We start from the raw sequence: 57,671 nt of genomic DNA, 5'->3' as shown, positions 1-57,671 counted from the left end.
CACCAAGTTACTTGAAAATAACGTCAGGATCACAAAGGCCTCCACGATAATCTTAAACTGGATAAATTGAAAAATGAATGGTTTAAATAACTTTAATGCTTTTTGATTTTTCAATTGCTCAATATTCCATAATAGCATTAAATTAAGAATGCCAATCGCCAAAAACATCCACTCGATAGTCGGCGTCACAAAAGCCAATCCGAAATAGCAGGTAATGCCAAACGTGAATATTGAAATGAAAATGAATATTTTCGACTTGAAGTAGTCAGCAATCTTACAATAAATGACTAAGCAGAGTAATCCCCCAAGAAACCCCAGAAGCCCCCGCCCACCACCATTAAGTGAAAGGTACTCTCCAAAAATCCGATAATATGAAGCTGATAAAATCGTAATCGGAATGAATAAACCCGCTAGCGTCAGGAATGCAAAAGAGGTCTGTTTAATTTTCAGCTTCGAAGCGATGAAGGCCATCCCTGCAAAAATGACGGATATCATTCCAATGAAGAGAACTTTCAGGACCGCATTCAGATCCCCCCATGAAGTGGTTGCTAAAATCAACCCGCCAAACAGAAGCAATATGACCCCAGTGAGCAGGATGACAGAAATATTCCGTTCCCTGATTTGCTCAGGTGTTTTCTTCGGCTTTTCCGGTTTTACCGGTTTCTCCCGTTTGATGTCCTGCTGTTGAATAACCGGTTTCCTATCAGTGATCTTCTTGAAAGGTTCAAGGCTCTCCTCGAAACCGGATTCAATAGGAGCATATCCGGCCTTCTCATCTTTCATTATCGATTCGTTTAATCCACTGGATTCCTGTAATTGCAATGAAGATTCTTCAATCAGGCTATCCTGAACCCTCTTCTCGGCACTTTCACCGATAATCGTTTCAGTTCCATGGGTGGATTTCTTTTTTTCTTGCTCTAAGCGCTTTTGTTTATGGAGGGCTAATTGGAAATGCCGATTGTATGCCCTGCTAATCCGGATATATTCTGATTTAGGGATGAGCCGCCTTTCCCATAAAACATCCAGCTCTTCTTGGAAAATACGCTTCCTTCTTTCTAATGTCATTCCTTCGTTTGAAGAATCATTCATCCCAAGATTCCCCTTCCTTCAAGTAGACCTTCTATCATCTTATGTATATTCTCTTTTCGATAATAACAAAGTTTTTCCATTTTTTAAATATTTAGGATGATGCGCCGGTGGTGTTCCCCCTGACTAAAAAAAAAGAATGACTTCTATTGAAGCCATTCAACGTCCCTACATTGATTTTACTTTATCCTCGCTCCTGATAATGTATAAATAAACGATCATTGAAATGAAAATCGAGGCGGCTGCCGTGATATAGATACTTCTATAGCCGAAGAGGAAGCCTATCTGCCCGAACACTATGGCACCTATGCCCACTCCAAGATCAAAAAATGAAAAGTATGTGGCATTCGCCATCGCCTTCCGATTGGGTGCCGTCTTTTCAATCGACCATGCCTGCAGCGCCGGCTGGACAGAACCGAATCCAAATCCATAAAGCACTGCCGCAATGTAAAGGACCGCTTCACTCGGCATCCATGCAAGCAGCAGCATCCCAGCCATGATGAGTACGGTTGAAGGCACGAATACGGCTCGATGTCCCCTTCGGTCATATAATCGACCCGCGAATAATCTCGTGACCATGAGGGCCATTGCATATACTAAAAAGTACCACTGAATTCCATCTACACCTTTTTCCGCTGTATACAGGGGAAGGAAGGTAGCAATTCCACCGAATGTAACGGAAATGAAGAAAATGAGCAATGATGGCTGAAGGGCACTTTTTTCATATATATCAAACCTTTTGGCTCTGACAGCCGCCGAAGGATCACTTTCCGCTTTTTGATACCGAATAAGTGATGCTGCAATGATGGCAAGCAATCCTAATAAAGAGCAGATCAAAAACAACTCTTGAAACGGAAGGACCGTAACTAGAAAAAGACCCAATGATGGCCCGAATGCCAGTGCTAAGTTACCCGATAATCCGTAATACCCCATCCCCTCACCACGCCGTTTCGCAGGGATTATATCGGAAGCAATCGTTCCTGAAGCCGTTGAAGAAAATCCCCAGCCGACGCCCTGTACAATCCGCATCATGAATAACAAGCCGATGCTCCCCATAAAACCGAAGGAACCCACTGACAATGCAAAAATGGCTAAACCGGCAAGAAAAACGATGCGCCTTCCCTTCGTCTCCAATAATCTGCCGGCAATTGGCCGAACGAGCAAGGCCGAAAAAGTGAAGATTCCAAGGACAGCCCCCACCAGGCGATCGTCACCGCCAAGCTGTTCCACAAACAGCGGGAGGGTCGGCATCGTCATTTGAAACCCCATGAAGATGCACATATTTGCCAAACAGATCATGATGAAATCACGTGTCCAGATCTTATCAGTCCCTCTTACCCGTTCATCCACTATGGTTTCCCTCATATCCCTTCACCTTCTAATTAAAATGGTCATTGCCAGTTTACTAAAATTGGTTAAAATAAGCGAGTAATTTATTTCGGGTACCTAAATATATATATATAAATAAAAGCCCAGTATGACACTGGACTCCCCCTATATCTTTCATCTACCCGCCCGAACGAGTTTCTGTTCTTTTCTTCGCCGTTTATCTTGAAACATTTTTTGATCCGCTTCCATGAATAAACTATCCATATTTCCTTTTGAATGCGAACGGTAAGCATGCCCAAATGACATACTGATGTGAGGGCCTTTTTTTAGGGAATTTTGCAAAAGGATTTCTTCCTTTAATAATTCACAAAGAGATTCTACTTCTCGCTTGCTTCTATCAATCAGCAGAACGGCAAACTCATCTCCTCCCACTCTCGCTAAAACAGCGATATCCGAGAAAATCCGTTTCAATAGATTTGCCGCTTCTTTGATCAATTCATCCCCTTTCTTATGGCCATACGTATCATTCATATATTTCAGCTCATCTAAATCACACAAAATCATGGCAACCGGAGTATCAAAATCCAGATTGGATTTGGCAAATATATTATCAAAAAACTGTCGATTATGGATATTCGATAATGGGTCATGGGACATTTGATACTCAATATCCTGTATGAATCTCACTCTTTCATCGATATTGCGAATGATTCCTTGAACGGCTACCAATTGCTCTTTTTCATATATAGGTGTAGCATATTCCTCGAACCACAAAAAATCCCCCTCGATATTTCTCCAGCGTTGAATGACTGGCTTAGTATAATCAATCCCAACGTATATCTTTTCATTCAGGATTTCAAAGTCATCAGGATGAATCCTTTCGAAAGGGGAGGAAGGGTCATTGTATGCTTCTTCCAAGACGCCATGACCTAAAAGTGTATTGATGGATGGACTTAGATACCTGAACTTGGAACTTGGGTTTGTTTCGTAGCAGTAGATAATATCCTTAGAACTTTCCACTATATTAAAAACCTTTTTTTGCACTTCGAATCCTTTCTTCTGATAGTCCTTTTCCCTTTTCTTGCGAGTGAAGATCGTACGTTTAAATATATCCAATGACAATTTATTGAATTTCATTCCACAGCCCCCATACTTTTGATGTCATTTTCATTAAAACCTTATCCTTAGATTTGATGGCGGACTTACACTCATTACTTTTAACATAATTATCCTTTATATATTATAATTCCAAAAACATCTAAAAGGAAAAACTTTAAATGTTGTTCCTTATCTCCTTAAGTAAAGGGGACAGCTTCTAGCAATGGCCGCTAATTGAAAAAAACCGATTCCAATTGGATCGGCTTTTTCATGCTTCACGACTATTTCGTTATCTCGATTTTCCCATTATTCGTTTCCAATTTCACTAAGTTTTCACCTTTGCCAATGACAGTATCTCCCTCATACTTACCAAGGATATCCACTCTCCCATTGTCAACATGAACATCGAAAGTTGTATTTGTCGGTTCATTCTCCGTTTTGATCATGATTTTACCATTATTACTTTCGAAATCGATCTCCCTATCCAAGTCTTTCGTGACCAATGTGATTTTACCGTTATTCGATGACCCAACCAGTTTTCCCTCCACATTATTAAGCTCTACTTTTCCATTAGCAGATTTCACTTCAACTTTTTCGGTTATTATATCATTTAATTCTACCCGGCCATTTTGAGATTTCACATTTAGATCTTCACTTTTCAATCCTGATATTTGCAATTTTCCATTATCGGATTCGACGACAAAGGATTTATAAGATTCATCAGGCACATACACCTTTAAATGTAAGGATTGAATATGAAAACCAAAGCTAAAGGTACGTCGATCTTTTAATTGTACCGAAAGCTTCTTCCCTTCCACAACTGCGGTGAAATCCAACTTGGAAACATCCATCCCTTTTGAAACCAACTCTATCCTTGTCTCCTTATCCTTGGTTGGAACGATCTCTACAGCTGCATTGTCAGTGTCGATCTGAATGTCCGTTACGATTTCCGAAATCGTTTTTTCCTCTGTAGTCGTTTCCTTATCCGTCACTTGGGAAAACGTAAACAGACTTCCTATTACTCCGATCAATAACAATACAAGTGCAATGATCGATAATTTTTTTACATTAATCATTTTTCAAACCGCCTTTCACAAGAGAAGCGTTAAATTTTAAATAGCGAATGAATCCTTTAGTTAAAGCACTCGTAGCGACAAACATTCCCATGGCAATGAATATGCCAATCCCGCATAGTCCCAATGCGAAGAAAAGATCGAATAATTGAAAGTTACCTATCGCAAGGTTAAAAAGAACGCCAAACGGAGCTAGAATGAACGCTATCGCCGAAGCCCATCCTGCAATGACAACTCCGATCAATGCTATAAATGGTCCCAAAACGATCACTAAATTAAAGAATCCCAAACCAATGACTGCCCAAACTGCCCGCATTACATTACCTGCTGAAGTCGTTTGCTCGACCTGACCAAGACGATAGGATGCCATCAGTTCCTTGGAAATCTGTTTAGGATTCCCAAGCGATTTGGAAATTTCCTGCTCTGACTTCCCTTCTTCCATTCCAATTTCGAAGTACTCTTCGTAATCTTGAAGGATATCTTCCCGTTCCTCTAAGGAAAGTCTGGTTAAAGAGGCATTCAATTGTTTTAAAAATTGTTCTTTATTCATTGGTTCACACCTTCCTTGATTAATTGATTGACCCCATTGGAAAATTCATTCCATTCCGTCAACAGCTCTTGAAGGTATCTCCGGCCTTTGTCGGTTAATGTATAATACTTGCGCGGAGGCCCTTCTGTTGATTCTTGTAAATATGTCGTAAAATACTCTTCTTTCGTCAATCGTCGTAAAAGTGGATATACCGACCCTTCCGATATTTCAATTTGATCTGAAATCTTCTGTACAAGTTCATATCCATAGCGATCCTGCTTATCCAATAAGACCAGGACACACAGCTCCAGGACACCTTTCTTAAATTGTACATTCATTGCACCATCACTCCTTCCAAAAGTTCTTCAGTATAGTTCAATAAACAGTACTGAACACCGAACAATACATCTTATGTAAATAATTTACCACATGGTACTGTTCATTGCAAGGTACTGTTTTTTTTTTTTTTGGTACTACATGCGTTCCAATAAGAGTAGAAGAAAATTAACATTATATTCAAAGCTGCAAGAGAATACGATGTATAATAGTAAAATGTGGAAGGAGGAGTTACTTTGGCCAACAAAGAAATAACGAAAAAGCAATTCGAGTTTCTTGAACATGAATTTAATTACCTTGAAAAGGAAGGAGTCATCTCCCCGCAAGAGAAAGTGAGGATGTTAGATTCCTATGACGTAAAAGGTAATTTGAGCTTCATCACTATTCTATTATCCATTGGGGCACTTCTTTTAGGTTTAGGCGTATTGACCTTCGTAGCCAGCAACTGGATTTATTTAAGTAAAGCGGTTAAATTCCTGCTTATCATTGCATGCCTCATCGGAGTGAACTTTGCTGGCGTGAAGGTGCAGGTACGCTTTCCCAAAACGTCACGAAGTCTGCATTATGCAGGTATTCTGATCTTTGGTGCAGGGATTTTTCTAATTGAGCAGATGTTTAATATCAGCATCAATTTCAACAGTTCCTTTCTAATATGGGCGATCGGTACGGTATTCATTGGATATTATTTGAAGGATGTATTCGTTCTCCTTTTTACATCTTTCCTGCTTTTCATTTATATTAACGGAAGTATATTCGTTGATGAAACGTCTTATCCGCTTGCCATTCTTGTATTTCTACCGGCTTTATACATTATGTTAAAGACATTCGATTACCCTAAATATCTGACCTTTTTCATTAACGCTTTAGCCATCAATACAATTGCCTTATTTCTTATGGAATTCGTGCCGAAGCTGGAGTTTGAAAATTCGAATACGATTGTCCTTTCCATTCTGTTTGTGCTGGGAATCGTACTTGCCTATATTCCGGTAAGAGCCAAATTACAAAACATCACCCACATACAAGGGCATATCTTACATGGTATTACTGCACTCTTCCTTACCTTTGATTTTTCAATCTGGTTCCCTTTAGCTTATTTCGTTTTTCTGCTTTATCTCATTCTAAAAGGCAGTTTGACCAGCATCGTGATAATATGTGCACTGATTTTCAGATATTACATCTATTCTTTTGACTTCCTGCCAAAATCACTTACATTCATCATCGGCGGAATCATGCTTATCGGTTTTGGCTTCTTCTTTGAAAATCAACGAAAAAAAGGAGGGGAGCTCAATGAATAATCCATTATTCCGGCCACTTATCGTATTTTCCATTCCAGTCTTGATTCTGTTAGTGTTGGCGATTCCTCCGGTCTGGACAACAATGACAGGAGATGTAATCAAGATCAAAACAGCCCCGGTCGACCCGACTGACTTGTTTAGGGGAAACTATGTGGCTTTGAAATACGAAATTGAATCCGTTAAGCCATCACAGGTCGATGACTCGATTAAAACCGAGTTCCATACAAGAAATATGGGTGATTTTAAAAAGGTATATGTACGTATAAAACAAAATAAGGATGGACTATACGTTGTCGATTACGTAACGAAGGAAAAACCCGGCAAAGGCGTTTACCTAAAAGGGAAATTGGAAATCCCATATGACCTGCAAAATGCTGAAACCATTCAGATCAGATACGGTCTGGACAATTATTTCGCATCCGAAGAAAAGGCAAAGGAAATGGAGAAGGAAGCATTGGCCAATCCTTCAGTCGCCGTCGTAAAGGTTCGTAATGGGAATGTTGTTTTAACGGATATCATCATTGAATGAATGAACCCGGAAATGACTAGCAAAAAGAGCATCGGTTTTTCGATGCTCTTTTTATTGCTGGACTTTTTTTATATGAACAACAGATGTTACTTAATGACTCGTTTTGCCCCTATATATTTTTCTTTCCAATACTTATCACTCATTATGACGACCTTGACCCCTTTGGTGGTGGTCCCGATAAATGTACCATTTCCATAATAGATTCCTACAAAAGAGACCTGCCCTTTCTTACCTGTCGCATAGAAGACCAAATCTCCCGCTTTTAAATCTTTTTGCTTAACCGCCTTTCCGGTTTTATACTGTTCCGCACTCGTTCTTGGAATCTTCATTTCTGTCGCAGCATTTTTATATACATACTGGGTTAGACCGCTAGCATCAAACCCTTTTGGGGTCGTCCCCCCATATTTATAATTGCTTCCCACCTGCTTCTTTGCCAAAGCGGCAACTTCATCACCATAATTGATAGAGGCTGAAGCATTAGCCGGATTGAATATGAATGCCGTCAATAATGCTCCGATCAAAACTATGGCTGCAAGCCATTTTGAAACTTGTAAACTATAACTCATCCTTTTTCCTCCCCAAACTGAAAATGAACCACAATTTTAAATGTATGCCGCATTTCGGTTTTCAGACCAAATCATTTTCGGCGATCATCATCCCTGCAAAAAAATAACCAGATAACGCCGTTGTGTAGCTAATACGGTGTTATCTGGTATACTCTACTTTTCAGTAGCTGAAAGAATAGTGTCCATTACTTAGGTTCCTCGTATTGTCGTGCATTTTCACTGTCACTTAAACCTTTAGTTGTATGATCGACCACACCGCCGATTCCAAAGAATGTAAGCGCTATGAAGTTAATGATGCCTAAAGCGCCGTTCAATGCATCATCAGTAATGGTAAAGCCTATAGGAGTAATGAAATTGTTTATGAACGCGGCAACCATCTGCGCTAATATTAAAAGCCCAGGAAGGAGCACAGTGAATATAAACGTAGGGTTCTTAAGACGCACTTTCCAGTTGATCATTGCTTTTCCCCCTCTCTATCATATTAAGTCCGCTTCATTGAAGATTGTCGCGGACCTGCTATATTTTATGCGGCTTGTCCATTTTACGTTCGGAAATTCCATTAAATAATCTATCACTCTAGTATCCCATAAACATAAAAAAGCCCATCCGAGGATGGACCTTCTCTTAAACTTCAAAGTAGTTTTTAAAAACACTAGAGAGCGCCTTAAAAGCAAGAGAAAATAAAAAGAAAGAACGTCGGATCCGTGATCGGGCGTTCTTAAAACCTGAATATATTAAATGCTAGACTTTTTAAACTTCAATATTTTCCTGCAAAAACATTCTGATCCGTTCAGCAGCTTCTGTCAATCTCTCGGCCGGCTGGACCAAGGCCATCCGGACATACCCTTCACCCTGCTTCCCAAAAGCATCGCCTGGAACGACCGTGACCCCTGCTTTTTCAATCAATGCATAGGCAAAATCCCGTGATTTCCAGCCAGTAGGAATTTGGGCCCAAATAAACATGGTAGCTGAAGTTTTCGGTACATGCCATCCCCCTTCCGCAAGACCTGAAATCAAGGCATCACGTCGGGACTCGTATTCCTTAACCTGTTCGGATAGCAGCGAAAGATTGGAAGTTAGCGCCATCTCGGCAGCTTTTTGAATAGGATAAAAAACCCCATAATCGATGTGTGATTTCAGCGTTCCCAAGATGTTCAGCGCCTCTCGATTGCCCACCGCATACCCAATGCGGCAGCCGGCCATATTAAAAGTTTTGGAAAGTGAGTTAAATTCAATCCCCACTTCCTTGGCACCAGGAATGGACATAAAACTAATTTGCGGATGATCATCAAAAATCAACTCGGAATAAGCAAAATCGTGAACCACCATGATCTCGTTCTTTTTCGCAAACGATATAACATCCGAAAAGAAAGCTTCATCAGCAAGGGCGGTGACAGGATTTCCTGGGTAACTGATAATCATCATTTTGGTCTTTTTCACTATTTCATCCGGAATTCTGTTGAGCTGCGGCAGGAATCCATTTTCGGCAGTAAGCGGCATCGGATGAATGATTCCGCCGGCAAGTTCTACACTCGCTTCGTAAATTGGATATCCCGGATCTGGCACCAGCACATAATCTCCAGGGTTTATCATCGCCGTTGCCAAGTGTGCAAGGCCATCCTGCGATCCCATCAGTTGGAGGACTTCCCTTTCTGCATCCAGCTCCACTCCATAACGCATCCGATAAAAATAACGGACTGCCTCATGGAATTCAGGCGTACCTTTTAACGTATACCCGTAGGAATTGGGATCCTGCGCATACTTCACAAGCGTATCCACTACAAAATCAGGCGGTGGTAGATCCGGACTTCCTACACTCAAATCGATAACATCCAGCCCTCGTTTCATTGCATCCTGCTTGCGGGTCGCCAACTCTGAAAATATCCCTGTTGTGAATCTTCCGACTTTTTCAGATGGAGTCATATTCATTCTACGATTCCCCTCCATTAATGATTTTCTATCTATCATTATAGCAATCTTTCTCGAGTATTTTAAGAATTCATCAGTATCTGTTCCAGAGCCTCACCAAGATGATGGAATTTAAATGCATACCCCGCCTTTCCCAATCTCTCAGGTAAGACCCACCGGCTTTTTAATATCAATTCCGTTTCGGTCCCCATAAAGAAAGCCCCCATTTCAAGCATGGGTGTTGGACAGGGAAGTCCTATCCTAATATTCATGAGCTTTCTCAAATGAGCCATCAATTCACGATTTGTAACTGGATGCGGCGATGAACAATTGAACACCCCGCGCAGCTCCTGATTCTTTCTCAGAAAAAGGACAATGTTAAATAAATCTTCTATATGTATCCAACTGAATTTCTGATTTCCTGATCCTTGATGGCCTCCCAGTCCGAATTTAACCAAATTTCTATATGGGGTCATCACTCCTCCATCTCCCAATACAATGGCGATCCGTAAAGCGATTTGCCTCGTCTTCGTTAATCGGAAATTGAAAAATGAGCGCTCCCACGCTTTCGCAACATCTACCGAAAAGCCTGAACCGATTACACCATCCCCCTCCGTCATTGGTTTATCTTCAGCATGCCTGTATATCGTTGCCGTACTTGAGTTTATCCATAATGAAGGGGGATTTTCACATTGTTCAATCGCCTTACCTAGCACTTCAGTCGTATCGGTTCGTGAATCCAATATTTCTTTCTTATTCTTGGCATTGTAGCGGCAATTGACCGTTTTTCCTGCTAGGTTGATTAACATATCCGAATTATCGATCATTTCCCTTATTCCTTCTTTATCTTCCCAGCCAGTATGCGGGGATTGTCTGGAGATGATCCTTACCTCATACCCTAAATTCCTGAAATGCTTTTCAAAGTATTGACCGACAAAACCAGTCCCGCCAGCTAAAACCACTTTCTTCAGCATATAACCAACCCACTTTCGTTTATGAGTTAATAGTACGAATAATAACGAGCGCTTTTTATGTGAAGTAATTCACATAAATTATATCATGTTATTACATTAAATGGCAGCAACAATACATAACATACCGCTGTGCATTAATTGATGAACTTGTCCAAGCAAAAGGGAAAATTACACATAAATTAGTAATGTGGAAATTTATAAAACAAAGGGGATGATTTCAGTGTCAAACAAAAAGCTAAGAAGAGCTGTTAATTCTGGAACTGGTAATTCCGGAACTGGCAATAGCAGCCTTAGGTCTGCCTTGAGAAGAGTCTTACAAAATTTATTAAACAATAATAGAGGTACTTCAATTAAGGAACCTACTTCCATCAAGCAACCCACTTCTGTCAAAGAATTTGAAAATTAGAAGGTTGCTTTTTTAAGATTAACATGGAATCCCTTTGGACTAATCTAAAGGGATTCCGTGTTATGTATTTACATGTACCAGCTTTCTATTGAATAACTGTTATGTATTTACATGTACCAGCTTTCTATTGAATAACTGTTATATCTAATAGAGATAAAGGAGAAGTTATGATGTATTTTTTTCGAGACTGGAAACCTAAAAAGGATAAAAAAAAATTAACGGATATTACGGTAAAAAATTTTCGGGTTTCGTCCGATAAAGTGAATGAAATTCTGCAAAAGTCACACAAGGTACTTGTGATTTGTAATGATAAAGGTAAAGTAGTGGGATTTCTTTGTTATAATCTTTATTTATATAAAGTGGCTCATATCAATTATGTAGTCATTGACAAGAAATATAGAGGAAAGGGAATTCTGCAAGCCCTTTTACCCGAATTAGTAGCATATGTGAGAAAAAAAGGAATCCTTGCAGTGTCCGGTTTCGTGAACAAAAATAACCATGAAGCATTGCAAAAGTTTAGAGCCCTTGGTTTTAAACCGATTTTTATTTATCAGGATGACATTCTAATTCAATCACTGATTTAAGAAGGGCCTCTTTAAGCTTATAGCGTAAATAAAAAGAAAAATCGATCAAAATACATTCCGTTTTACCCTCCATTCACAGGGATTATCTTCCTGATACTAATACAAATAAGTGAGATTAGGATTATAGGGATATATGAATTCTCTGTTCCTCCATGAAATGAACAACTAGGGAAGGAAAGCCTGTAAATTCTTCACGGATTCATAGGCATTTTCCCTGTAGTCTCTTCAACCTTTCTTAAAATCTTACTCCTCTCTCCGATGCTTCTTTTTGCATGCAATTTCCCATGTATTCAAGGTAATTCTATTGAACAAACAGTGTGCCCCACATTTGTCATTCCTTTGCTTGATAGTAGAGTTCCCATTAAAAAGGTCAACCAGTAAAAACTAGTTAACCCTATCATACGTTTATCTTAATTGAATAAAACAGGAGCGGTACTATATATATTGGAAGGAATCGCAATGATTTAATAACCCAACCATAATATTTTTTCTATATTTTCAAAATAAACCCATTCCTGTATAGTGATTGTATACCTGCTAAAAGGGGAGATATAATGAAATCGATAGAACTAATCATCTTAAATCTGGAAGAGATTAGAAGAAGAAACATTAAACTATGGACTTCAATACCTAAAGGCACACTCCATTGGAAACCGGACGACAAGGCAATGAGCTGTTTAGAAATGGTTAGACATGTCCTTGATAGTGAGCATTACTATCATTTATCCATTAAAAATCAAGGCAGCTTACCAGTTTATGAATCACCATATGAAAAACAGCCTCTTATCTCTGTAGAAGCGGAATTAAACTTTGCTGAACCTTACAGGCGTGACTTTTTGGAAACAATCATATCCTTCAGCGAAGACGACTTATCCACTATTAAAATCGATCGCTCTGATGTAGGATATATCAGGGATTTAGGAGACATGTTGCTGAGAATCGCTTATCATGAGTCTGTACATACTGGTCAATTATTGGACTATTTAAGAACTGCTGGAGTCCCTAGAATAAGCGTTTGGGACTAATCACATCATTTTCAAAGGTGTTTCATCATAGTGAAGCACCCAGACTGTAGGCAAACTCGATGAAAATCAAATTTGCCTACAGTTTTTTTATTGCTTGTACAATTTGGACGTTGATTTCCGCTCCAATTAACCTAGTTTTTAATTTTAAATAGAACCCTTTTGCCTATAGTCTTTATTGTTTTAAAATAGAATCATTTAAACTTAAGATGATGTGGATGCTTGCTAAACATGATTCTAGGATCAACTTGAAATAATGATTACTTTAAATCAACGGTGCCGCAGATGCAGCTTTTAAATTCCCTGAGTCCACCATAATCCAATTGATCATCAAGAAAATGTTTCATGCAAGAAAATTGTGGAAAAGTAATGATATAGGAGGGATAGGAAATGTTATCTAAAAAGCCAGCGGCCAGAATGGTTAGCGCCGTTATTCTAACCGGTTCTCTTCTGGGGGCTGGTGCATCGTTTTCAACAGAACCGGTTGAGGCTGCATCTACAATGGATTCCGCTTCTGCCCTAGCTAAGGAACACGCTCTTACCACCTTACATGAAATCTACAACAAGGCTTTTTCAGGGGAAATGCCTTATACTGCCTTGGGTTTGAAAATTAATGAAAACACCCAAAAAGAAGTATATGAGACATTTGGTCCTCCCCCTGAACCAGGTAACACAGATGAAACATTTGACTATTACCATGCAGAAATGGGGCATCCAGGATTTGCATATGCCTATAACGATGACAAAACCATCTCACAAATCCGATATTTTGGGACAAATGTAGAACGGGACCATAATCTAGGAAGCATCACTCCTAAAGTTTTAGGAAAACAACTCGGCAGTGCTGACGAAATACGCCATATTTCCAGTACGAATGAAATCAACTACATTTACAAGACAGGGAATTATGAACTGCAATTCATTGTCGGTGAAGATCAAACTGTAGATCATATCAATCTACTCGAAGCTAAATAATATAGTTGTCGCATGCTGTAGAGAAAGAAAATTTTCTCTACAGCCTTTTTTGTTTCATGTCCCTCCCCCTTCTTTCCTCTCCAACTTCCAAACGGCTGTCACCTCCCCGTAACAAATTATGGAAGCAAGCCGGTCATTTAATTTACAAAATCCATACTCCCCCCAAATGGGCTCTTAATATTTTCACAATAAAATTAGCTTGTTCAACATTATTTCAGTATATGGAGGGTGTCGGTAAGATGATTAATAAGTTCAGGGCTTTCACAGTATCGGTTCTAAGCATAGCCATCCTTTTTCAGGGTCTTCCGGTCGCGGTTGCAGCCAAAGATGCAGAAGACAATCAGACAAATCCGGGAGGCAGATGGATGAAGGGGGAATATCATGCCCATACCACTCAGTCCGATGACGCCGAGGGATCACAGAGCCTTGAGAGCTTGCTAAATAACGCATTTGATAAATATGGTATGGATTGGATGGGAATTTCCGACCACTTGAGGATGTCTTCAAGGGATGCTGAGGGAAATTTGATTCCAGGCGGGCCGATACCGCTATCTCAGGGAATCATACAATATCAAGCCCCGAAAATGGAGCAACTGCAAAAAGAGGGCAAATTTAAAAATAAAGTCATCTTTTCAGGCTTCGAATGGGATATGCCCACATACGAGCATGTCGGTATAGGAATTCTGGGAGATCAGCCGGGCTCACCGAAAAGTCTGAAAGCTGGCAATCAGTTCGAATATCTGTTCACCAACCAGGATGAAAAGATGTTTGATCCTAAGGATGTAGCCGTCTGGAAAGCACAGGATCAAAGAGCCAATAAGACATCCGAAGATGCTCGAACAGCATTGGCATGGCTCGAGAAAAATTATAAGAATACAAGTTATGCCATATTGAACCACCCATCAAGAAAGAGGGTGTACAACATATCTGATTTTCGCGACTTCAACAATATCGCCCCGGATGTCATGTTCGGATTTGAAGGTATGCCAGGTAACCAGATGGAGCCAGATAGAGGCGGTCTAAATCTGACAACACCGGAAAACCGGACCTATGGCGGTTCCGATTTCATGCTTGCTAAGGTAGGCGGTGCATGGGATGCGCTTCTTGGGGAAGGTCGTAAGTTCTGGAATTTTTCCAATTCGGACTCCCATTTTGAAATCAGTGAAAACCGCCTATACTCCAGCGGCTACTGGCCAGGTGAATATTCCAAGAATTATACATGGGTAAATGGCACATCAATGCAATCCGTCCTTGATGGCATGCGATCAGGGAAATCCTTCTCCGTTTTTGGTGACTTGATCGATGCCCTTGATTTCCAAGCTAAAAACGGAAACAACACGGTTGATATGGGCGGGGATCTTAAAGTGAAGGAAGGACAGATGGTCAAGATCACCATCCGATTTAAGAGCCCCCAAAAGAACAATAACGGGGACCCCGTCAAGGTGGATCACGTGGATCTAATTTCCGGTGAAGTAACCGGGAAAGCAGTGCCTGGAACACCCGCTTATAATAAAGCCACCAATGATACGACAAAAGTGGTTAAACGCTTTACAAGTAAAGACTGGAAAACCGATCGCGATGGTTTTCATACCATCACTTACAAAGTCAAAGCAAATAAGGATCAATATTTCCGTTTGCGTGGCACGAATCTAGGGGAAAATGTCGCTGGAGAAACGATGGACGGTGAACCGCTGATCGATGCAAAGACTGAAATCGAGGATAACGAAACACGCTTTTCAGAAATAAACAAACGTAACTATAAAGACCTTTGGTTCTATTCGAACCCTATCTTCGTCAGTGTAGAGGATAAAAATCATAAAAAACGTTAAGTTAAAAAGAATCCCGAAATAGTTCTGGACAGTCCAAAAAGCTCCTCTTCCACTTAGCTAATAGTTGACGTGGATAAGGGGCTTTTTGTCTCCTTAGAATGGATATCGGTTCAGTTCCTTCCCTGGATGACGATACACCTTTCTTTTAGTTTTATTTTCACTTCAATGCGTGAAAAACCGTATAATTCACCAAGTTTCATTAACACTAATGATATAAGTTATTTTCATTGACTTTTTCCCTTTTCTTGTATAGTATCACAGAGTATCAATCCCTATCAGATTACTAGGAGGTTTACCCAAATGAAAAAAATGGTTGCACTTTTATCGCTATTGTTAGCTTTCACGGTTGTACTTACCGCTTGTGGTACCGATACAAAAAATGAGGCAAACGATACCGGCAATAAATCTTCTTCACAAGAAAGTCTATATGATAAAGTTAAAAAAGATGGCGTATTAACTGTTGGAACAGAAGGTACATATCCTCCTTTCACATTCCACGATGATTCAGATAAACTAACGGGGTTTGATGTTGAAATTGCTAAAGAAGTGGCAAAACGCCTTGGAGTGAAAGCTGAATTCAAGGAAACACAATGGGACGGCATGTTTGCAGGCTTGGATGCAAAACGTTTTGATATGATCGCAAACCAAGTGGGCATCGATGAAGACCGTCAAAAGAAATATGATTTCTCTGACCCATATATTCAATCAGGAGCCGTATTACTGGTACACAAAGATAATTCGGATATTAAATCCTTCGATGATTTGAAAGGCAAGACCTCTGCACAATCTTTAACGAGTAACTATAATGATCTAGCCAAATCACATGGTGCTGAAGTTACAGGTATTGAAGGATTTTCTCAATCCGTACAGCTTATTGGTTCTAAACGTGTAGATGCCACGATCAATGACAAATTATCGTACCTTGATTATAAAAAGCAACACCCGGATGCACCTATCAAAGTCGCTGATGAGGAAGAAAGCGGAGTCGCCAGTGGTTTAATGTTCAGAAAAGACAGCGGCAAATTAGTGGAAGAAGTAAACAAAGCATTAAAAGCTATGAAAGACGACGGCACGTACGCAAAAATCTCGGATAAATGGTTCGGTGAAGATGTTTCTCCTAAGTAATATTTTCACCGACCCCGAGCGTATGGACCAGCTTGTTTCCATCGCTCAAACCTCCCTCTATCCGATGATAGAGGGAGCTATTCAATATACGATTCCACTAACGCTAATTTCATTTGTTCTCGGCCTTATTCTCGCTGTACTCACAGCATTGGCTAGATTATCTTCCATTAGAATCCTTCAAATAATTGCGCGAGTATATGTGTCAATCATCCGCGGGACACCTTTACTTGTGCAATTATTTATCATTTTCTATGGACTTCCAAATTTAGGTGTCACCATCAGTCCTTTTATATCGGCTATAATCGGATTCTCACTAAGTGTTGGAGCATACGCCTCGGAAATTATAAGAGCGGCCATTTTATCGATACCAAAAGGGCAATGGGAAGCGGGCTATTCGATCGGGATGTCATATACCCAAGCTTTAAAGCGGATCGTCTTGCCGCAAGCAGCACGTGTATCCGTTCCCCCATTATCCAACACGTTCATTAGCCTTTTAAAAGATACATCGCTTGCATCACTCATTCTTGTAACGGAATTATTCCGTAAAGCTCAAGAGATCGCTGCAAAAAACTATGAATTTCTACTACTTTACATGGAAGCGGCTGCTTTATATTGGATTTTATGTACCATTTTATCTTTCATACAAGGAAGTTTAGAAGACAGACTTAATCGTTATGTAGCAAAATAAGAACCGCAGTAGTTAAAGGAGATTTTAAAATGATCAACATTAAGAATCTTCATAAATCGTTTGGTGACCTTGAAGTTTTAAAGGGCATCGATTTGGAAGTGGAGCAAGGTAAAGTCATTGTATTGATCGGTCCTTCGGGTTCAGGCAAAACAACCTTTCTTCGGTGTTTGAATCTCCTTGAGGTGCCAACGGATGGGACGATTGAAATCGATGAAACGGTAATGGACTTCAAAAAACCCGTTAGAAAAAAATCGATTACATCTTTTCGCAGTTTGACAGGGATGGTTTTCCAAAGCTATAACCTCTTCCCCCACAAAACAGCATTGGAAAATGTAATGGAAGGACCCATCATTGTAAAAAACATAGCCAAACAGCAAGCGAAAGAAACGGCTGCTGCCCTGCTTACAAAAGTGGGCTTAGGTGAAAAAATCGATTTTTATCCGTTTCAATTGTCCGGCGGACAGCAGCAACGAGTCGGAATTGCAAGGGCCCTGGCCATGGAGCCTAAGGTCATGCTATTCGATGAACCCACTTCCGCTTTAGATCCTGAACTAGTTGGAGACGTGTTACAGGTCATGAAAGACCTGGCGAAAGAAGAAGGCATGACAATGATCGTGGTAACCCATGAAATGCGTTTCGCCCGTGAAGTCGCCGACGAAGTCATTTTTATGGATGAAGGAAAAATAATGGAGCGGGGAACACCCGAGCAGATTTTCACAAACCCTAAAGAAGCGCGTACACGTAAATTCCTCAATATGATTCAATAAAAAAAACGGTGCTATTCAAGCACCGCTCGCGGCCCCCCCCCCATTTTTAGAAATGGGGGGGTTTTTGCCCATCATTATATTAATGAGATGCTTGGACCTGTTTAGTCTGTGTCCGTGCATGGTATAACTGAAAAAGAATCAAAGCAAAAACGGAAAGGATAGCTCCCGATATAAATGGTAAATCAATCGAAATTGAAAATAACCAACCGCCTATCGGAGGACCTGCAATCCTGCCGAACGAGTCGAAGGAAGATAACAGTCCAGTGACACTGCCATGGCCCGTCATGGAACTTTTGGTCAGCAGCGCCGAAATTGCCGGACGGATGAACCCATTTCCCACTCCGAAAATCGTCAGGAAGACCGCCGATGTCCAAAAACCGGAAGAAAACAGGATGAGTATGAACCCAGCTGCCGAGACGATGATTCCCATTCGGATGACCGCGCCTTCTCCATATTTCTTTGTCATCCTACCTACTAATCCACCTTGAACGATCGCACTGCCAACCCCCATGATCATAAAGATATAGCCTAATTGGACAAGACTTATATCAGCCTTTTTGGCTGCAAAATAAGCAAAAGTCGTTTCGAGTCCTGCCATTGAAAGAGTGACGATCAGTTGCAGAAAGAACATGGTTTTAAGAGGCCCTCTAAAGGCTTTCCACATGGACTCTTTATTTTTTGACTGCTGGGCCCTCTTTTCAACTGTATGTGATTCCTTCAGTATCGCAATCACTAAGAATAAAGTAATTAAAGAGGTAATTCCAGCAATGTAAAAAGGTAAATTCAAACTTGATTTGGAGAATACCCCGCCAATCGCCGGACCAAAGATGAAACCAAGCCCTGTAGCGGCCCCGATGATCCCCATCCCTTTTCCGCGATCTTCCGGCGTCGTGATGTCAGCCACATACGCCATTGCGGTTGGCATGTTTGCCGATGACAAAATCCCGCCAATGATCCTTGCTACAAATAATACCCATAAGGAATCTGCCGAGGCCGTGATAAAAAACGAAAGAGCCAAGCCAGCAATCCCGATTATCATGACAGGCTTACGTCCTATCCGGTCAGATATACGGCCCCACACCGGGGCAAAAAATAATTGCATTAATGAATAAACAGCCATTAAAAGTCCAAGCTCAGTAGGACTGCCACCAACCTTTTCTGCAAGAAACGGAATGACGGGAATAATGATCCCAAATCCGACCATGACTAAAAACATCACTAAAAAAAGAACGGGTAACACCTTTTTTGTTTCCATTATTTTTTTCTCCTTTTACTCTTCCACATTCGCTGCATACGGTAATGAATTCCTGAATCATATTACTCAGCATAATCTTCCTAACAATACTTTAAACAGTTTATCATACAACCTTTACCAAATCAGTATGAAGCACAATCTTCTTACCCAAACCACCTTAACTAAATACAGAACAGACAACAGGATTCCTGATCTCAACATTAATTTTTCATGTAATGGCACTTTCGTGAAAATAATGGATGAGTTCGTTAAAAAACTTACCCTCCCCTTATTTTTTGTTAAGGGGTACTCTATACTGTAGGGTATGATTGATGTTTAGGAGGTAAAAGAATGTCTAATGATCAGTGGATTTTAATTATTGACGATGAAGAAGATTTGGCACGTCTCATGGAGACGGTTTTACATAAAGAAGGTATCCCGAATATTGTTACGGCGGGGACGATTGCGGATGGGTGGGCAAAGTTTCAGAAGTTCGATCCATCACTAGTCTTGCTAGATATTATGCTGCCAGATGGTGAAGGCTATGATTTATGCAAGCAAATTCGGGAAGTGTCGAATGTGCCCATTTTATTTTTGTCGGCAAAGGATGAGGAAATTGATAAGCTTTTAGGGTTGGCGATTGGCGGGGATGATTATATTACCAAGAAATTCAGTCCGAAGGAAGTTGCATATCGGGTAAAGGCGCAGCTGAGGCGTGCGGGCTTTTCAGAGGAAAAAGCTGCTCCGAAAAAATTTCAAGTTGGTCCTTTTGAGCTTAGTGCAAATGAAGTGAAAAAGGATGGCAAAACGCTAGAGCTCACAGCTAAAGAAATCGGACTGATGAGCTGTTTTATGCATCACCCAAATCAGATTTTGAGCAAGGAAACTTTATTTGAACATGTGTGGGGCGATGATTACTTCCCCTTCTTTTTGCAATGATTTAAATTGATCATTCGATACAACCACTGCAATGCCTGCTGTTTTGGCATTTAAAACTGTTTGTGTTTTAAAGCTTTGAAATGTTATCGCTGTGTTGTTTTCTGTCCTGATCGTCTTGTCCTTGTATTCAGGTGAGAATCTTTTGTCATATCCAATATCTAAAATGACTGCTTTGCCATTATTCACAAGCAATGCTTCCTTACCTTGTACTTCTGCTAATTTGTTATATGTTCTTTCATCGATTATCGTGTAAATCCTTTTATCAGAGCTATCGAATGCTGATCCCTTGCTAAGTTCTTTCGTATTAAATGTGATAGATAGTGCTTCGACATTTCCATCATACTTTGTATCTGGCAATACAGCGCTGACTTGCTGATCGCTTTTTGCATCCGTTTGCTGATACATGAAGGTGTTCGGATCAACGGTCATAACTTGGTCATTCGCGTTATAATAAAGGCCATAAACCGCACCGCCAGCCGTTACCGTTGTAGCACTTAACACTGCAATTACGGTCAATGTCCGTGCATTACCCCGTATACGATGTAGCAGTTGCGAGATCGTCATCAGATGCAGGCCTTTCCATAGCCATTTTTCATTTTTCTTACTCACCGCTAACACATAGCCTGTCACGCTATGAAACAATAAAAACGTACCTGCAATAACAGTTGTCAAAATGATGAGTGCCGTCATCAAAAAGCCGACTTTTTCCCATACTTTAGAAGTAAAAAGATCTTGCATCGCCAACCAATAACCCATGACAATCAGAAAAATTCCCAGAAAGGCTACAAACATCGATGGCTTCGGAGCCGCTTCCCCTTTTTTCGTAGCATGGAAGAGATCGATTAGTTTAAATTGATAAATCAAACGATAGCCCTGGAATGATGTCACCAAGAAAATTATCAGAAATACGATTGAGGTGTTCAAAGCTGCAGATTCCGAAAATGTAAATGGCGCGAGGACATCATAGCCCATTAAATAGATCAAAATCGTCATGAACCCTTTTGAACAAAGAAATCCAAGTAAAATCCCCACAACCAATGAAACCAAACCTAGCAATAGGTTTTCAAAGAAGAGCATAAAACCGATCTGACGATTATGTACGCCAAGCAATGCATATAATGCCACTTCTTTTTTACGTTTTTTCATGAAGAATGAATTGGAATAGGCAATAAAAATGGCAACGAAGAAAATCAGGATGACCGCCGCACCACTCATTAATGAATCCAATTTCTGTGATGAAGCCGTTTGTTCTGCAACTGTGTCGCTATATTTTAATGTTACAAATGTAAAATAGATGATAATGCTAAATACCATGGATGCGATATATAAAAAATATTGGGAGAGGTTTCGAGCAATATTCTTTCTCGCCAGACTAAATAACGTCATCTACCTCACCTCCAATTGTTGCAAGGACATCCATAATTTCTTGGAAGAAAGCTTTACGTGATTGGCCACGACGATAAATTTCTGTTGAAAGCGTACCATCCTTGATGAAAATGATCCGCCGGCAGAAGCTTGCGGCATATGCATCATGTGTCACCAATATGATGGTGGAATTATTATTTTTATTTAGGTCACTTAAGCTTTCCAGCAGACCTGTTGCTGATTTTGAATCAAGTGCACCTGTGGGCTCATCTGCCAGGATCAATGCAGGCTCTGTCACAAGCGCTCTGGCTGCAGCTGTTCTTTGCTTTTGCCCACCGGAGATTTGGTATGGATATTTAGCTAATAAACCTTCAATCCCGAATACTTTAGCAATACGATTCACCAAGGCAGTAATTTCTTTCGCTGGAATTTTTGCAATCGCCAGTGGTAATAATATATTTTCCTTCACAGTCAATGAGTCTAGCAAATTATAATCCTGGAAGATGAAACCAAGATTATCACGTCTGAAATCCGTTAAGTCAGCCCCTTTCATATCGTGAATGCTCGTATCATTCATAAAAATTTTCCCTTCAGTCGGCGAGTCAATGGTTGCTAACAAATTGAGCAACGTCGATTTCCCCGCTCCAGAAGGTCCCATGATCCCTACAAACTCCCCTTCATGAATGTCAAAAGATATATTTTCTAACGCTGTGTAGGCAGCGCTTGATTTACCATATGTTTTTTTTATATTTTCCACTTTTAATAATGATTCCATTTGTTTCACCTCTTCAGTATTGTTGATACGTATACTTTACATGCCCATTCTTACAGCATCTTTGTGCCAACCTTACAGCAAGCTTAAATCCATAAAAAAAACGCCTGCCATTTAAATAGGAAGACGTTTTTTTATGGATTTTTTAAAAGTAAAAGTACTTAACTTTGCTTCAGAAGCCTGCGATCGATTACAAAATTACCAAATGGAATGAATGAAACGATGAAAATCATCGCCATTTTTAAAAAGGACCATTTTGATATGATGCTCACATAAAGTAATAAAAGCCCAAATACGACAAATAAGAAACCATGGATGCTGCCTAAAATGAGTGTTGCTTCCCCAATATCCAATATGTACTTAATGGGCATACCAATGGCAAGCAATAAAACATATGAGATTCCCTCAATTATTGTAATAAACCGAAACCAACCAATAGCTGTCGAAAACATTCGCTCATCCCCTTATTCATTGTACAAGTACGGCACACAAATCCAACTTCTTGTCCCCAATCCAAAATCTGTTACTTTATCATATTATATTACTCTGACATCCACTAATAAATAGTACCAGGTTTGCCTAAAAATAGAACAACAAAAGCCCAATCCACGGATTGGGCCTGTTAACAACGCAAGGTTCGAATTTACTTAAAGACGTTCAATTTCGAAACCAATTCGCTCCCTCATCCATATGCACGAAGGGAATATCCGTATCAATTACACCTTTGATTCGTTTTAACTCAACATCTTCCCCTTCCAGCCATTTCGCAAAATCTATTGAAGTCGGCTCCTGGTTCCCTCCCAAGGCAATCCAAGCTTTCATCTCCTTAGGTAAATAAGCGGATGTATGAATCGTTCCTGCCCAGCTGCTATATAAATCCGAGAAGACACCTTGATTGGTATCATTAAACAACCTATAAGCATCGTAGGCAGATGAAAGTTTCCCTTCCTGATCTTGGATGATCTCCAATCGGCGTTTTGAATCGATAAGATGGTTACGGTTTTCATTTTTCATGATTTCAAAGTGATTTGTACAGGCATTTGACGTGCGCACCTCTACATTTCTCGGGGAGGTTTCCACAATATAGGTACTTCCGCTTTTATCATAGACGACGTAAGTGAACGAATGACGATGCGGTATTTCCTTCAACATCGCGACAGCTTCCTGAACGTTCGCACAAGATTCAACAATCAGTCTGCCAATCATGCAGCAGATGAAACCATCACCAGGGTCCTTGCGATTCATGAAGTTATAGCCTATCACCAAACCTTTTTCATTCATTCCATCCATCCGACCAGTCCCTCGCTGACTAGGGCCGATGCTTGAATACCCTTGATCGGTTGGCTGGAATAAGACATAGCGTCCTTCATAGGTCTTTGGGTGGTAATCATAATTGCGAATGAGATAATCATCGCCTGTCATGATGGAACAGCCCGACCGAACATAATCCAATCGGTATCCACCAAACTCTTGCAGCACGCGGTCAATTGGCCATTTCAGCGCTTCTTGCAACCCCAGTAATTCTTCCCAAACTCCAGGGGCGAATTGTGTAATTGCTTTCTTGACCTCTTCTTCTTCAACCGTAAACCGAGGCTGCCTGATCTTCCACTGATCTTCACGATTTTTTACCGTTAGTGAATCTTTTAATTCCTCCCCTTGCATGTATCCAAACTCATAATGTGTACCCCGAAATTGTATGATATCACTATATATTTGCTTCACGGCTTATCCCTCATTTACAGTAGTTGCTATTCAAGTTAAGAATACTTGAAGTATTGTTGAAAATAAAGAAGATAAGCCTTTAAAATTCATGAAACAACTCACCACCCCGTACCTCCCTCATAATCTGTAACTAGGCATATTTATGAGGGGGACGGATCATGGAGATGGAATTAACGGCACTCCATTGGATTTATGTTGTATTCATTGCATTGATAATCGGGTTTATGGTAAAACGTCGTGATACTACCCTCATCTGCATAGTTGGTATTTTCCTTTTGGCTTTAGTGGCTACAGGCAGTTTAGCATCCTCCATAAGTGGGATATTCAACAGCTTCATTTTCGCAATCACGGAATTAATGTCCACGATTTTAATCATTTCAATCATCGTTGCCATGAGCACGGTATTAACGAAGTCGGGCATTAATGATGTCATGATTGCACCGTTTGCGAAATTCATTAAAAATCCTACACTTGCCTTTTGGGTAATTGGAATCGTCATGATGATGATATCCTGGTTTTTCTGGCCATCACCTGCCGTTGCCTTATTGGGTGCCGTTCTGCTCCCCGTTGCTTTACGGGCTGGTTTACCAGCCCTTGGCGTGGCAATGGCGATGAACCTTTTTGGTCACGGAATAGCATTATCAGGGGATTTCATCATTCAGGCTGCCCCTAAACTAACGGGTGATGCGGCTTCCATACCAGTCGGTGATGTCATCGCTGCGAGCATCCCCCTTGTCATTACAATGGGGGTCGTCACCACCATCTCCGCCTTTATCCTTTTAAAGCGGGATATGAAGCTGGGAAAAATCAAGGTGGCGGATAATGAGGGGATCGTCCAAGATCAGACAATCAGTGAAGATTTGCTCACGCTGGGACAAAAGAAGTTTTTTGCCATTTTCATTCCGATCGCCTTTCTGTTGGATGTTGTGGCATTGTCGATTTTGAAGTTGCAAGGCGGAGATGCAACAGCATTGGTTGGGGGTACTGCCGTTTTCATTTTGCTGATTTTATCCCTTGTAGCACATAAACAACAAGGACTTGAAAAATCAACGGCCTATTTGATTCAGGGTTTTCAATTTGGCTTTAAAGTATTCGGACCCGTCATTCCGATCGCCGCATTCTTCTATCTAGGTGATTCTGGATTCAATCAGATCATCGGTGACTACTTACCAAAAACATCCCTCGGCATCGTCAATGACCTCGGTGCCGCCTTAGCGGCCTCCGTTCCTTTAACTAAAGAAATAGCCGCCGTCACATTAACGGGCATCGGTGCCATCACTGGCTTGGATGGATCGGGCTTCTCAGGCATTTCTTTAGCGGGATCTGTCGCCAAACTTTTTGGCACGGCAATCGGAAGCGGAACCGCAACCTTAACCGCACTCGGGCAAATAACCGCGATTTGGGTTGGCGGAGGTACCCTGATTCCATGGGCACTGATACCAGCAGCTGCCATATGTAACGTCAGTCCCTTTGAACTCGCCCGCCGGAATCTGCTTCCGGTAACCATTGGTTTAGCAGTGACTACGATAGTCGCGATGTTTCTCATTTAATCGATCTGCGCTGATTTAAGTGGAAATTGAAACACGGAACGGCGTCTCAATTTCCATTTTCATATTTAAAAAAGGACTGAGTAAAAAATCAGTCCTTTTTCATTTCAATCGTCGATATATTCCTATTTTCGGAGATATAACTATAGATTTCGCCGATATATTCCTATTTTCGGAGATATAACTGTAGATTTCGTCGATATATTTTTATTTTCGAAGATATAACTGTAGATTTCGTCGATATTTTTCCTTCATACCTAACTTATTCGTTATTGAATTTCTTTTTGGAAATCCATATGCTCGTTACCAATATCGCTACTGCCGTCAACTCAAGTGCCGCTAATGCACCCCAAATCGCTTGTGAATTGACTGTGCCTAAAATCAGTACTTCCATGGCATGTTTACTCATGCTTGCTGGATTAACATTGTCTATTACGGGACTTAATCCAACTATTATTCTACAGCCGAGGAGAAATACTATCGAAATTAATGCAATAATACCCTGACTATTAAAAATGGTACTGATCATCGTCGTGAATGAAACGATAAATAGGATCCACAGCAGATAGAACAGTAAAGCCACTATTAAATCCGCAAAATCAATACTCGTAAACAAAAAAACTGCATACAGATATGAAACTAAATACCCCAATGCTACACTGAAGGCAACAAACAGATAATTGGAAATGATCTTCCCGCTTATGTAAGATCCAACCGTCACGGGCCTTGTAAGAATGAAAGCCAGCATACCATTTGCTTTATCGGATTGTACGACTCCCATCATGGAAACGATGATGATCATGACCCCTAGCTGATCAAATTGAGACCCTAAGGTACTAGCGAGAACTTCGCCGCCTTTTTGGGCTGCCATGCTTGGATCAATGGTGATCCCTTGGCTCCCGCCCAGTGCCTCTAAAATTGAAGGTAAATAATAACTTACGACTGGTTGAGTTATTCCTAAAAATATAAATACAAGAGGCAGCCAAATCACTTTATATTCACGTACCATCTGAACAAATTCCTTTTTAGCTAAAACGGCAAATTCACTCATTTCTCCACCACCAATTTTAAGAAAATCTCTTCCAATGTATCGTTATCTATTTCGAACCTTATAAGATCAACATTATGCTCCAGAGCATTCGCAAGTAAAATATTCTTGTTTGAATCAATATTTTCCACTTCTATCTTCAATTTATTTCCCATTACCTCTACACCTTTGACAAAGTTCAAGCTTTTAACATGTTCAATCCATTTTTGACTTCTTGAGGTTATGTCGACATTGATTTTATTTACGCTATTCCTGGTTAATAATTCAGACATTGTAGTGTCCTCAATTTTTTCACCACTTTTTATAATGACAAACCTCTCACATATCTCTTCTGCATCGCTTAATATATGCGTCGATAATAAAATGGTCGTATCTTTCTTTATCTCTTTTATGATATTTAACACTTCTCTCCGGCCGATCGGATCTAGTGCCGAAACCGGTTCATCCATGACAATCAAAGCTGGTTTATGTAACAGTGCCTGTGCAATTCCAAGCCTTTGTTTCATTCCGCCTGAAAAAGTCCGCACCTTTGAATTCTCTTCCCCGCTCAACCCTACTTTCGACAATATCTCTGGAATGCCGCTTAATAACTCTTCCTTTTTGATACCCGAGAGCTGCCCCATGAATGTAAGGGTTTCTTTGGCAGTCATCCATTGAAAGAAGTTAGGGTATTGTGGTAAGTAGCCTATTTCCTTTTTCATTTTTGAAATTTTCTTACCATCAAGCAATACTTCTCCCAAAGTTGGATCAATAATATCTGCAATGACTTTTATTAGTGTCGACTTACCAGCCCCATTTGGCCCTATCAATCCAACACATTCCCCAGATTGCAGTTTCATTGAAAAATTATTGACCGCTGTTTTTTCTTTGAATTTTTTTGTGACATTATTAATCTCTAATTTCATATTCTGTCACTGTCCTTTCTACCAATAACGAAGTACAGAATTGGACCGACTGTATTTGCAAAAATAATGATGAGTGTCCACAATAATACATTTTTCCGCGTCTTTCGATTTCTGTATAAATCAATTAATGCAATAAGGATTAAAATCATCCCAATAGCAATTACCGGTAAAATAATCGGCAGAATAGGCATGAAATCAATATCTTTCAATTCGTTCCATCCATAATGCAATTTCATATATACCACTCCTTAATAACAAATTTTATTATCATTATCAGTAATGATAACATTTGAATTGGGATTTTTCACCTATTTTTTTCTTGATAAAATATTGTTTGAGGTTTTATTGTTATTTATAATGATAATATTATCATTATAAATAACAATAAAAATATAATCCTATTTATTAAGCTTTATTGCATGAAGACATTAATTATTTACAAATGAAATTATTTAATTTCCAATGTGAGGAGAATAAGATGATTAATAAAGCCGAAATTTTAATGCATCCTGTAAGAATGAAGATTACCCAAGCTTTAATGAGAAACAGGGAAAATGGTTTAACACCATTAGAAATGTTAAAAATCATTAAGGATGTACCCCAAGCAACATTATATAGACATATACAGGTTCTATTTGATTCAGGGGTCATCCGCATTGTAAAAGAGAAAAAAGTGAGATCCGTTTCCGAAAAATACTATGTTTTAAATGAAGAAGAAGCGCGACTTAGCGGGGAAGAATGGAAAAAATATTCTAATGAGAAAAAGGTGAACTACTTTTCTTATTATCAATTATCCCTTATGACTCAATATCAAAACTATCTTACTAAATTAGAAGAAAGAGATTGCACTGAAGATGGTTCAACCTTTTCCCTTTTAGAACTAAAGCTTGATGATGAAAGCTTTATTAACTTTCAAAATGAATTGAACGATTTAATGGTAAAATACTACAACGCTACGAATCAGAGCGCTAAACAAGATTCTCCTATTCGAACAATCGGCGTTACAATCATTCCGGAATCATAAGTAAATGAAAAGGCTGTTCCCAAACCTTGGACTAAAAGAACCATGAATACTATAGATTCACCAACCAAAATGGTTGTAGTCTCCGTTTTGAAACAGCCCTTCATTATGGAAGAAACTCCAAGGTTAAAAAGGGATATCCCCGCTGTCAGCAGCTTCCCAATGCTTCCTTGATACTGCTGTATACTTCATCCCACAGGTGTTTTTCTTCAGCAAAAGCCGCAGTTATCTTTTTGATGACTGCTTTTTGCGCTGCATCGAAACGTTCATCATCCTTAGCCGGCAGGTCTGACCTTAACTCCATTACATACTCTTGTACCTTTGGTGCACGTGGTCCCCAAACAGCTTTTTCTTCACCATTCTTATCAATGAATATAAAAATGGGAATTGAACGCGCTGTTCCATTCGTTAAGTATTGATCCATTAGTTCAAGATTTTGATCTCGTAAAACCATTCGAGTTTCAATATTTGCCGCTTCAGCTATATTCATCAGTATTGGAATGTTCATCATTGCGTCTCCGCACCAGTCTTCAGTAATGACAATGGCCCGAAGTTCCTTCGTCTTTAATTCATCGAAAAAACCTTGGTCCTCTGCAGAAACGGAAAAATCCTCCTGAATCGATTGTAAGTTTTCTTTATGAACCTTCATCGAAGATACAAATTCTTTAGCGGGAATCCCCTTTTCAAACCATTCATTCAGTGTCGTCATACTATTTCTCCTAACTGTTTTTAAGTTAAAAGTACCATAAACCCCTTATTTTTTCATTGTTTCCACCCTGAAAAATAAAATTCCAAATTGGTAAATTAAAACCATGTTTTCTTTCCCGTGTAAAGGGAAAACTCTAAATACATTCAATAGCTTACTAACTAACTATTTTATATTCATTAGAACATTGTTTTCTAGTTTAGGAGATGAAATTTGTGGAAGGTTTTCTCTTTGCGCTACTCCCTGCATTGACATGGGGCAGCTTAGTGCTTGTTTCCGAAAAACTCGGAGGCAACTCTTATAATCAAACACTTGGCATTACAATCGGTTCATTACTGTTCGCCATCATGATGTCTTTCATCAATCCGCCGGAATGGAGCAGTACAGTGTGGATTGTCGGTATCATTTCCGGGATAGGCTGGGCATTCGGGCAGTTATTTCAATTCAACAGCGTCAAGGAAATCGGGGTATCGAAAACCGTTCCAATCTCAACAGGACTGCAAATTCTAGGAAATACATTTTTTGCAGTTATCATTTTCAGGGAATGGAATGACAGGATGACAATCATCATCGGCATAGTTGCAATAATCTGTTTGATTACAGGTGTCTTGCTGACGAGCTACGGCGATGGTGATAACAAAAAAGCAGGAAGCATGAAAAAAGGGGTTTTTTATCTTGCCATTTCAACGGTGGGTTATGTTACATATGTCATTGTCGTCAGATGGAATGAAGTTGACGGATGGTCGGCGATCCTGCCGCAAGCAATTGGCATGTTCCTGGCTGCCCTGCTCCTATCCATCAAACATAAACCGTTTAATAAATATGCCGGAAGAAATATTCTAACCGGAATGATGTGGGCAGTCGGTAATATCGGCCTCCTGCTCGCTAATCCAAAAGTGGGCGTTGCCATAGCATTCTCATTTTCCCAAATGGGGATCGTTATTTCCACTTTAGGCGGCATCTTTCTTTTAGGAGAGAAAAAATCCAAAAAGCAAATGGTCTTCGTCATCACCGGGTGTGTACTCGTAATTGCTGGCGGAATCATGATCGGCTTTACAAAAGAATAGTCAAAGGAGCGATAAATGATGTATGACGATTTAGAGAAAAAAGTGGTAGTGATCACTGGGGCGGCAAAAGGGTTAGGAAAAGCCATGGCCGAAAGGTTCGGTAAAGAAAAAGCACATGTCGTATTAAATTATCACACTGAAAATGGCGATCATAAGGAAATCATCAAAACGATTGAAGCGGCAGGCGGGAAAGCCGCAGCCATTCAAGGCGACGTTTCAAAGGAGGCGGATGTGAAGAAATTGCTTTCATTCGCTGTCGACACCTTTGGCACAATCGACATCATGATCAACAATGCTGGTATTGAAAATGAAGTGCCCAGCGAAAAATTGACTCTTGAAGATTGGCAGAAAGTCATCGATGTAAATCTAACCGGGATGTTCCTGGCAAGCAGGGAAGCAATCAGTTATATGCTCGATCATGACATTAAGGGGAATATCATTAACATGTCTTCCGTTCATGACCGGATCCCTTGGCCTCATTTTGTCCACTATGCAGCAAGTAAGGGCGGAGTGAAGATGATGACAGAAACCCTTGCACTTGAATATGCTCCTAAAGGGATTCGCATTAATAATATTTCACCTGGGGCAATCGACACACCCATCAATACCGAAAAATTCAATGATCCAAAAGCTAAACAAGAAGTCATCGACCTGATACCGATGGGATACATCGGAAAACCGGAACAAATTGCGGCTTGTGCCGCTTGGCTAGCTTCCGCCGAATCGAGCTACGTAACGGGAATGACCTTATATGCTGATGGCGGAATGACCAAGTATCCAGGATTCCAGGCAGGAAAAGGCTGAACTTAATTAATGAAAAGAACCATTTCAATGACTAAAACGAATATAACCAATAAGAAAACCATTGGTGAAATTGAAATAAGAGAATATGAAAAAAAAGAGCATCCTTTATAGGATTGCTCTTTTTTCTGGTTGTAAGAACCTTTTCCATTATTGGGTCAAACGGTCTTCTGAAATTCCACTGATCACTTTTGGAATCTATCAATTTGAAACTTAGTTTATTATGGATTACTAATGACAGCTGTTAATGTAAAAAAGGGATGGATACTCAGCTAAGGAGGAGGAAATGAAAAAATGGATTGTCCTTAGGTATTCTATTTTCGTTTTATTTCATTTTAGGATATTGTATTTTCTTTATCACGGATATCGGGCCCATTCCCAAGATTATTTTGTTTTTTATCTTAGTGTTCACTGTGGATCATATTAAAAGAATTTAAAGGATTGAATAACGACCGCGAATAAAAATCGATTACAATTCAAGGACGAAATAAAAAAAGATGATCCCGTTTAATCTGAGATCATCTTTCTTTTACTGCTGGCTAAGTGTTAGCGAATGCCTTTCATGTAGCCTTGAATCTTTGGTGATAAGGCCATCAGGACAAGTCCAAGGACCATTGAGGCAACACCGATCACTCCAAAATAAGCCATTTCGGTTTGAGGTGTGTAGAATCTGACGATTTGTGCGTTCAGTGCTTGTGCTGCTGCACTTGCCAGGAACCACAGGCTCATCGTTTGTGCCGAGAATGCGGCCGGAGCCAATTTTGTAGTAGCTGAAAGTCCTACAGGAGATAAACAAAGTTCTCCAAGTACTACAAGGAAATAGCTAAGTACAAGCCATAGCGGATTGACTAATGCGTCTGATCCACCGAAATAAACAGGAAGCAGGATCACCAGGAATGATAAACCGGCGAACAGTAAACCGATTGAGAATTTTTGAGGAATGGTCGGCTGACGCTTTCCTAGTTTAATCCATAACCATGCGAATACTGGTGCAAGGGTTATGATGAACAAAGGGTTCAAAGATTGGAACCATGCCGGGTTTATTTCTATTCCAGCAAAATTCAACTGTGTCCGTTTGTCTGCATAGCTTGCTAATATAGTTGCACCTTGCTCTTGAATCGCCCAGAACATGACGGCTGCTATAAACAAAGGAATATAGGCAATCAATCGTGAACGTTCAACAGAAGTTGTTTTAGGGCTGCGATACATGAAAATGAAATAAAGGGTTGGAATAACGATCCCTAGGATACCTACAAGATTAATGAAGGTTTCAATCGTTAAGATGCCTGCAGAAGCCGTGATGCCGATGATGGCAGCTATGATTAGTGCAGCTATCCCCAATTTAGTGAATACTTTTTTCTTTTCATTCTGTGATAATGGGTTAGCAGGAAGAGTTCCAGCAAGGCCCAGGTTCTTTTTCTTTGTTGTAACAAAGACGATGAGTCCAATTAACATACCAATTGCCGCAAGTCCAAAACCAAGATGGAAGCTATAGTCCATTCCGACTGTACCGACAACAAACGGTGAAAGGAATGCACCCATGTTGATACCCATATAGAATATGCTGAAACCTGAATCCCTGCGTTCGTCATTTTCCGCGTAAATTTCACCGACAATGCTGGAAACATTCGGTTTTAATAAACCAGTACCCAGAACAATAAGTACCATGGAAACAAAGAACATGGAGAGACTGCCTGGTACAGCAAGGACAATATGCCCGAGCATGATCAAGATACCACCGTAAAATACGGCTTTTGAAGTCCCGAAAATCCTATCGGCGAGCCATCCGCCAATTATACCTGACATATATACTAAAGATCCGTATATGGATACAAGGGCAAGGGCTGTGGGTTCATCAAGACCTAGTCCCCCTTTAGAAACTTCGTAATACATATAGTAAACAAGAATGGCCTTCATGCCATAATAGGAGAAACGCTCCCAGAACTCAGTAAAGAAAAGGGTGAATAGTCCTTTAGGGTTTCCAAAAAAACCTTTTTGAGGTACACTATCCACAATTTTCTGTTTATTTATCGTTGCCATACCTAGCCCTCCTTTTATTATTGTATAATAACTTTTATTTTCTCTGTTGTAAACAAATATTTAGTATATTTAAATAATTAATTTCAAAATAAATAGAAGTGGCTTTCCACCATACAAGCCAAAGTCCGGATTTTGCACTAAAAAACAGTCCATATAATCTAATATAAAGCGGCCATCAATGATATATTGCCCTAATTTCACTAATGGTATTACTTTGGTAGCCATGCACATATTAATGAGAATCAAAATGGGAAATTTTGAAAAACCAAACCACAACCGTTATATACACCGTATAATAGATATAAAAAATGAGGAGGCACATAATGTTCGGGATCATAACCGTCGTGATGATTTTTTCCATCCCTATACTCGGAATACTGACAACCCATTTCGAAAAACAGTCAAAAACCAAACACAATATGCTACAAGTTGAATTGGAACTTGAAAAACTTAAACATGAAAACTTTCTGATGGAGACGGAAAAAATGAGGCTGGAACTGGATCAGATGAAATTCGAACAAAAAAGAGACGAGCCAAGGTTACTGTAATCAAGTAACGTTGGTTCGTCTTTTTTAATGAGTATTGTACCGTTTTAAAAACCTTCCGCCGTCATAAGAATTACAATAGAGCCGTTTTAATGGATATATTGATCGCCAACAAGAAGGTCTGACAGCACCTTTGTCGGGATGATGAACTCGACGGCCCCCATATATCCCGGCGCAGCTTCGTAGCTGTTAAAGGCAATGACTAGCTTGCCATCTTCGTTAATATAAAAGTTTTGGTTTTCATCGATGCCTTTAAATGCAGTAAGGTCATCTTCTTCGACCCAATATATCTTTTCCGGATCTTCAGCCATCTGCCGCTTCATCTGTTCCTTGATGTTTTCGCTGATCACCTGAAGATAACGATCATCTTTAAATAAGCTATTTAACGTTAAAAGCACTTCGTTTTTCTTGTCGACTGTATCGAATTGACTTTCCGTGGAACTGGAGGCCTGAATCGTATCCGTATAACGCTGTACCGATAATATCGTTTCATTATCCGTCAATATCACATATCCGCTTTCCACCGAGATATTGCCCTTTTCCCCTTCCTTCAGTTTTTCCATGGACTCCGTAAATTCTTTATAAAGCTGCTTGCTTTCCGCTAAATATTTATCATTCAAGCTATTTTCGAGCTGTTTATTCTCCAGGCCGGATATAGCAGGCGTTTTGATTACTGCCGAGGAATTATTCGCTTCTTCTTTCCATTCGACGAAGGTAATCACTTTGATGACCTTATCAACTATCGGAATATCACTCATGGCTTTAGCCGCTGCCGGACTGATGTTTACGGAAGTTGTCACAATCAGAAGCGCCGCTGCCGCTGACACGAGGATATTCCTGCCAACCCTTTGCTTCTTCCTGGACTTTTCATTCAAGGCTGCTTGAACGACATCATTCAATTCCTTTGGTATCGGTGTTTTTAGATACTCTTCCCGCAGATCTTTTAATTTTTTTTCCATCTTTTCGTTTCCTCCCGTTCAGTCATGTTGATCCGCAATAGTTGCAGCGCTTTATATAATCTCGTTTTAATCGTGCTTACGTTCTCTTCCAGCACTTCCGCTATCTCGTCCAACTTCAGGTCCTCAAAGAAACGGAGGACGACTACCGTTTTGTACTTGACTGAAAGTCCTTCTAAGGCCTTTTGCAAATCCAGGTCAGGATAGTGATCTTCCTCACCGCTGCGTAAGTATTCTATTGTTTCGTCATCGGCGACGGTCAGTTTCTTTTTCTTCCGCAAAACATCCAGTGCCGTTCGGACGATGATCTTATATAACCAACTATCTATAGAAGCAGCGTCTTTGATTTTGCTGCTGGAGGCTAGCGCTTTCCTGATCGATTCCTGCACGATATCAAGGGCATCATCTTGGGTTTTGACATAGTAAAAAGCAAGTCTGTACAAATTATCTTGCCGTTCGGTTATCCGGGCCGCGATTAATTGATTCATATCTGGATTTTTCATTGCATGATAGAGCTCCTTACATTTAAATTCCGTATCCTAGGTACATAGAATAGACGTTGGCGGAGCCATAAAAGTTTGAAAATGAGCAAGGAAATATATAAATATAAAAAAATGAAATTTTTTACAAACTTTTAAGACTTTTGGCGTGTCTATATAGTAGAATGATTATCGAGGTGGAGTGCATCATGAGGAAATTAAATTATAAAAAAGTCTTTATTTTTCTATTTTGTCTAACAGCTGCTGTGGGAACATTGGGGTTAGCCATCAAAAGCCTTGCTTTTGATAAGAAAAGAACCGTTTCGGCCTATACAACCGATAAAAATTACCCAGATGCCGATATTCAAACGTATGTGAAAGATAATACGAAAGGCGGATATTCAGCCAGCAGGCCCGTTCTGCATTTAGAAAATATCGACAAGCAGCTAGAAGCCTACATAAAGAAAGAAATTAAGGATTATGAAAAGAAATGGAAAGCATCCGACGGAAAAGCTTCCGAGCTTAACCTCACCTATACGATCCTCCATTTCAGCAAACAGACCATTACGATTTCCTTCGATAAATATGAGCAAGTGGAAGGAAAGAAGCAGTCTGGAACCCAGATCTTCACTTATGATATTCCATCTCAGCAAAAGCTCTCCATAGAAGACATCTTTGCCACGGATACTGATTATTTATCCGTTTTATCCGATATTGTTTTTGAAGAGTTAACGGAGAAGGAAGAAGAAGGCATTTCAAACAGTCTCATTAAAAAGGAAAACAAACTGAAGGCAGCCAACTTCAATTCTTTTTCAGTCTTGAAAAATACGCTTGTATTCTATGTTAAGACTGATGATTCAACTAAGACCCATACAATAGCCATCAAGAAGGAACTTTTTAAAGATAGTTTGCTAGATTCATATCAAAGTCAAGATTTGAATGAGGATCGTGTAAAGGAATGGCAGCCGAAACATATCGTCGCCAAACTGCCCGTGCAAAATGAATGGATCGACCCTTCAAAAAAGGTCATTGCCTTGACGTTCGATGACGGGCCGCATCCAAGTCATACCATGTCCATTCTTGAAAACCTGAACAAGTATGATGGTCACGCGACGTTTTTCGTGCTTGGAAGCCGCGTTCAGCACTATCCGGAAGTTCTTCAAAAAATGCTGCAGCAAGGAAATGAGATCGGCAACCATTCATGGGATCATCCGCAGCTGACGCGCTTAAGCAAGAACAAAATCGAAGATCAAATCGAAAAGACCCAAGACGCTGTAGAAAAAGCTACAGGTGCTGAGCCAAATCTCGTCCGTCCCCCATATGGAGCGATTAACAATAATGTGCGTGAATACATGGAGGATATGAAAGTCACACTTTGGGATGTCGATCCCGAAGATTGGAAAGAACGGAATGAAAAGAAAATCGTAAACAAAGTGATGAGCAAAGCCAAAGATGGCCGTATCATATTAATGCATGATATCTACCAAACTAGCGCCCAGGCTGCAGGAAAAATCATCAAACAACTGCATGACCAAGGTTATCAACTGGTCACAATTTCGGAATTGGAAAAGGTACAGAAAGACCGTGAACTTTCCGGAATCACCATAAATGAATAATCAAAAGGAAAGAGCCTGTTTCGTGATTCGGAACAGGCTCTTTCCTTTCAAATAAAATAAGCAGGCCTTTGATCATATAGCAAAGGTCTGCTTGTTATTTCATTCACCAAGATCTACATTATGATAAACTTGTTGAACATCTTCCAAATCTTCCAATGCATCAATCATTTTTTCGAATTGTGCTTGTGCATCTTCTGGTAGGGTTAGGTCATTTTGTGCAAGCATCGTCAGCTCGGCCACTGTAAAATCGCTGATTCCTGCATCCTTGAATGCTTGTTGTACAGCATGGAATTGTTCAGGTTCGGCATAAACGATGACACTTTCTTCTTCTTCAATGATGTCACGTACATCAACATCCGCTTCCATTAACAGTTCAAGAACATCATCAGCCGTTTTACCTTCAATCCCGATGACTGCCGTTGCATCGAACATATAAGCAACAGATCCGCTGACACCCATATTCCCGCCATTTTTCCCAAATGCGGCACGTACATCAGATGCCGTCCGGTTCACGTTGTTTGTCAATGCATCCACGATGACCATTGAACCATTTGGACCGAACCCTTCATAACGAAGTTCGTCATAGTTTTCTTCCGAACCGCCTTTGGCTTTTTCAATCGCACGGTCAATGATTGCTCTTGGAACATTGTACGTTTTCGCACGCTCAAGCACGACCCTTAATGCCTGATTGGATTCTGGATCTGGTTCACCTTGTTTTGCCACCACATATATTTCCCGTCCGAACTTAGCATAAATCCGACTAGTATTAGCATCTTTTGACGCTTTTTTTTCTTTAATGTTATTCCACTTACGACCCATTATATTCCACTCTCTTTCATCATTGATATATACGAATAGATTATTAAGATACGGCCCTATGAGAAAACCCTAAGGGGAATTCCTATGAAGATAGGCTATACGTTTACTAGATTATATTATACATCAATTGTATAATTTTGAAAAAGTCCTGCACATCCCTCACTGGCATTTATCGGTGCTTGGCACTATTTTTTTTGAAATACTATGGAAAACATCAGCAGTGGTATAGTATGAAGTGATCGGAAAGGAGAGATGATCCATGAAGGACAACCAAATCATCATCGGGATACCCGGTAAATGGAAGGACCGGACAGAATTGATTCAAACGGTCGCTTCCAAAAGCGAAGGGTATCTGTTAGCCGGGAATGTTTTTCATAACAGTGATAAAAACATTACTTTTCAGGCGGAGATCCATGATTATGAACCCACTTTAAAGGAGAGCTTTTCTTACGCCAGTAAAGACGCCTTTTCAGAGAATGCATTAGAGGAAATCAATGACCATACCTTTACCGTTTATATAATAGCCGATGTATCCGATACCGGAACTGTTATCGATTTGATCGATGCCGGGGCAGCGATCCTTAGGGCAGGCGGAATGGCAGTGAAGATAGAAACCGCTGGAATTGCCCATTCAAAGGAAGATTGGCAGCATCTACATCATAGCCCGGATATTCTCTTGGTATATGCCCATTTTGTCACGATCATCGGAGAGGAAGACTATTATTGTTCATTCGGAATGAAAGCCTTTGGTCTTCCGGATGCCGTGACACTTAACACAATGAGTCCGAAAGAGGCGGCTGCTCTGCTTAACACATTTAATTATTACCATGTTGGTGAACGGCCTCTCTTTAAGAATGGCGAAACCTTTAGCATTCAGCAAGATGCACCCGACTTTATATTGACGGGCCTTCAGGACTTTAGATATGAAGAAGACCATCCCTTCTACAACCCGTTTGGATTATGGAATTTAGGGACAAGTAAATAGAGGAGCGATTCGCTCCCCCCAGACTGCAGGCAAATTCTAATAAATCGAGTTTGTCTGCAGTTTTTTATTTAAAAACGTACCTGCTGATTTAGAAATCCGCTCCCTTTCCGCCGACTGTCTGCCAAGCCTCCTCGACGCAAGCGTCTGTGGGGTATCGGCTAGCCAGTTATTCGGCAGGAGTGTCGCATATTTCTTCAATCCAATAAGGGATTACAGTAAAAAACATTAAGGATATTCTAGTCTTGTTTTAAAATCATTGGTTCGGGATGAGACACTACCGAACCCCCTTTATCGACAAACTGAGAGGAGCGATTCGCTCCTCCATTTTTATTTTTTCAACCGAGTTTTTCACGCTTTTCTTCTTCATGTTCCTTTTTCACGAGGGACATGCCGCTCGCTTGGTATTTGAGGATCTTTTGAATGACCGTGCCAAGATGTGCCCCAGCTTCAACCGGGGGAATCCCTCCTTTATGAATGTTGGAAATGACCATCCTTTCTGCTTCAATGGTGCCCAAACGCGGTTTATAGCATATATAAGCACTCAATGATTCAGCACTGACTAGACCAGGCCGTTCACCGATCAGCAGGACAATGACCTCAGGTCCAAGGATTTCACCGATATCATCCATCACGGCAACCCGGCCCTTTTCAATATAAAAGGGTGTACCCGTATCCAGACCTGCCACCACCAAAGATTGTTTGAAAGATAAATAGACGTCCTCCACATTTTCTTCGATTGCCTTGGCACTTAAGCCATCGGAAATGATGATTTGAACCGTTGGGGCCTTTATGCATTTGGCTTCTATCAACCGCTTTGCTTCATCCGAAAGCTTCCTGCCATAATCCGGACGCCGTAAATAGACTTCCTTATCATCAGCCTTCGTTTTCACCTTGAATAAATCCAAGCGTTTCAAAAGAATATCACTGACTTCACCATATACAGCATCGACTGCCGCCGCATGGTCAAAACGGAATTTCAGCCAAGAATCCGTTTTCGGCCGGGTCCCTGACCTGCCTACACCTATCCGCGCAGGGGTTTTCGCTATCAAGGCATCCAAATCTTCCTTATTATTCATACCCATATCATCCACTCCTAACGGTTAAATATAGTTGGATCACCGGCACGCTTCGTTAATTTTCCGTTCTCCATAATCTCCATCTTCTCCAGCCAAGCTTCATATAATGGGGCAGGCCGCTTATCCATCGTTTGCCTCAAAGTCGCTATATCGTGGTAACTCAAAGACTGATAGTTTAACATGCAGTCATCCCCCATCGGAGTTGCGATGATGAAATTCACACCAGCCGCCGTTAAAAGTACACCCAAGTCCTCGATATCATTTTGATCAGCCTTCATATGATTCGTATAGCAAATATCCACACCCATCGGCAGTCCATGCATTTTCCCCATGAAATGATCTTCTAACCCGGCTCGGATGACCTGCTTGCTGTTATATAGATATTCAGGTCCGATGAATCCGACGACCGTATTGACAATGTACGGATCAAAATAGCGGGCAAATCCATAGTTCCTGGCTTCAAGCGTCACCTGATCGATTCCAAAATGCGCTTCAGCCGATAACTCGGAGCCTTGCCCCGTTTCAAAATAAAGATGCTGCGGGCCTGTGCCGGTCCCATAGGCCTTCGCGATCTCATTAGCTTCTTCGAGCAATTGTACGTTAATTCCAAAAGAGCGATTAGCCGTTTCCGTTCCAGCTATGCTTTGAAAGATCATATCAGCAGGCGCACCTTGCTGTACGGCCTTCATTTGCGTGGTCACATGCGCAAGCACACAATTTTGGGTCGGAATGTTCCATTTCTGGATGACATCCTGTGTCGCATGAAGCAGCCGCTTTACGCTTTCGACCGAATCATCGACAGGGTTGATTCCAATGAGTGCATCCCCGATTCCATAGGAGAGGCCTTCTTTTAAAGAAGCCAGCATGCCATCCACATTGTCAGTCGGGTGGTTAGGCTGAAGGCGCGAAGCAAGCGTTCCTTTGTATCCGATCGTGCTATTATTCTTGGTGAGCACTTCGATTTTATCGGCTGCATGGATAAGGTCGAGGTTCGACATTAATTTGGCTGCCGCAGCAATCATTTCACTATTCAATCCCCTGCTTAATCGCTTTAAATCCTCGCCGGTCGTGTCGTCACTTAAAATATATTCTCGCAGCTCGGCAACGCTCCAATTCTTCACAGATTGATAGATGGTTCCATTGATGAGACCATCTATGATCCGCGACACCTCATCCTCTTCCGGGGAGAGCAGGGGATAGTTCCTAATGTCCGCCAAAGTCAATTCGCTAAGCACCGCTTTCGCCGCAATCCGTTCTTGAACAGAATCTGCTGCAATTCCCGCAAGCCTATCTCCTGATTTCTCTTCATTAGCTTTGGCCATTACTTCTTTCAACGATTTGAATTGATGGATTTCCCCAAAGTATTGAGTGGATAATTTCATCGTTTAATCCTCCTTTTCCTAACTGTGAAAGGTTAGCGTTTTTACTACAACCGGAACGACCCCTGTCCGCAGCAGCCTTCCTATATCTAAATAATCACCATGTTCCACTTCTGTCTGATCAATGCAGATGACCGGCAGATCCGGTTGGTTCGCTAGAATGGTTTGACCAAGTGCCTTCCCATAATCACTATCCATGACAATAATCAGAGGCTGCTGCCGATTCGGTTTTTGCTTCAGTGCCTCGGTAAAAGCGACTGCGAGCCGGTGAATGTCCCGAAATGATTGATAAGGTAAATTCGTTAAATAAAAGGCAAAATTCAGCCCCTCCTGCAAGGGATCGTATATTGTGATCGCATCCTGAACAGCTTGTGCCATTCTCGCGGTTACATCATCAAGCACGCCATGAAAATCGACCCGATAGACTGGGATATTACGAACTGGCAGATGAGAATCATTCACCTCGATGGTTGCTCCGCTGATTTCAGTTGTATGTGCGCCTGCTCCAAGTACAGTCGCCCGAACCGTTTCAACGGGCTGTTCCCACTCCCATGCAGCCAATACTTCATTTTCCTTTATAGAGGCGGCAAGCATCATGCCGATATCCCGGAAGCTTTTGTCCTCCCGTTCTTCATGATAGATGCAATCACTGACACCACCCGAGAACATCAACACATCTATTCTTCCTGTCCAAGATGGCTCCTTCCCCACTAATAGAAGTTCATCTTCTTTTGTGAATGAACCAGCCAAAAACCTCGAAAGCACCTTCGCCATTTCATTTGCGATGATTGCCCCATCACCATTCAAAGGAGAGTGCCCTTTTGATTTCAGCCATTTTCCTATTGAAGGAGCAACATTCACCTTCGCCCCCTCCCACTCCACCAAACGGCCTCCTATATGCAGTGTGCAAGTTCCGCAAAGCATGCCAGAACGGTATACGGCAATATTCGCCGTTCCCCCGCCAATGTCTATGTTCGCTACAGTCTTTCTTGTCTTGATGGAATGTTGATAGGCGCCGGATCCCTTGGCGGCAATGATTCCCTCCAAATCCGGACCGGCTGCCGCTACAAGGAATTCCCCTGCCGCTTTAGATAATCGGTATACCATTTCTTCTGCATTTTGTTTGGTTGCCGTTTCCCCCGTGATGATTACAGCCCCTGTTTGTATGTTATCGAACGTGATTCCGGCATTTTGGTATTCACTTTCCACCATTCTTTGAACAGCAGGTATATCAATTACCGTCTCGGATAAAAGCGGGGTCCTGAAAATGGGACTTCGATACAGAATTTCCTTATCGGTAATTTCGATTTTTGGCACTTGTCCGCCCCCCGCCACATTCCTAAGCGAAAGCTCGCTGATAACAAGTTTCGTCGTACTGGTGCCAATATCAATTCCTGCACTGATGATTCGTTCCACCTGTTCATTCATTAAAATCACACCCCAGTTTTACACCACTTGGATTTCATTGCTGTCTTCTTCCTCGTTTTTCGTTTTATATTCATTAATGCCAATAACTCCTGCTGCACGATCCTTTTCCTCTAATTCCAAAGCTTTCGGAACGGACAGCCAGTAAGCAAGACCGATTCCAATCACTCCGGCAGATAGCTTTCCGACAATGATCGGTAATATCAAGGAGGGCTGAAAGTTGGCTGTGAATGATAAATGATCGCCTAATAGGAAGGCCGCACATACAGCGAAGGAAATGTTTATGACCTTATCCTTCGGCGGCATTTCTTTAACAAGCTTGAACATTGCTAATATATTGGCTACCGTGGCTAATATCCCTGCACTCCCAGCTTTGCTCAACCCAATTTTCCCGCCCAACGCTTCCAATGGCTTGCCTGCATATTTTTGAATCAGGTAAATCATTGGAAATGCACCTGCCAGCATTATCCCGATATACCCCGCCGTTTCCAGGGCACGGAACTGGTCTGCCTTATCAGCCATGATCGGATGGAAACCCCAAGCACCAAATACATTGGAAAAAAGTCCGGTGAAAATTTCCACGATCGAAAACACGAGTACAAGTTTAATTGCGGCATCCAATATTTTTCCAAACCACATGAAACCTTTGATCATCAAATCCGGCAGGAAATAAAGACCTAAAGCGAGCAAGACTACAAAAATAAGAAGAGGAGAAAGATTCATGGCAATTTTCAAATAGCTCAACGCGAATTCGTATGTAGAATCCGCATTCGTGGAAATCACTTCACGGATTTTCGAATTCGTTGCCACCACCAGCACGCTTGAGATAAAAGCGCCAATCGGAATCGTCAGGATTCCTGACATGACACCAAGTGCCATGTATTTATGATCACGCTTCTCCAGCATCGCAAGCCCCATTGGTATCGAGAATACAATCGTTGCCCCAGACATAAAGCCGACAATCATCGCCATGATCCAGCCTTCATATGATTCCTTCAGCTCGGCCGCTAATTGGTAACCCCCCATATCCGTCGCCAAAATCGTTGTTGCGGCGAGGGCTGGATCTGCACCGATCGCAGCGAAAACCGGGCCGCATACTGTATTGATGAACCATGATAAATAAGGGATCGAGGCCATGATTCCAGCTGCCGGAATAAATATATGGCCAACGGTATGCAAACCTTCCATGAACTGTTTCCCCAAGCCTTGCTCACTGTCTTTAATCGATGCAATAGCACCGACAACGGCACACACCATAATGATATAAATAACGAATTTACCTACCATCTCCATACATATTCCCCCTGAATTCCGATTTGATTTGGCCTATCGACTTTAAAAAAGGGTATAAAAAAGACGCCTCTTATAGCCCAAACTTAGGTTTTTAGGCAGAAAAGCCTACAACCAATTTGGTCCATCAAAGCGCCATTGCTTCATCTATTTACTTGTTTTTGATCATTTGCAATGATTCGACGTGCCACCGTCTCCATGGAAAGCTGCTTATCCATACTAAGCCTTCTCAGCTTATTGTAAGCGATTTCTTCTGTTACATTCTTCCTTTTCATGATAATACCTTTTGCCTTTTCAATGACTTTACGATTTGTGAGCGTTTCATCCAATTGAGCATTTCGTTCCTGATACTTCTTTGTATTGGCTGCTTGCAGCAATGCTATCTCCACTGCCGGAATCAAATTCGCCTCCGTAATTGGCTTAACAAGATATCCGACGATATTCGCCCGCTTCGCCTCGTCGATATATTCACGCTGGCTGAATGCAGTTAAAAGCAGGACCGGAATCTGAAAGGTATTGGATATCACATCGCTAGCCTTAAGCCCATTCATTTTAGGCATTTTAATATCCATCAAAACGAGATCCGGCTGTAGTGCATGTGCCATTTCAATCGCCTTCTCGCCATTACGGGCATGTCCAACCACATCGAAGCCTGCATCCTTGAGCATGATCGTTATATCAAGCAGAAGTATCGATTCATCCTCCACGACCAAAATCCTCTTGACCACTTCTCCCACCTACCTCTTGTATGGAAATCTTACAGAAGCCAGGGTACCTTCTTTAATCCGATGAATCGAAAACTCCCCATCCAAATCATTTTCCACCGTCATGCGGATGATATCCAGCCCCAAAGAAGGTTTCATTGCAGGTGAATATCCAATGCCATCATCTCTTACTTGAATTTCCAATTCAGGACCATCCTTTACAAAGCATACGGTAATCTTCCCTTCCGTCCCTTCCTTGAAAGCATGCTTCACACAATTATGAATGAGCTCATTCACCACCAGCGCGACCGAAATGCCAATGTCGGAATCAATGGAATGAAGCCCACCACTATATTCGATGCTTAAGCATTGACGGGATTGATCCTCCGTATGAACAATCATATCGCCTATTTTTCTAATAAGCTCCAGCAGATCCACATGTTCGACCTCACTGCTTGCCAAAATGATTTCATAAACCGACGAGATGCTTAACACCCGGTTCAGACTGACCAATAAATGGGGCTTGATTTCTTCAGGGGCCCCTATCCTCATTTGCAGACGAAGTAAACTGGCCACTGTCTGCAAATTATTTTTCACCCTATGATGAATTTCACTAATGGCTACTGCTTTGCTAATCAGCTCTCTCTCTTTATCCCGCAGTTCAGTCAGGTCCCGGATGATGATGAACGTTTCATTGGAATTCTTGTTGCCCAAATGGAATTTCTTTATTTGGAAATTCTTTTTACCAATGTTCATTTCCTTCATTAAAATGTCCTCTTTTGAAGCAAGAACATCGGCAAAGTCAGGAAAATATTCGAAAATGAATTCACCTAAGACACATTCCGTCATGCATATTTCCGATACTAAATTAATGGCAGAAGGATTCGTATAGACAAGTCGGTTTTGATTATTAATCAGGAAAATGGACTCCTCGATAAATTCAGGAACTAAGGAATTTTGCTGATCTTGCCTATCAAACTGATTTGAAGTTTCAGATTCATCATCTATCACCTTTTCCATGATCAAAACGGCGATGACCCGATTGCATTCCCCCTTGATTGGAACTACACTTTGCTGGACCATTGCTCCCTCTTGAGTCAATGCCCGATTCACAAACATGTCCTTTCCGGTGCGCAATACATAAAATACGGCCGGTTCAAAAGCCTCATAGGCAAATTTCCCGACAACCGGATGATCATAAACCGAATTCACGGAATGTCCGCATGCCTCTGCCACGACAATGGCATGCTTCCCTTCACGCACCGGACAATCAATAAACACATTCGCTTTATTCAAATTGGCTATCAACGATAAATTCGTTGATAGGTTTTCAAGAATTTGAATATCACTGTCCAGTAAATGAGTATGCAACTCACATAAATCTCGGACAGTCATTGTCCGTTCCATAGGCAAAACTCCAATAAACGTTTATTCATGGATATTATTATTGATTATTATAGATATCGCCCCTATTTTTGTCAATATTCAAAATATTCGAATGTGATGTATTCTTACATTAGATAGCGTTATTTAAATAGTATTCCCCTATAAAAAATCATCCCTACAATAGCCCTTTTCTATTTTGCATTTTTGTTCAACGAACTATTTTTCCATCTCTTTATATTTCGAATTATCCATATCATCTAATTTGTCCAATTGTTTTTAGTGAATATGAACAATGACAATCCATTATCATTAAATTACTATGTAATAAATAGATACATTCAATGTTATTTAACATAACACCTGCAAGAACATGCTAATAAACTAAAGATGAAGGGGGAAAAATAATGGCATTAGAAAATGATTCGAAAAAAATTGTAAGTATCGATGAAGTGACTAAATTCAAAAAAAAGAAGTTTAATATGCCGCATATTTATGTCATTTTATTCGTATTTATCTTCCTTGCAGCACTCGCAACTTATTTCGTTCCTGCTGGTGTTTATGAGCGAATTCCAGGTCCTGAGGATCGATTGACGATTGATCCAAATTCCTATCGACTCGTTGAACAAACACCTATTACTCCAGTAGACTTCATGACAGCTATACCAAAAGGCTTGGTAGCTGCAGGGGAGATCGTTTTTTTCACATTCATCATCGGAGGAATATTTTCATTACTACGGAAAACAGGACTTATTGAAATAGGAGTGGATAGATTAGCAAGGCGATTTTCGACAAAAAGTATGATGTTAATCCCTATCCTCACAGTAGTATTTGCTATTATTTGCAGCTTGATTGGAACACAGGAATTAAGTTTAGTGTATGTACCTGTCATCCTCCCCCTAATGATTGCCTTAGGATTTGATTCTATGGTTGCCGTCTCTGTAGCTTTAGTCGCAACTACTGCTGGATTCATGACAGGCTTTCTTAACCCCATTAACACTGGGTTAGGTCAAAAAATCGCAGGTCTTCCCCTATATTCCGGTATCGAGCTAAGGATTATCGCTTTTATCATTTTTGTTACTGCAGGGATGGCTTACATTATGCGGTATGCTAAAAAGGTTAAAAATGATCCAAAGTGTAGTTTCGTATTTGATGAGGATCAAGCCAAACGGACGCTATACTTAAATAAGCCTAGATCTGAAATATATAAGGTGAATAAAAAACAGAAAATTGCATTAATTTTAACGTTCGGTTTCTTGTTTCTACTCGTATATGGCGTTTTAGCGAAAGGCTGGTTTATGTTGGAAATGGCAGGTCTCTTCATTATCATGGGAATCGTTGTCGGTTTAGTTGCCGGGTTAAACTTATCGGAAATTTGCGAAGGATTTAATGACGGATTTCGAGAAGTTTTGGTAGGTGCCATGATTGTGGGTGTTGCAAGAGCTGTCGCTGTTGTTATGGAGGATGGTCAAGTAATGGACACGATCGTTCATAGTCTCGGTAATCTTGTCGGCGACTTCCCCGCTGTATTTAGCGCTCTTGGCATGTTTATTGTACAAATGTTATGTAGTCTTTTAATCCCCTCCGGGAGCGGTCAGGCTTTAGTTACCATGCCCATCATGGCTCCATTGGCCGACATCATCGGTGTTACAAGACAAACAGCCGTGTTAGCCTATCAGCTGGCAGACGGAATCGGTAATATATTATATCCAACATCTGGATATTTTATGGCTACCCTTGCTTTAGCAGGAGTCGCCTGGCAAAAATGGGTTCGCTTTTACCTGCCCTTGTTTTTTATCTGGTTCCTCTTATCTGGGGCTTTCTTGATCATCGCTCAAATAATTCACTGGAATGGTTAAATTCAAATTAAAGATATTACAAAATACTAAAGCAACGTTGGAATTATTACGTTGCTTTAGTTGAATTACAAGCAATTAAATGAATCCACCATTTACCCTAATCGTCTGACCCGTAACCCACTGGGCTTGTTCACTCACCAAAAACGATACCACATTGGCAATGTCTTCCGTTTCACCTAAACGCCCGAAGGCATTCATTTTTTTCATTCCTTCGATTTGCTGCTCCGATTTCCCTACATTAAACAACTCTGTGTTAACCGGTCCTGGAGCAATTGCATTGATCGTAATCCCTTTTGGGCCGAACTCTTTGGACAGATGTCTTGTGAATTGTTCAACCGCCCCCTTTGTACCTGCATACATGCTATATGAAGGAAACATCTGGCCTATTACAGAGGTTGAGATATTGACGATCCTGCCATCGGCCTCCATATATTTCAGGGCTTTGGCAAGCGAAGAATGTCCCCTTCACATTCACTGCAAATTGTTTATCAAAGTCTTCTTCCATTGCTTCGGAAAGTGGTTTATTTATCATCAGCCCCGCATTGTTCACTAAAATATCGATTTTCCCAAACGTATTGACCGTTTCCTCGAAAATATTTTCAATATGGGAAACCTGGCTGATATCGGCTTGGATAGCGACAGCTTCCCCGCCCTTTTCCTTAATGCACTCAACAACTTCATCTGCTTTATGTACACTGCCTGAATAGTTGATCACCACTTTCGCACCCAAATCTGCAAGCTGTTCTGCTATGGCGCGACCGATCCATCTTGATGAACCTGTGACCAATGCAACTTTTCCATCCAACCGATTTTCCATTCATTTCCCTTCTTTCTTTTCTGGTTTCATTTCATAAAAAAAGATTTTCACCCCATATATTACCATCTTTCCTTTTTACAAGGTAGTAAGATCCCTGGCATACTCATGAATTTCACCACTTCTGGTTATAGTAAAGAAGAAAATATCGGAGGAGGTACATTCCATGAAAAGTTCAAAGGAATTCGTTGAAAGCATTCAAGAGCAGCAGAAAAAGGAAGAAGGTAATAAGCACCGTCAAGGCAACGGGAATCCCGCTCAGAAATTACCGAATAAAAAACATTAATGAGGCCCATCTTCAAAAGATCCCAGCCTTAATATAGGCTGGGATCCTCTCACTCCGATGCACTTTTTTTCTTCTTCATCACTTCGATTTCTTTTGAGAATGTTTCTTCTATCTCTTTTTTATTTCCATATAAAAAGAGGTTATCCCCTAATTTAATTTTATACTCATATAACTCTTTCCTGATCTTCACTTCTCCGCTTTCAATAAATAAAATATTGATGTCAGCTCCATCTGAAATGACATCAAAGGCTTTGACATCGATGAATTGGGAATCCTCATAAATATCGATCTCCATGACCACGTCGTCATCTTCTAAAAATAGGACCTCTTCTATCGGGTGTTCCCATAATTCATAATGATTGTACATTTCACTTTTCATCTTATTCGATAATCTATTATTCAGGAATGGAGCTTTCACTAAAACGACCAGTACCACCAGTATACCTATAATGATGCTTAACTCCATCAAGCGTAAATCATCTGTAAGCAATGTACTAATCGATGAAATGATGACAGCAAGTGAGAATGCACCAAATAAAATTAAGAACATGCTTATTTTCCTTCGAACGGGATGATCAATAATCGATTTTGACTCGTCAGTTGTAAAACCAGTACCCGTCAGCATGGAGATAACCTGAAATCTTGCCACTGTACTTTTTAATCCAGTCAATTTCATCAAGGTAACCGATATTTCAATAACAAGAATAATGATTATAAGATAAAGCAACATAAAAAGTAAATTCATCAACATGATCACTTCCTCATTTATGGTTTACCCCAATCCCGCCAAAAGAAATCTCATTTGTTTGCTCTTTTCAAGTAAGTTTCCCATCAATAGCTGACAAAGAAAACAAAAAAAAACACAGTAAGATCCAACTTGAATCCTACTGTGTTATATTCCTTTATTCTAATCAGGATTCCTTTTTCCGTTCTAATCTTGCTTTTCGTAGGAAACTTGATTTCTCAAATGGTCTTCAGCAGCAGCTTTTTTAACAGCGGTGTAAATTGCTCTGGCAAGTCCGCTACACTTGGAATCATTAGGCGTTCTTTGCCATAAATGTTTTTCATCGTAATTTCTTCACTTTCCTCGATGCCTCCATCTGCTAAAAACAGGCCGATGACTTCTATGCCTTTTTTCCTAGCTTCCGAAACAGCAAGATGTGTATCGACAATGCCATTTTGATCATAATCGGCAGCTGCCGGCTCACCATCGGAAAACACGAGCAAGAAACGGTTTTTTTCGCGTCTTTTTTCCAATTCCATTGCGGCAACCCTGATACTGTATCCGTCCCGGTTGTCTTCCTCAGGTTCAAGCTGCATGATTTTAGCTCCTGAGTTTAGATAAAGAGAATCGGAATGGGATTGGATCACATGGAAGTAGTTTGGCTGATATCCTTCTCTCACTTCATTTGCATCTTCCCAAAATCCCACGATCGAGTGGGGGATCCTTAATTTCTTCAGTACTTCATGAAACAGGACCACCCCTCGTTTCGTTTCATCCATCTTGTTATGCATGGAAGCCGAGCAATCGATAAGCAATGTGAATACGGCATCCATTTCATTTGAATCCTGGTTCTTTTTATAAAAAACCCGAGGATTCTCTTCAAATACAAGCGGCAGTAATTTCTTTGATAAACGGCCAAAAACCAAATCTTTTCTTGGTGCGTTCTTTTTATTTTCCAGTGTTTTTTCAATTGTACTGGAGAGTTTTCTCTTAAACGGTTCGATATCCGCAACAAACTCACGGTAGCGCTTCTCTTCCGTTTGTGTTGGAATTTTTGCTTCCTTGATCACTTGGACGACGTCTTTATTTTCTTCACCAAATGGATGTTCACCGCTTTTGCCCATATTGGTTTGTTTCTTCTCCAGCGTTTCCTGCTGATTGTATTCCTTTTGTTGACTTTCCCCTGATGAACCCTGGATTGAAGCCAGTGCTTGGTCGGCATCTTCCGCTTCCCGGGCACCGCCGCCCATCAGACTTGTTTTCGTTCCCTGCTCCAATTCAAATTGAAGAAATGTCGAATTACTCTCGCCGTTCTTATTCTCCCGGTGCCAAGTCGAGAATTTTTCATCAATGAACTCACTTTTTTCTTCGTCTGCATCTTCTGTATCATCGTTCAACAGTTCATCATTTCTAGTCAGTTCATCAAATAAGGTATTTGCCTTATACTTTTCCACATTTGCAATGGGGAAGATGAAATACTCATTCATCGTATCCTCGTATCCATCGTTCACACGGAAAACGATTTGCTCGCAAATCCTCGTGATATCACTGGTTTTAGTGGCTTCAAAGACGGAATGAGTGAACGGTTTGAGTTTCTCCAATTCTTCAAGCTGCCTTACATTGGCTCTTGGAAAAATCGGATCCGGCCTGTCAGATTGAAGCAGTAAATATATGAGGCAGTATAATTCATCCAGTGCAAAACTTCTTGTGACATTCGTCGCCAATTGGCTTTCAAAATATTGTTTAAGGTAAGCTCCCCTTACCGAAAACCATTTTTTCGTGCCTGGCCTTTCTTTCTTCACCAATTCTTCCAATCTTAAATCTTCCAGTAAAGCGAATAATTGGGCTGCAAACTTCGGAAGTGAACTTTCCCCGATGCTATCCTGGTACTCCTTCATGCTCGGGATTGTGGTATGATGCAGCGTACCTATCGTTCTAAGGAGCACGTCCGTTTTCAGTCCCGCTTCCTTCACTTCCTTATTTCCATTTTCCCAAAAATGGCTGGCTGTGACCTTATTCTCGATCAAATCAATGAAGGAGCCATAATTGTATTCGAATTCCAGCTCAGGAATGCCGGATAAAACAGTCGAGAGATCCTGCAACTGTAAAAAAAGAGCCGTATCTATTATTGAATCATTGAACCGAATATACTTCATGAGGCATTCTCCTAGTTAGAATAATGTGTCAGCCAAGTTCTTTACAAACTCACGCTCACGCTCCTCGTCCAACTTATCCACAATGGAACGAAGAATCGCCCGTTTTGGAGGGATCAACACACTCAGATCGCAAGCATCAAGCAAAGCCCTGATTGATGCCGCATCTTCAGCCACCTTCCCTTGATTCACGGCATTTATCAAATCACTCGACAGTTTAACGAACAAATTGATACTTCTTGGGTCCTTCAACTTTGTATTGGATTCTATCAATTGCTTTAGCTGATCCCCTTCGATATAAGGAACTTCAATTACGACAAACCTATTTTTTAACGCTTCATTCAGCGGCACTGTACCGACATACCCTTCGTTGATTGCAGCAATCACATTAAAGCCTTCTTTTGCCGTTAAAACTTCATTCGTGAACGGATTCGTTATCGTCCTTCTGTAATCAAGCACACCATTGATAAGCGGCAGAGTTTCCGGTTTTGCCATGTTGATTTCATCTATATATAGGAAGTGACCGTGATTCATCGAATTGGTCACAGGTCCAGGTACGAATTCTATCACCTGTTTTTCCTCTTTGTAAGCCAACGTCTTGAAGCCCAGTAAGCTCTCGGCATCCAAGTCGACTGAACAGTTGACACTGAACATCGGCTGGTTAAATAAATTCGATAATGTCTCGGCAAACTTTGTCTTTCCAGCCCCGGTCGGACCCTTCAAAAGGATATTCTTCCCCATGCTTAAGGCCGTGATGGCATCCACCATCAACTCCATCTCGGGAGGCAGATACCCGCCACTCCTGATCAATTCCTCAAATTGAGTTGGATTCTTTTTGCTTGCTTGTAATATATTTGCGATTTTTATTGGTAATTCATTGTTCATTGTATTCCTACACCCCTTTCTGAACATTTTAAGGCTCTTTCCCATTAAAAACAAACACTAAGAAAAGGAGCTGTCATCAAGACAGCTCCCAGCCTGTAGTAAACTTGAAGTAAAGCGAGTTTGCCTGCAGTTTTTTTATTCAAAAGACGTTCCAGTTGATTTCAGAAATCCGCTCCCTTTCCGCCGACTGTTAAGGATAATCTAGTCTTGTTTAAAACCATGGTTCCGGATGAGAGTATTCCGAACCCACTTTTGTAGACAAAATAAGGAGCTGTCATCAAGACAGCTCCTTTCAAGATTCGATGTATAGTGAATGGTATCCTTTAATAGGCTTCCTTAGGGTCGCCTTTCAATAGGTATATCATATAGCCCAATACACCGCCGATGATGGCAGGAATCACCCAGCCTACCCCTACACTATATAGTGGAAGGTATTGAGTGAAGAGGTCCGAAACAGCTTCCATTTTAATGCCTGATGCCACTATTCCATCCATTATGCTGATGATGGACGTTAATAATAAGCTTCCTAAATATACCTCCGATTTCCCTTTGAATAAGGAATGGAAGAACGTAAGAACAATCAAAACGATCGCCACGGGATAAAGCGCCGTTAACACAGGCACTGTAATGGAAATAAGCTTGGTCAAACCTACATTGGCAACAGCCGCACTAAAAACTGAGAAGATGACGACATATGATTTATACGATACAGCAGGCAGTATTTTATTGAAATACGTAGCACAAGCCGTTATCAAACCGATGCTTGTCGTCAGGCAAGCAGCGATCACAATCAACCCTAACAACACGGCACCAGCCGGTCCGAAAAAATGATTCGAGGCTTGAGCCAAAACGTCTCCGCCATTACCCAGTTGACCGAGTTTTTCCACACTTGTTGCCCCGACATAAGTTATGGACGCATAAACGATCACCAACAAGGTGGCAGCTATTAAGCCGGCTTTCATACAGAAGCCTAACACTTCTTTTCTTGATGTTATCCCTTTATCTTTGATCGCGTTGATGACTATGATCCCAAATGCAAATCCGGCCAGCGTATCCATGGTCAAATATCCTTCTTTAAATCCCTTGAAGAAAGAATTATCTGAATAATCTGCCGTTGGTGACTGGATTTCACCCATTGGGTTAATAATGGCTACCACAATGAGAATCCCGATGAAAATCAATAATAGAGGTGTTAATATTTTTCCGACGATATCCAGCATTTTTGATGGATTGATGGATAACAAACAGGCAATTCCAAAGTATATGATCGTGAATATCAGCAATGGTAAAAAACCGACATCATTAGATAGGAAAGGTTTAATCCCTATTTCGTAGGATACACTCCCCGTTCTTGGAAGCGCGAAAAGCGGTCCCAAAGATAAATAAAGAACGACTGTGAAAATGATGCCGAATAACGGGTGTGCCCTGCTTGCAAGTGATTGAACATCATTTTTTCCCGAAAAACCAAATGCCAATATTGTAATGAATGGCAGTCCAACACCAGTAATGATGAATCCTAAACTGGCCGACCATAAATTGGTTCCCGCGGATTGACCGAGCATGGCAGGGAAAATTAAGTTTCCTGCACCAAAAAATAAAGCAAAAAGCATTAATCCTGTTACAATGACAAAAGACAGCGGTGCTTTCTGTGACATATAGAGCCCTCCATTGTTTTGTAATTATCTTAACGAAGAAAAGAGTTGTCCATCAATTTCCGGTAAAAAAAGTGACATGAAATTCGAACCATTCTACTTATCTGTTAAAATGGGCCTTCATGAAACTATGAATCATCCATAACTCTTCTTACTATAAAATCCGGCGGAACGTTTGTCAAAGCTATTTCATTAATTATTCGGAAAAATCTTTCTTTTCTTACTTCTTTTCATGAAAACGAGAGAGGCATTTAGATTCAACAGAAAAGTTGAGTAAAAAGTACTGCAATTTATTTTGCAGGAAAAACATTTTAATATTTAACCAAACTATAAAAAACAAGAATATAGGAGGTAAACATGAATACTGAAAAGGAAAAGATGGTGAGCGGGAAACCTTACATGGCCGCTGATCCGGAATTAATCAGAGATAGGGAAAATGCCAGAAAGTTGACCCGGTTATACAATCAGACAACGGAAAGTGAAGGGGACGAACGAACTGCACTGCTGAAACGGCTTTTAGGTTCCACTGGGCTAAATGTATATATTGAACCCACTTTCCGTTGTGACTATGGATACAACATTTCTGTCGGGGAAAACTTTTATGCTAATTTTGATTGTGTCATTTTGGATGTTTGTGAAGTGAAAATTGGCAGGGACTGCATGTTGGCTCCCGGAGTGCATATCTATACAGCCACACATCCGCTGGATCCCTTTGAACGCAGTTCTGGAGTGGAATACGGAAAACCGGTTACGATAGGGGATCATGTATGGATTGGCGGAGGGGCCATCATCAATCCGGGTGTAACTATAGGGAATCATTCCGTCGTCGCTTCAGGGGCCGTCGTAACAAAGGATGTTCCTGAAGGCGTTGTTGTCGGTGGAAACCCAGCGAAGGTCATCAAGCATATTGAAGGAATTAAATAAGCAGAGCCCACTCCCCCTGAGTGGCTCTGCCTCCTTTTTTTCGTTAAATTTTCCTCAATGCGTCCGCGATTGCAGTATCGCCAGATATTAAATCAAATGAACGCTTATAGGTATTTTCTTCGGTCAATGACGCAAGAATCGTTCGAGCCACATCTTCACGGGCAATCGAACCTCTTTCCAATTCCTCGGCGGCTGTCACTTTTCCCGTTCCCGGTTCATTCACCAGACCGCCAGGCCGAATGATCGTATAATTTAAATCGCTTTGTAACAATGCCCTATCCGCATAGTGCTTGGCCACATAATACGGTTTGATGGCTTCATTCCAGTTTTCGCGATTATTGGCCTGAAAAGCACTCACCATGATGAATCGGTCGATTCCCAAGTTTTCTGCCGCTTCAATCGTTTTAACTGCACCATCCAGATCAATCAACAGCGTTTGATCAGCACCGGTGCTCCCTCCGGATCCTGCTGTAAACACGATGGCATCACAGCCTTTAGCCGCATTCGCAATCTCATCCACTGATCCGGTTAAACTGACGACTGCGGATTCAATTCCATTTTTCTCCAAATGCTTACTTTGTTCTTCTTTGCGAACCATTGCCCGTACACTATGATCCAGGCTATCTTTTAATGAATCTACAAGATGTTTACCGATCTGCCCATTTGCCCCAACTACGAATACTTTCATAAAGTCAGCTCCCATAATGGTTAGTTTGGTTTCCATTCAAATTATTTCATGGACTCAGAGCATTATCAAACAATCAGCCCGCCGATTCTGCTTTAACATTGGAAAAAGTTTGGCAACCACTCTTATATATTTTATAATAAGAACAATACGTGTTCTTCAGAAACACAAAGGGGAGGTGTAAAGATGGCAATAAGAATGTTAATGCCACCTTCTGCAGCGTCTCATGCAAAGCCTAGTATTGGAGGCGATACTTTGCATGGGGTTGAATTAAGCTAAACTTAATCGCCCACCTTATCATTTCTAATATTCGGCTTTGCACCTTATTTCATTCTTAATAAAGAATAAGGGGCTGGCAGAAATGAAATATGTAAAAGCGAAGGCCGTTTTGCCTGAAAAGCTGATCGTTGAAATTCAAAAATATGTTCAAGGTGAAACCATATATATCCCTAAACCTGAAAAGGCCCATCACAAATGGGGAACCCGTTCGGGATCAAGGGAATTGATCGATGACCGAAATGCCTCTATAAAATATGCATTTAAATCCGGGCATACCATCCATCAATTAGCCGAGGAATATTTTCTCTCCGCGGAAACCATCAAGAAAATCGTTTATTCTAAATAGGATTGCAGGAGTAGCACTGATAATGATATCAGTGCTATTCGTATGCCGAGTATGTTTCTTACTCATTTTCTCCCTTTTAAAGCAGATGCGATTTCTGTAAAGTAAATAGAAACGGTATGGCAAGTATCGAGCAACAGAAACAGGAGTGAAGAAAATGGAACCTTTTATCAGGAGCGAGCAGTATAACTTCATAAAATCCCAAACGCAGATTCTCATAAATGGACACGCGACTGCCAACGATAAGGATGTGATCAACACCCTGAAAACAGTCGCCAAAGAACGAGTATTAAGCTTATTCAGTGACTTGAGCGAAGAGCAAAAACAACTGCTGGATCCAGTAGATACCATCAAGGATCCAGCACAAGCCGAAGTCTTTCTCTTACAGGTAAAGCCATTTGTGATCCCATTTAAAGAAGTAACCGAAAAAACGATAAAAAAATTATTTCCTAAAGCAAAGAAATTGAAAGCCCCTTTGTTGGAAAACATCGATTTGAGAGAGATTACCTACTTGGGATGGGATGATGTCGGATCCGGAAAGAAATACATCATCGCACCCCATCATAATAAACTCACCGGATTGCATGGAACCATTAAACCTGCCAACAAAAAAGGGATCTGTGCCATATGCAGCCGCTTTGAAGAAGTAGGGATGTTCATGTCTGAAACAAAAGGAACCGTCCAAGGGACATTCATTAAAAAAGGGAATTATATTTGTCTGGACAGTATGAAATGCAACCAGAACATAACCAATTTGGATAAAATGACCGACCTAATCGAGCGGCTGAAATAATACGGAAAAGCAATCCTTCAATCAATGGCGAAGGATTGCTTTTTGTCCTGCCTATGGAATTCTAGTATAATTGAAGCGATACATGAAAGAAGGATTGATATATTGAAAAGCAAAATGAATCAGTTGTTTGAAGATCAAAAAAACGTTCATGTGCTGTATTCCTATAACGAAATGGAAAATTACATTAACCAGGTTTTAAGTTATATCCAAGATGGCATCGCGGCGGGAGATTATGTCATTCTTGTTGAAAATGACCGTATTTACCCCATTATTCATAAAGAGCTGAGCACTCGATTAACGGAAGATCAAATGGAGTTCCTTCACTTTGTGA

The 57,671-nt window shown here is 40.8% G+C and carries 57 protein-coding genes and 2 pseudogenes (2 of these 59 cut by a window edge); 24 read left to right on the top strand and 35 right to left on the bottom strand.

All coding sequences use genetic code 11. The features are described from left to right. The 6 genes from V3595_RS19830 to V3595_RS19805 all read right to left on the bottom strand — a co-directional run. Nucleotides 1-1,089, bottom strand: partial view of a hypothetical protein gene (locus V3595_RS19830; RefSeq protein WP_485908957.1) — the 5' portion only. The gene continues 3,582 nt to the left of window position 1, outside the view; the window shows 1,089 of its 4,671 coding nt (coding positions 1-1,089); the start codon lies at nt 1,087-1,089; its stop codon lies beyond the left edge, outside the window. Between the two features lie 165 nt (nt 1,090-1,254). After that, nucleotides 1,255-2,451, bottom strand: coding sequence for an MFS transporter (locus V3595_RS19825; protein WP_485908955.1), 1,197 nt, complete (start codon nt 2,449-2,451; stop codon nt 1,255-1,257). 138 nt (nt 2,452-2,589) lie between these two features. After that, nucleotides 2,590-3,552, bottom strand: coding sequence for a sensor domain-containing diguanylate cyclase (locus tag V3595_RS19820; protein ID WP_485908953.1), 963 nt, complete (start codon nt 3,550-3,552; stop codon nt 2,590-2,592). A 242-nt stretch (nt 3,553-3,794) separates the two neighbouring features. Further along, entirely contained in the window at nt 3,795-4,589 is a 795-nt protein-coding gene (locus tag V3595_RS19815) for a DUF4097 family beta strand repeat-containing protein (protein ID WP_485908951.1), read from the bottom strand. After that, nucleotides 4,582-5,136: an HAAS signaling domain-containing protein gene (locus V3595_RS19810; RefSeq protein WP_101225494.1), complete on the bottom strand. Its 555-nt coding sequence runs from the start codon at nt 5,134-5,136 to the stop codon at nt 4,582-4,584. Before V3595_RS19810 ends, V3595_RS19815 begins: the two co-directional genes overlap by 8 nt. Then, nucleotides 5,133-5,453 carry a PadR family transcriptional regulator gene (locus tag V3595_RS19805; protein ID WP_101225495.1) on the bottom strand — a complete coding sequence of 107 codons (321 nt, stop codon included), beginning with the start codon at nt 5,451-5,453 and terminating at the stop codon, nt 5,133-5,135. The genes V3595_RS19810 and V3595_RS19805 overlap by 4 nt, the downstream gene beginning before the upstream one ends. Before the next feature lie 234 nt (nt 5,454-5,687). Between V3595_RS19805 and V3595_RS19800 the strand changes: the two genes are divergently transcribed. Together V3595_RS19800 and V3595_RS19795 are read left to right on the top strand one after the other, a co-directional pair. Next, complete coding sequence (locus V3595_RS19800; RefSeq protein ID WP_485908949.1) at nt 5,688-6,746, top strand: DUF2157 domain-containing protein; 1,059 nt, start codon at nt 5,688-5,690, stop codon at nt 6,744-6,746. Beyond that, nucleotides 6,739-7,275: a GDYXXLXY domain-containing protein gene (locus tag V3595_RS19795; protein WP_485908947.1), complete on the top strand. Its 537-nt coding sequence runs from the start codon at nt 6,739-6,741 to the stop codon at nt 7,273-7,275. The genes V3595_RS19800 and V3595_RS19795 overlap by 8 nt, the downstream gene beginning before the upstream one ends. Before the next feature lie 86 nt (nt 7,276-7,361). Here the strand turns inward: V3595_RS19795 and V3595_RS19790 are convergent, their stop codons facing one another. The 4 genes from V3595_RS19790 to V3595_RS19775 all read right to left on the bottom strand — a co-directional run bounded on the left by V3595_RS19790 (nt 7,362) and on the right by V3595_RS19775 (nt 10,723). Beyond that, nucleotides 7,362-7,841 carry a C40 family peptidase gene (locus V3595_RS19790; RefSeq protein WP_485908945.1) on the bottom strand — a complete coding sequence of 160 codons (480 nt, stop codon included), beginning with the start codon at nt 7,839-7,841 and terminating at the stop codon, nt 7,362-7,364. Between the two features lie 185 nt (nt 7,842-8,026). Continuing rightward, nucleotides 8,027-8,299 carry a phage holin gene (locus V3595_RS19785; RefSeq protein ID WP_053533767.1) on the bottom strand — a complete coding sequence of 91 codons (273 nt, stop codon included), beginning with the start codon at nt 8,297-8,299 and terminating at the stop codon, nt 8,027-8,029. A gap of 292 nt (nt 8,300-8,591) precedes the next feature. Continuing rightward, the gene (locus V3595_RS19780) at nt 8,592-9,770 is read right to left on the bottom strand and encodes an LL-diaminopimelate aminotransferase (RefSeq protein WP_485908943.1); all 1,179 of its coding nucleotides are present in this window, start codon (nt 9,768-9,770) and stop codon (nt 8,592-8,594) included. Nucleotides 9,771-9,832: 62 nt separating this feature from the next. Further along, nucleotides 9,833-10,723, bottom strand: coding sequence for a TIGR01777 family oxidoreductase (locus V3595_RS19775; RefSeq protein WP_485908941.1), 891 nt, complete (start codon nt 10,721-10,723; stop codon nt 9,833-9,835). A 220-nt stretch (nt 10,724-10,943) separates the two neighbouring features. On the opposite strand from V3595_RS19775, the gene V3595_RS19770 reads away from it, so the two are divergent. The 8 genes from V3595_RS19770 to V3595_RS19735 all read left to right on the top strand — a co-directional run bounded on the left by V3595_RS19770 (nt 10,944) and on the right by V3595_RS19735 (nt 18,119). Further along, the gene (locus V3595_RS19770; RefSeq protein ID WP_127777322.1) at nt 10,944-11,129 is read left to right on the top strand and encodes a hypothetical protein; all 186 of its coding nucleotides are present in this window, start codon (nt 10,944-10,946) and stop codon (nt 11,127-11,129) included. 170 nt (nt 11,130-11,299) lie between these two features. Then, entirely contained in the window at nt 11,300-11,713 is a 414-nt protein-coding gene (locus V3595_RS19765) for a GNAT family N-acetyltransferase (protein WP_485908939.1), read from the top strand. Between the two features lie 554 nt (nt 11,714-12,267). Further along, a complete protein-coding gene (locus tag V3595_RS19760) occupies nt 12,268-12,738 on the top strand; it encodes a DinB family protein (RefSeq protein ID WP_485908937.1) in 471 nt (156 codons plus the stop codon). A 387-nt stretch (nt 12,739-13,125) separates the two neighbouring features. Further along, on the top strand, nt 13,126-13,710 hold the full coding sequence (locus V3595_RS19755) for a YjgB family protein (protein WP_485908935.1): 585 nt from the start codon (nt 13,126-13,128) through the stop codon (nt 13,708-13,710). Between the two features lie 239 nt (nt 13,711-13,949). Next, entirely contained in the window at nt 13,950-15,539 is a 1,590-nt protein-coding gene (locus V3595_RS19750) for an S-layer protein (protein ID WP_485908933.1), read from the top strand. A gap of 300 nt (nt 15,540-15,839) precedes the next feature. Next, nucleotides 15,840-16,664 carry an amino acid ABC transporter substrate-binding protein gene (locus V3595_RS19745; RefSeq protein WP_063595121.1) on the top strand — a complete coding sequence of 275 codons (825 nt, stop codon included), beginning with the start codon at nt 15,840-15,842 and terminating at the stop codon, nt 16,662-16,664. After that, a complete protein-coding gene (locus V3595_RS19740; protein ID WP_289351467.1) occupies nt 16,648-17,352 on the top strand; it encodes an amino acid ABC transporter permease in 705 nt (234 codons plus the stop codon). The genes V3595_RS19745 and V3595_RS19740 overlap by 17 nt, the downstream gene beginning before the upstream one ends. Before the next feature lie 29 nt (nt 17,353-17,381). Next, nucleotides 17,382-18,119, top strand: coding sequence for an amino acid ABC transporter ATP-binding protein (locus V3595_RS19735; protein ID WP_485908930.1), 738 nt, complete (start codon nt 17,382-17,384; stop codon nt 18,117-18,119). A gap of 79 nt (nt 18,120-18,198) precedes the next feature. Here V3595_RS19735 and V3595_RS19730 read toward each other — a convergent pair whose 3' ends face one another. Then, nucleotides 18,199-19,374, bottom strand: coding sequence for an MFS transporter (locus V3595_RS19730; protein ID WP_485908928.1), 1,176 nt, complete (start codon nt 19,372-19,374; stop codon nt 18,199-18,201). 330 nt (nt 19,375-19,704) lie between these two features. On the opposite strand from V3595_RS19730, the gene V3595_RS19725 reads away from it, so the two are divergent. After that, the gene (locus tag V3595_RS19725) at nt 19,705-20,292 is read left to right on the top strand and encodes a response regulator transcription factor (protein WP_485908926.1); all 588 of its coding nucleotides are present in this window, start codon (nt 19,705-19,707) and stop codon (nt 20,290-20,292) included. Here the strand turns inward: V3595_RS19725 and V3595_RS19720 are convergent. The 4 genes from V3595_RS19720 to V3595_RS19705 form a co-directional block, all read right to left on the bottom strand. Beyond that, the gene (locus V3595_RS19720) at nt 20,242-21,678 is read right to left on the bottom strand and encodes an ABC transporter permease (RefSeq protein ID WP_485908924.1); all 1,437 of its coding nucleotides are present in this window, start codon (nt 21,676-21,678) and stop codon (nt 20,242-20,244) included. The genes V3595_RS19725 and V3595_RS19720 overlap by 51 nt on opposite strands. After that, nucleotides 21,665-22,432 (bottom strand): ABC transporter ATP-binding protein, encoded by a 768-nt coding sequence (locus tag V3595_RS19715; RefSeq protein ID WP_485908922.1) that lies wholly within the window; start codon nt 22,430-22,432, stop codon nt 21,665-21,667. The genes V3595_RS19720 and V3595_RS19715 overlap by 14 nt, the downstream gene beginning before the upstream one ends. A gap of 158 nt (nt 22,433-22,590) precedes the next feature. Beyond that, on the bottom strand, nt 22,591-22,881 hold the full coding sequence (locus tag V3595_RS19710; protein WP_034305497.1) for a DUF3817 domain-containing protein: 291 nt from the start codon (nt 22,879-22,881) through the stop codon (nt 22,591-22,593). A gap of 205 nt (nt 22,882-23,086) precedes the next feature. Beyond that, nucleotides 23,087-24,151, bottom strand: a complete 1,065-nt coding sequence (locus V3595_RS19705) for a C45 family autoproteolytic acyltransferase/hydrolase (protein WP_485908920.1) — start codon at nt 24,149-24,151, stop codon at nt 23,087-23,089. 158 nt (nt 24,152-24,309) lie between these two features. Between V3595_RS19705 and V3595_RS19700 the strand changes: the two genes are divergently transcribed. After that, entirely contained in the window at nt 24,310-25,701 is a 1,392-nt protein-coding gene (locus tag V3595_RS19700) for a hypothetical protein (RefSeq protein WP_485908918.1), read from the top strand. Nucleotides 25,702-25,960: 259 nt separating this feature from the next. Here V3595_RS19700 and V3595_RS19695 read toward each other — a convergent pair whose 3' ends face one another. Genes V3595_RS19695 through V3595_RS19685 form a run of 3 tightly spaced genes read right to left on the bottom strand, consistent with a single transcriptional unit; the run spans nt 25,961 to nt 27,887 of the window. After that, on the bottom strand, nt 25,961-26,749 hold the full coding sequence (locus V3595_RS19695) for an ABC transporter permease (RefSeq protein ID WP_485908916.1): 789 nt from the start codon (nt 26,747-26,749) through the stop codon (nt 25,961-25,963). Continuing rightward, nucleotides 26,746-27,651, bottom strand: coding sequence for an ABC transporter ATP-binding protein (locus tag V3595_RS19690; RefSeq protein ID WP_485908914.1), 906 nt, complete (start codon nt 27,649-27,651; stop codon nt 26,746-26,748). Before V3595_RS19690 ends, V3595_RS19695 begins: the two co-directional genes overlap by 4 nt. Then, nucleotides 27,648-27,887 (bottom strand): PLDc N-terminal domain-containing protein, encoded by a 240-nt coding sequence (locus V3595_RS19685; protein WP_485908912.1) that lies wholly within the window; start codon nt 27,885-27,887, stop codon nt 27,648-27,650. The genes V3595_RS19690 and V3595_RS19685 overlap by 4 nt, the downstream gene beginning before the upstream one ends. Before the next feature lie 242 nt (nt 27,888-28,129). On the opposite strand from V3595_RS19685, the gene V3595_RS19680 reads away from it, so the two are divergent. Next, nucleotides 28,130-28,675, top strand: coding sequence for a helix-turn-helix domain-containing protein (locus V3595_RS19680; RefSeq protein WP_350300309.1), 546 nt, complete (start codon nt 28,130-28,132; stop codon nt 28,673-28,675). 145 nt (nt 28,676-28,820) lie between these two features. Here V3595_RS19680 and V3595_RS19675 read toward each other — a convergent pair whose 3' ends face one another. Continuing rightward, nucleotides 28,821-29,381: a thioredoxin family protein gene (locus tag V3595_RS19675; protein WP_485908910.1), complete on the bottom strand. Its 561-nt coding sequence runs from the start codon at nt 29,379-29,381 to the stop codon at nt 28,821-28,823. Nucleotides 29,382-29,593: 212 nt separating this feature from the next. On the opposite strand from V3595_RS19675, the gene V3595_RS19670 reads away from it, so the two are divergent. Then, nucleotides 29,594-30,445, top strand: a complete 852-nt coding sequence (locus V3595_RS19670) for a GRP family sugar transporter (protein ID WP_485908908.1) — start codon at nt 29,594-29,596, stop codon at nt 30,443-30,445. A gap of 18 nt (nt 30,446-30,463) precedes the next feature. Beyond that, nucleotides 30,464-31,249 (top strand): glucose-1-dehydrogenase, encoded by a 786-nt coding sequence (locus tag V3595_RS19665; RefSeq protein WP_485908906.1) that lies wholly within the window; start codon nt 30,464-30,466, stop codon nt 31,247-31,249. Nucleotides 31,250-31,792: 543 nt separating this feature from the next. Here the strand turns inward: V3595_RS19665 and V3595_RS19660 are convergent. After that, complete coding sequence (locus tag V3595_RS19660) at nt 31,793-33,286, bottom strand: peptide MFS transporter (protein WP_101225525.1); 1,494 nt, start codon at nt 33,284-33,286, stop codon at nt 31,793-31,795. Nucleotides 33,287-33,609: 323 nt separating this feature from the next. On the opposite strand from V3595_RS19660, the gene V3595_RS19655 reads away from it, so the two are divergent. Continuing rightward, a complete protein-coding gene (locus V3595_RS19655) occupies nt 33,610-33,834 on the top strand; it encodes a hypothetical protein (RefSeq protein WP_485908903.1) in 225 nt (74 codons plus the stop codon). A gap of 86 nt (nt 33,835-33,920) precedes the next feature. On the opposite strand, the gene rsiV is transcribed toward V3595_RS19655, so the two are convergent. Continuing rightward, on the bottom strand, nt 33,921-34,790 hold the full coding sequence (rsiV, locus tag V3595_RS19650; RefSeq protein WP_485908901.1) for an anti-sigma-V factor RsiV: 870 nt from the start codon (nt 34,788-34,790) through the stop codon (nt 33,921-33,923). After that, nucleotides 34,775-35,290, bottom strand: coding sequence for an RNA polymerase sigma factor SigV (sigV, locus tag V3595_RS19645; RefSeq protein ID WP_485908899.1), 516 nt, complete (start codon nt 35,288-35,290; stop codon nt 34,775-34,777). Before sigV ends, rsiV begins: the two co-directional genes overlap by 16 nt. A gap of 185 nt (nt 35,291-35,475) precedes the next feature. On the opposite strand from sigV, the gene V3595_RS19640 reads away from it, so the two are divergent. Then, entirely contained in the window at nt 35,476-36,882 is a 1,407-nt protein-coding gene (locus V3595_RS19640) for a polysaccharide deacetylase family protein (RefSeq protein ID WP_485908897.1), read from the top strand. Nucleotides 36,883-36,981: 99 nt separating this feature from the next. Here the strand turns inward: V3595_RS19640 and V3595_RS19635 are convergent, their stop codons facing one another. Beyond that, nucleotides 36,982-37,701 (bottom strand): YebC/PmpR family DNA-binding transcriptional regulator, encoded by a 720-nt coding sequence (locus tag V3595_RS19635; protein ID WP_053536610.1) that lies wholly within the window; start codon nt 37,699-37,701, stop codon nt 36,982-36,984. 259 nt (nt 37,702-37,960) lie between these two features. Here V3595_RS19635 and V3595_RS19630 point away from each other — a divergent pair, with 259 nt between their 5' ends. After that, nucleotides 37,961-38,686, top strand: a complete 726-nt coding sequence (locus V3595_RS19630) for a DUF4261 domain-containing protein (RefSeq protein WP_485908895.1) — start codon at nt 37,961-37,963, stop codon at nt 38,684-38,686. Nucleotides 38,687-39,021: 335 nt separating this feature from the next. Here V3595_RS19630 and eutC read toward each other — a convergent pair. From eutC to V3595_RS19600, 6 genes and pseudogenes are all read right to left on the bottom strand, one after another. Further along, nucleotides 39,022-39,747 (bottom strand): annotated as a pseudogene (gene eutC / locus V3595_RS19625) (ethanolamine ammonia-lyase subunit EutC); the annotation flags it as partial. 32 nt (nt 39,748-39,779) lie between these two features. Beyond that, nucleotides 39,780-41,144 (bottom strand): ethanolamine ammonia-lyase subunit EutB, encoded by a 1,365-nt coding sequence (locus V3595_RS19620; RefSeq protein WP_485908893.1) that lies wholly within the window; start codon nt 41,142-41,144, stop codon nt 39,780-39,782. A gap of 18 nt (nt 41,145-41,162) precedes the next feature. Continuing rightward, nucleotides 41,163-42,569, bottom strand: a complete 1,407-nt coding sequence (locus V3595_RS19615; RefSeq protein WP_485908891.1) for an ethanolamine ammonia-lyase reactivating factor EutA — start codon at nt 42,567-42,569, stop codon at nt 41,163-41,165. Nucleotides 42,570-42,587: 18 nt separating this feature from the next. Next, the gene (eutH, locus tag V3595_RS19610) at nt 42,588-43,859 is read right to left on the bottom strand and encodes an ethanolamine utilization protein EutH (protein WP_485908889.1); all 1,272 of its coding nucleotides are present in this window, start codon (nt 43,857-43,859) and stop codon (nt 42,588-42,590) included. A 140-nt stretch (nt 43,860-43,999) separates the two neighbouring features. Continuing rightward, nucleotides 44,000-44,584 carry an ANTAR domain-containing response regulator gene (locus tag V3595_RS19605; RefSeq protein ID WP_137015724.1) on the bottom strand — a complete coding sequence of 195 codons (585 nt, stop codon included), beginning with the start codon at nt 44,582-44,584 and terminating at the stop codon, nt 44,000-44,002. Between the two features lie 9 nt (nt 44,585-44,593). After that, the gene (locus V3595_RS19600) at nt 44,594-45,967 is read right to left on the bottom strand and encodes a sensor histidine kinase (RefSeq protein ID WP_485908887.1); all 1,374 of its coding nucleotides are present in this window, start codon (nt 45,965-45,967) and stop codon (nt 44,594-44,596) included. 383 nt (nt 45,968-46,350) lie between these two features. On the opposite strand from V3595_RS19600, the gene V3595_RS19595 reads away from it, so the two are divergent. Next, nucleotides 46,351-47,802 (top strand): YfcC family protein, encoded by a 1,452-nt coding sequence (locus V3595_RS19595; RefSeq protein ID WP_485908886.1) that lies wholly within the window; start codon nt 46,351-46,353, stop codon nt 47,800-47,802. A 75-nt stretch (nt 47,803-47,877) separates the two neighbouring features. Here V3595_RS19595 and V3595_RS19590 read toward each other — a convergent pair. After that, nucleotides 47,878-48,619, bottom strand: a pseudogene (locus tag V3595_RS19590) (SDR family oxidoreductase). 163 nt (nt 48,620-48,782) lie between these two features. On the opposite strand from V3595_RS19590, the gene V3595_RS19585 reads away from it, so the two are divergent. Continuing rightward, nucleotides 48,783-48,902, top strand: coding sequence for a DUF4023 domain-containing protein (locus V3595_RS19585; RefSeq protein WP_342603232.1), 120 nt, complete (start codon nt 48,783-48,785; stop codon nt 48,900-48,902). A gap of 49 nt (nt 48,903-48,951) precedes the next feature. On the opposite strand, the gene V3595_RS19580 is transcribed toward V3595_RS19585, so the two are convergent. The 4 genes from V3595_RS19580 to brnQ form a co-directional block, all read right to left on the bottom strand. Further along, nucleotides 48,952-49,632: a TrkA C-terminal domain-containing protein gene (locus V3595_RS19580; protein ID WP_485908883.1), complete on the bottom strand. Its 681-nt coding sequence runs from the start codon at nt 49,630-49,632 to the stop codon at nt 48,952-48,954. Nucleotides 49,633-49,865: 233 nt separating this feature from the next. Beyond that, nucleotides 49,866-51,782: a vWA domain-containing protein gene (locus V3595_RS19575; protein ID WP_485908881.1), complete on the bottom strand. Its 1,917-nt coding sequence runs from the start codon at nt 51,780-51,782 to the stop codon at nt 49,866-49,868. 15 nt (nt 51,783-51,797) lie between these two features. Further along, the gene (locus tag V3595_RS19570) at nt 51,798-52,664 is read right to left on the bottom strand and encodes an ATP-binding protein (RefSeq protein WP_485908879.1); all 867 of its coding nucleotides are present in this window, start codon (nt 52,662-52,664) and stop codon (nt 51,798-51,800) included. Between the two features lie 323 nt (nt 52,665-52,987). After that, on the bottom strand, nt 52,988-54,319 hold the full coding sequence (gene brnQ / locus V3595_RS19565; protein WP_485908877.1) for a branched-chain amino acid transport system II carrier protein: 1,332 nt from the start codon (nt 54,317-54,319) through the stop codon (nt 52,988-52,990). A 354-nt stretch (nt 54,320-54,673) separates the two neighbouring features. Between brnQ and V3595_RS19560 the strand changes: the two genes are divergently transcribed. Further along, nucleotides 54,674-55,240 (top strand): sugar O-acetyltransferase, encoded by a 567-nt coding sequence (locus tag V3595_RS19560; protein ID WP_485908875.1) that lies wholly within the window; start codon nt 54,674-54,676, stop codon nt 55,238-55,240. Nucleotides 55,241-55,283: 43 nt separating this feature from the next. Here V3595_RS19560 and V3595_RS19555 read toward each other — a convergent pair whose 3' ends face one another. Beyond that, nucleotides 55,284-55,928, bottom strand: a complete 645-nt coding sequence (locus tag V3595_RS19555) for an SDR family oxidoreductase (RefSeq protein ID WP_485908873.1) — start codon at nt 55,926-55,928, stop codon at nt 55,284-55,286. Nucleotides 55,929-56,286: 358 nt separating this feature from the next. Between V3595_RS19555 and V3595_RS19550 the strand changes: the two genes are divergently transcribed. The 3 genes from V3595_RS19550 to V3595_RS19540 form a co-directional block, all read left to right on the top strand. After that, entirely contained in the window at nt 56,287-56,550 is a 264-nt protein-coding gene (locus V3595_RS19550; protein ID WP_485908871.1) for a CD3324 family protein, read from the top strand. Between the two features lie 154 nt (nt 56,551-56,704). Then, complete coding sequence (locus V3595_RS19545; RefSeq protein WP_485908869.1) at nt 56,705-57,340, top strand: FusB/FusC family EF-G-binding protein; 636 nt, start codon at nt 56,705-56,707, stop codon at nt 57,338-57,340. Between the two features lie 114 nt (nt 57,341-57,454). Next, on the top strand, nt 57,455-57,671 hold the 5' portion of the coding sequence (locus tag V3595_RS19540) for an MEDS domain-containing protein (RefSeq protein WP_485908867.1). It continues 341 nt past the right edge of the window; the window shows 217 of its 558 coding nt (coding positions 1-217); the start codon lies at nt 57,455-57,457; its stop codon lies off the right edge, out of view.

Origin of the sequence: Bacillus sp. CFBP9009, assembly GCF_036541465.1 — a bacterium.
Lineage (GTDB): Bacteria > Bacillota > Bacilli > Bacillales > DSM-1321 > Peribacillus.
This window is presented reverse-complemented; position numbering and strand designations above follow the sequence as displayed.

Coding starts and splice junctions, on each gene's coding strand:
- V3595_RS19825 (WP_485908955.1), bottom strand. CDS start 2,451: ATGAGGGAAACCATAGTGGATGAACGGGTAAGAGGGACTGATAAGATC.
- V3595_RS19820 (WP_485908953.1), bottom strand. CDS start 3,552: ATGAAATTCAATAAATTGTCATTGGATATATTTAAACGTACGATCTTC.
- V3595_RS19815 (WP_485908951.1), bottom strand. CDS start 4,589: ATGATTAATGTAAAAAAATTATCGATCATTGCACTTGTATTGTTATTG.
- V3595_RS19810 (WP_101225494.1), bottom strand. CDS start 5,136: ATGAATAAAGAACAATTTTTAAAACAATTGAATGCCTCTTTAACCAGA.
- V3595_RS19805 (WP_101225495.1), bottom strand. CDS start 5,453: ATGAATGTACAATTTAAGAAAGGTGTCCTGGAGCTGTGTGTCCTGGTC.
- V3595_RS19795 (WP_485908947.1), top strand. CDS start 6,739: ATGAATAATCCATTATTCCGGCCACTTATCGTATTTTCCATTCCAGTC.
- V3595_RS19790 (WP_485908945.1), bottom strand. CDS start 7,841: ATGAGTTATAGTTTACAAGTTTCAAAATGGCTTGCAGCCATAGTTTTG.
- V3595_RS19785 (WP_053533767.1), bottom strand. CDS start 8,299: ATGATCAACTGGAAAGTGCGTCTTAAGAACCCTACGTTTATATTCACT.
- V3595_RS19780 (WP_485908943.1), bottom strand. CDS start 9,770: ATGAATATGACTCCATCTGAAAAAGTCGGAAGATTCACAACAGGGATA.
- V3595_RS19775 (WP_485908941.1), bottom strand. CDS start 10,723: ATGCTGAAGAAAGTGGTTTTAGCTGGCGGGACTGGTTTTGTCGGTCAA.
- V3595_RS19765 (WP_485908939.1), top strand. CDS start 11,300: ATGTATTTTTTTCGAGACTGGAAACCTAAAAAGGATAAAAAAAAATTA.
- V3595_RS19760 (WP_485908937.1), top strand. CDS start 12,268: ATGAAATCGATAGAACTAATCATCTTAAATCTGGAAGAGATTAGAAGA.
- V3595_RS19755 (WP_485908935.1), top strand. CDS start 13,126: ATGTTATCTAAAAAGCCAGCGGCCAGAATGGTTAGCGCCGTTATTCTA.
- V3595_RS19750 (WP_485908933.1), top strand. CDS start 13,950: ATGATTAATAAGTTCAGGGCTTTCACAGTATCGGTTCTAAGCATAGCC.
- V3595_RS19745 (WP_063595121.1), top strand. CDS start 15,840: ATGAAAAAAATGGTTGCACTTTTATCGCTATTGTTAGCTTTCACGGTT.
- V3595_RS19740 (WP_289351467.1), top strand. CDS start 16,648: ATGTTTCTCCTAAGTAATATTTTCACCGACCCCGAGCGTATGGACCAG.
- V3595_RS19735 (WP_485908930.1), top strand. CDS start 17,382: ATGATCAACATTAAGAATCTTCATAAATCGTTTGGTGACCTTGAAGTT.
- V3595_RS19730 (WP_485908928.1), bottom strand. CDS start 19,374: ATGGAAACAAAAAAGGTGTTACCCGTTCTTTTTTTAGTGATGTTTTTA.
- V3595_RS19725 (WP_485908926.1), top strand. CDS start 19,705: ATGTCTAATGATCAGTGGATTTTAATTATTGACGATGAAGAAGATTTG.
- V3595_RS19720 (WP_485908924.1), bottom strand. CDS start 21,678: ATGACGTTATTTAGTCTGGCGAGAAAGAATATTGCTCGAAACCTCTCC.
- V3595_RS19715 (WP_485908922.1), bottom strand. CDS start 22,432: ATGGAATCATTATTAAAAGTGGAAAATATAAAAAAAACATATGGTAAA.
- V3595_RS19710 (WP_034305497.1), bottom strand. CDS start 22,881: ATGTTTTCGACAGCTATTGGTTGGTTTCGGTTTATTACAATAATTGAG.
- V3595_RS19700 (WP_485908918.1), top strand. CDS start 24,310: ATGGAGATGGAATTAACGGCACTCCATTGGATTTATGTTGTATTCATT.
- V3595_RS19695 (WP_485908916.1), bottom strand. CDS start 26,749: ATGAGTGAATTTGCCGTTTTAGCTAAAAAGGAATTTGTTCAGATGGTA.
- V3595_RS19690 (WP_485908914.1), bottom strand. CDS start 27,651: ATGAAATTAGAGATTAATAATGTCACAAAAAAATTCAAAGAAAAAACA.
- V3595_RS19685 (WP_485908912.1), bottom strand. CDS start 27,887: ATGAAATTGCATTATGGATGGAACGAATTGAAAGATATTGATTTCATG.
- V3595_RS19680 (WP_350300309.1), top strand. CDS start 28,130: ATGATTAATAAAGCCGAAATTTTAATGCATCCTGTAAGAATGAAGATT.
- V3595_RS19675 (WP_485908910.1), bottom strand. CDS start 29,381: ATGACGACACTGAATGAATGGTTTGAAAAGGGGATTCCCGCTAAAGAA.
- V3595_RS19665 (WP_485908906.1), top strand. CDS start 30,464: ATGTATGACGATTTAGAGAAAAAAGTGGTAGTGATCACTGGGGCGGCA.
- V3595_RS19660 (WP_101225525.1), bottom strand. CDS start 33,286: ATGGCAACGATAAATAAACAGAAAATTGTGGATAGTGTACCTCAAAAA.
- V3595_RS19655 (WP_485908903.1), top strand. CDS start 33,610: ATGTTCGGGATCATAACCGTCGTGATGATTTTTTCCATCCCTATACTC.
- rsiV (WP_485908901.1), bottom strand. CDS start 34,790: ATGGAAAAAAAATTAAAAGATCTGCGGGAAGAGTATCTAAAAACACCG.
- sigV (WP_485908899.1), bottom strand. CDS start 35,290: ATGAAAAATCCAGATATGAATCAATTAATCGCGGCCCGGATAACCGAA.
- V3595_RS19640 (WP_485908897.1), top strand. CDS start 35,476: ATGAGGAAATTAAATTATAAAAAAGTCTTTATTTTTCTATTTTGTCTA.
- V3595_RS19635 (WP_053536610.1), bottom strand. CDS start 37,701: ATGGGTCGTAAGTGGAATAACATTAAAGAAAAAAAAGCGTCAAAAGAT.
- V3595_RS19630 (WP_485908895.1), top strand. CDS start 37,961: ATGAAGGACAACCAAATCATCATCGGGATACCCGGTAAATGGAAGGAC.
- V3595_RS19620 (WP_485908893.1), bottom strand. CDS start 41,144: ATGAAATTATCCACTCAATACTTTGGGGAAATCCATCAATTCAAATCG.
- V3595_RS19615 (WP_485908891.1), bottom strand. CDS start 42,569: ATGAATGAACAGGTGGAACGAATCATCAGTGCAGGAATTGATATTGGC.
- eutH (WP_485908889.1), bottom strand. CDS start 43,859: ATGGAGATGGTAGGTAAATTCGTTATTTATATCATTATGGTGTGTGCC.
- V3595_RS19600 (WP_485908887.1), bottom strand. CDS start 45,967: ATGGAACGGACAATGACTGTCCGAGATTTATGTGAGTTGCATACTCAT.
- V3595_RS19595 (WP_485908886.1), top strand. CDS start 46,351: ATGGCATTAGAAAATGATTCGAAAAAAATTGTAAGTATCGATGAAGTG.
- V3595_RS19585 (WP_342603232.1), top strand. CDS start 48,783: ATGAAAAGTTCAAAGGAATTCGTTGAAAGCATTCAAGAGCAGCAGAAA.
- V3595_RS19580 (WP_485908883.1), bottom strand. CDS start 49,632: ATGTTGCTTTATCTTATAATCATTATTCTTGTTATTGAAATATCGGTT.
- V3595_RS19575 (WP_485908881.1), bottom strand. CDS start 51,782: ATGAAGTATATTCGGTTCAATGATTCAATAATAGATACGGCTCTTTTT.
- V3595_RS19570 (WP_485908879.1), bottom strand. CDS start 52,664: ATGAACAATGAATTACCAATAAAAATCGCAAATATATTACAAGCAAGC.
- brnQ (WP_485908877.1), bottom strand. CDS start 54,319: ATGTCACAGAAAGCACCGCTGTCTTTTGTCATTGTAACAGGATTAATG.
- V3595_RS19560 (WP_485908875.1), top strand. CDS start 54,674: ATGAATACTGAAAAGGAAAAGATGGTGAGCGGGAAACCTTACATGGCC.
- V3595_RS19555 (WP_485908873.1), bottom strand. CDS start 55,928: ATGAAAGTATTCGTAGTTGGGGCAAATGGGCAGATCGGTAAACATCTT.
- V3595_RS19550 (WP_485908871.1), top strand. CDS start 56,287: ATGAAATATGTAAAAGCGAAGGCCGTTTTGCCTGAAAAGCTGATCGTT.
- V3595_RS19545 (WP_485908869.1), top strand. CDS start 56,705: ATGGAACCTTTTATCAGGAGCGAGCAGTATAACTTCATAAAATCCCAA.